55 protein-coding genes and 1 pseudogene (2 of these 56 only partly in view) are annotated in these 55,883 nt (G+C 58.1%); 23 read left to right on the top strand and 33 right to left on the bottom strand.

Annotated features, from left to right (window positions below; translation table 11 throughout):
* The 5 genes from ACOYW0_RS16155 to ACOYW0_RS16175 form a co-directional block, all read right to left on the bottom strand.
* Positions 1–370, bottom strand: partial view of a bacteriohemerythrin gene (locus tag ACOYW0_RS16155; RefSeq protein WP_180137027.1) — the 5' portion only. 44 nt of this gene lie to the left of the window's left edge; 370 of the gene's 414 nt are visible here — the first part of the coding sequence; it begins with the start codon at positions 368–370; the stop codon falls past the left edge of the window.
* Between the two features lie 38 nt (positions 371–408).
* Positions 409–810, bottom strand: a complete 402-nt coding sequence (locus ACOYW0_RS16160) for a bacteriohemerythrin (RefSeq protein WP_482414860.1) — start codon at positions 808–810, stop codon at positions 409–411.
* A gap of 55 nt (positions 811–865) precedes the next feature.
* Positions 866–1,585, bottom strand: coding sequence for a superoxide dismutase (locus tag ACOYW0_RS16165; RefSeq protein WP_482414861.1), 720 nt, complete (start codon positions 1,583–1,585; stop codon positions 866–868).
* A gap of 298 nt (positions 1,586–1,883) precedes the next feature.
* A complete protein-coding gene (locus tag ACOYW0_RS16170) occupies positions 1,884–3,050 on the bottom strand; it encodes an MFS transporter (protein ID WP_482414862.1) in 1,167 nt (388 codons plus the stop codon).
* Positions 3,047–4,087, bottom strand: a complete 1,041-nt coding sequence (locus tag ACOYW0_RS16175) for a phosphagen kinase (RefSeq protein WP_482414863.1) — start codon at positions 4,085–4,087, stop codon at positions 3,047–3,049. Before ACOYW0_RS16175 ends, ACOYW0_RS16170 begins: the two co-directional genes overlap by 4 nt.
* 455 nt (positions 4,088–4,542) lie before the next feature.
* Here ACOYW0_RS16175 and ACOYW0_RS16180 point away from each other — a divergent pair, with 455 nt between their 5' ends.
* Together ACOYW0_RS16180 and ACOYW0_RS16185 are read left to right on the top strand one after the other, a co-directional pair.
* The gene (locus ACOYW0_RS16180; RefSeq protein WP_482414864.1) at positions 4,543–5,685 is read left to right on the top strand and encodes a pyridoxal phosphate-dependent aminotransferase; all 1,143 of its coding nucleotides are present in this window, start codon (positions 4,543–4,545) and stop codon (positions 5,683–5,685) included.
* A gap of 88 nt (positions 5,686–5,773) precedes the next feature.
* The gene (locus ACOYW0_RS16185; RefSeq protein ID WP_482414865.1) at positions 5,774–6,931 is read left to right on the top strand and encodes a class I SAM-dependent RNA methyltransferase; all 1,158 of its coding nucleotides are present in this window, start codon (positions 5,774–5,776) and stop codon (positions 6,929–6,931) included.
* A gap of 321 nt (positions 6,932–7,252) precedes the next feature.
* Here the strand turns inward: ACOYW0_RS16185 and rsgA are convergent, their stop codons facing one another.
* The 8 genes from rsgA to ACOYW0_RS16225 form a co-directional block, all read right to left on the bottom strand.
* Entirely contained in the window at positions 7,253–8,311 is a 1,059-nt protein-coding gene (gene rsgA / locus ACOYW0_RS16190) for a ribosome small subunit-dependent GTPase A (RefSeq protein ID WP_482414866.1), read from the bottom strand.
* Positions 8,312–9,014: 703 nt separating this feature from the next.
* Positions 9,015–9,449: a VOC family protein gene (locus ACOYW0_RS16195; protein WP_482414867.1), complete on the bottom strand. Its 435-nt coding sequence runs from the start codon at positions 9,447–9,449 to the stop codon at positions 9,015–9,017.
* Between the two features lie 13 nt (positions 9,450–9,462).
* Entirely contained in the window at positions 9,463–9,894 is a 432-nt protein-coding gene (locus ACOYW0_RS16200) for a GNAT family acetyltransferase (protein ID WP_482414868.1), read from the bottom strand.
* Between the two features lie 60 nt (positions 9,895–9,954).
* A complete protein-coding gene (locus tag ACOYW0_RS16205) occupies positions 9,955–10,284 on the bottom strand; it encodes a hypothetical protein (RefSeq protein WP_482414869.1) in 330 nt (109 codons plus the stop codon).
* A gap of 14 nt (positions 10,285–10,298) precedes the next feature.
* Entirely contained in the window at positions 10,299–10,655 is a 357-nt protein-coding gene (locus ACOYW0_RS16210; RefSeq protein WP_482414870.1) for a nuclear transport factor 2 family protein, read from the bottom strand.
* Positions 10,656–10,949: 294 nt separating this feature from the next.
* The gene (locus ACOYW0_RS16215; protein ID WP_482414871.1) at positions 10,950–11,219 is read right to left on the bottom strand and encodes a hypothetical protein; all 270 of its coding nucleotides are present in this window, start codon (positions 11,217–11,219) and stop codon (positions 10,950–10,952) included.
* A 375-nt stretch (positions 11,220–11,594) separates the two neighbouring features.
* Positions 11,595–12,209: an alpha/beta hydrolase gene (locus ACOYW0_RS16220; protein WP_482414872.1), complete on the bottom strand. Its 615-nt coding sequence runs from the start codon at positions 12,207–12,209 to the stop codon at positions 11,595–11,597.
* A 113-nt stretch (positions 12,210–12,322) separates the two neighbouring features.
* Positions 12,323–12,784, bottom strand: a complete 462-nt coding sequence (locus tag ACOYW0_RS16225; RefSeq protein WP_482414873.1) for a GNAT family N-acetyltransferase — start codon at positions 12,782–12,784, stop codon at positions 12,323–12,325.
* Positions 12,785–13,364: 580 nt separating this feature from the next.
* Between ACOYW0_RS16225 and ACOYW0_RS16230 the strand changes: the two genes are divergently transcribed.
* A complete protein-coding gene (locus ACOYW0_RS16230) occupies positions 13,365–14,216 on the top strand; it encodes a GNAT family N-acetyltransferase (protein ID WP_482414874.1) in 852 nt (283 codons plus the stop codon).
* 80 nt (positions 14,217–14,296) lie between these two features.
* Here the strand turns inward: ACOYW0_RS16230 and ACOYW0_RS16235 are convergent, their stop codons facing one another.
* From ACOYW0_RS16235 to ACOYW0_RS16280, 10 genes and pseudogenes are all read right to left on the bottom strand, one after another.
* Positions 14,297–14,935, bottom strand: a complete 639-nt coding sequence (locus tag ACOYW0_RS16235; protein WP_482414875.1) for an HAD family hydrolase — start codon at positions 14,933–14,935, stop codon at positions 14,297–14,299.
* Entirely contained in the window at positions 14,932–15,669 is a 738-nt protein-coding gene (locus ACOYW0_RS16240; protein WP_482414876.1) for an L-2-amino-thiazoline-4-carboxylic acid hydrolase, read from the bottom strand. Before ACOYW0_RS16240 ends, ACOYW0_RS16235 begins: the two co-directional genes overlap by 4 nt.
* A 578-nt stretch (positions 15,670–16,247) precedes the next feature.
* Complete coding sequence (locus ACOYW0_RS16245) at positions 16,248–16,658, bottom strand: hypothetical protein (RefSeq protein ID WP_482414877.1); 411 nt, start codon at positions 16,656–16,658, stop codon at positions 16,248–16,250.
* 67 nt (positions 16,659–16,725) lie between these two features.
* Positions 16,726–16,938 (bottom strand): annotated as a pseudogene (locus ACOYW0_RS16250) (HAD family hydrolase); the annotation flags it as partial.
* 58 nt (positions 16,939–16,996) lie between these two features.
* On the bottom strand, positions 16,997–17,533 hold the full coding sequence (locus tag ACOYW0_RS16255; protein ID WP_482414878.1) for an FxLYD domain-containing protein: 537 nt from the start codon (positions 17,531–17,533) through the stop codon (positions 16,997–16,999).
* A gap of 120 nt (positions 17,534–17,653) precedes the next feature.
* The gene (locus ACOYW0_RS16260) at positions 17,654–18,355 is read right to left on the bottom strand and encodes a class I SAM-dependent methyltransferase (protein ID WP_482414879.1); all 702 of its coding nucleotides are present in this window, start codon (positions 18,353–18,355) and stop codon (positions 17,654–17,656) included.
* Positions 18,327–18,743 (bottom strand): VOC family protein, encoded by a 417-nt coding sequence (locus tag ACOYW0_RS16265; protein WP_482414880.1) that lies wholly within the window; start codon positions 18,741–18,743, stop codon positions 18,327–18,329. The genes ACOYW0_RS16260 and ACOYW0_RS16265 overlap by 29 nt, the downstream gene beginning before the upstream one ends.
* 503 nt (positions 18,744–19,246) lie before the next feature.
* Positions 19,247–19,903, bottom strand: coding sequence for a hypothetical protein (locus ACOYW0_RS16270; protein ID WP_482414881.1), 657 nt, complete (start codon positions 19,901–19,903; stop codon positions 19,247–19,249).
* Between the two features lie 48 nt (positions 19,904–19,951).
* Positions 19,952–20,506, bottom strand: a complete 555-nt coding sequence (locus ACOYW0_RS16275; protein ID WP_482414882.1) for a GNAT family N-acetyltransferase — start codon at positions 20,504–20,506, stop codon at positions 19,952–19,954.
* Positions 20,507–20,682: 176 nt separating this feature from the next.
* Complete coding sequence (locus ACOYW0_RS16280; RefSeq protein ID WP_482414883.1) at positions 20,683–21,825, bottom strand: CaiB/BaiF CoA transferase family protein; 1,143 nt, start codon at positions 21,823–21,825, stop codon at positions 20,683–20,685.
* A gap of 260 nt (positions 21,826–22,085) precedes the next feature.
* Here ACOYW0_RS16280 and ACOYW0_RS16285 point away from each other — a divergent pair, with 260 nt between their 5' ends.
* Positions 22,086–22,430: a DsrE family protein gene (locus tag ACOYW0_RS16285; RefSeq protein WP_482414884.1), complete on the top strand. Its 345-nt coding sequence runs from the start codon at positions 22,086–22,088 to the stop codon at positions 22,428–22,430.
* Between the two features lie 304 nt (positions 22,431–22,734).
* Here ACOYW0_RS16285 and ACOYW0_RS16290 read toward each other — a convergent pair whose 3' ends face one another.
* The 3 genes from ACOYW0_RS16290 to ACOYW0_RS16300 form a co-directional block, all read right to left on the bottom strand.
* The gene (locus ACOYW0_RS16290; RefSeq protein WP_482414885.1) at positions 22,735–23,157 is read right to left on the bottom strand and encodes a MarR family winged helix-turn-helix transcriptional regulator; all 423 of its coding nucleotides are present in this window, start codon (positions 23,155–23,157) and stop codon (positions 22,735–22,737) included.
* Positions 23,158–23,581: 424 nt separating this feature from the next.
* Positions 23,582–24,853: an OmpP1/FadL family transporter gene (locus tag ACOYW0_RS16295; RefSeq protein ID WP_482414886.1), complete on the bottom strand. Its 1,272-nt coding sequence runs from the start codon at positions 24,851–24,853 to the stop codon at positions 23,582–23,584.
* Positions 24,854–25,342: 489 nt separating this feature from the next.
* Positions 25,343–26,617 (bottom strand): helix-turn-helix transcriptional regulator, encoded by a 1,275-nt coding sequence (locus ACOYW0_RS16300; RefSeq protein WP_482414887.1) that lies wholly within the window; start codon positions 26,615–26,617, stop codon positions 25,343–25,345.
* A gap of 520 nt (positions 26,618–27,137) precedes the next feature.
* On the opposite strand from ACOYW0_RS16300, the gene ACOYW0_RS16305 reads away from it, so the two are divergent.
* From ACOYW0_RS16305 to ACOYW0_RS16315, 3 genes are all read left to right on the top strand, one after another.
* On the top strand, positions 27,138–27,875 hold the full coding sequence (locus ACOYW0_RS16305) for an amino acid ABC transporter permease (protein ID WP_482414888.1): 738 nt from the start codon (positions 27,138–27,140) through the stop codon (positions 27,873–27,875).
* A gap of 151 nt (positions 27,876–28,026) precedes the next feature.
* Complete coding sequence (locus ACOYW0_RS16310; RefSeq protein ID WP_482414889.1) at positions 28,027–28,827, top strand: transporter substrate-binding domain-containing protein; 801 nt, start codon at positions 28,027–28,029, stop codon at positions 28,825–28,827.
* A 5-nt stretch (positions 28,828–28,832) separates the two neighbouring features.
* Complete coding sequence (locus ACOYW0_RS16315) at positions 28,833–29,717, top strand: amino acid ABC transporter permease (RefSeq protein ID WP_482414890.1); 885 nt, start codon at positions 28,833–28,835, stop codon at positions 29,715–29,717.
* Between the two features lie 212 nt (positions 29,718–29,929).
* Here the strand turns inward: ACOYW0_RS16315 and ACOYW0_RS16320 are convergent, their stop codons facing one another.
* From ACOYW0_RS16320 to ACOYW0_RS16330, 3 genes are all read right to left on the bottom strand, one after another.
* Positions 29,930–31,129: an aminotransferase class I/II-fold pyridoxal phosphate-dependent enzyme gene (locus ACOYW0_RS16320; RefSeq protein WP_482414891.1), complete on the bottom strand. Its 1,200-nt coding sequence runs from the start codon at positions 31,127–31,129 to the stop codon at positions 29,930–29,932.
* Between the two features lie 679 nt (positions 31,130–31,808).
* Positions 31,809–33,275, bottom strand: a complete 1,467-nt coding sequence (locus tag ACOYW0_RS16325; RefSeq protein WP_482414892.1) for a hypothetical protein — start codon at positions 33,273–33,275, stop codon at positions 31,809–31,811.
* A gap of 203 nt (positions 33,276–33,478) precedes the next feature.
* Positions 33,479–34,489, bottom strand: coding sequence for a nucleoside hydrolase (locus ACOYW0_RS16330; protein WP_482414893.1), 1,011 nt, complete (start codon positions 34,487–34,489; stop codon positions 33,479–33,481).
* Between the two features lie 564 nt (positions 34,490–35,053).
* On the opposite strand from ACOYW0_RS16330, the gene ACOYW0_RS16335 reads away from it, so the two are divergent.
* From ACOYW0_RS16335 to ACOYW0_RS16365, 7 genes are all read left to right on the top strand, one after another.
* On the top strand, positions 35,054–36,037 hold the full coding sequence (locus ACOYW0_RS16335) for a DUF2860 family protein (RefSeq protein WP_482414894.1): 984 nt from the start codon (positions 35,054–35,056) through the stop codon (positions 36,035–36,037).
* Positions 36,038–36,225: 188 nt separating this feature from the next.
* Complete coding sequence (locus ACOYW0_RS16340; protein ID WP_482414895.1) at positions 36,226–37,527, top strand: TolC family protein; 1,302 nt, start codon at positions 36,226–36,228, stop codon at positions 37,525–37,527.
* On the top strand, positions 37,520–38,215 hold the full coding sequence (locus ACOYW0_RS16345; protein ID WP_482414896.1) for an ABC transporter ATP-binding protein: 696 nt from the start codon (positions 37,520–37,522) through the stop codon (positions 38,213–38,215). The genes ACOYW0_RS16340 and ACOYW0_RS16345 overlap by 8 nt, the downstream gene beginning before the upstream one ends.
* Positions 38,208–39,479 carry an ABC transporter permease gene (locus ACOYW0_RS16350; RefSeq protein WP_482414897.1) on the top strand — a complete coding sequence of 424 codons (1,272 nt, stop codon included), beginning with the start codon at positions 38,208–38,210 and terminating at the stop codon, positions 39,477–39,479. Before ACOYW0_RS16345 ends, ACOYW0_RS16350 begins: the two co-directional genes overlap by 8 nt.
* A gap of 5 nt (positions 39,480–39,484) precedes the next feature.
* On the top strand, positions 39,485–40,741 hold the full coding sequence (locus ACOYW0_RS16355) for an ABC transporter permease (RefSeq protein ID WP_482414898.1): 1,257 nt from the start codon (positions 39,485–39,487) through the stop codon (positions 40,739–40,741).
* Positions 40,742–41,382: 641 nt separating this feature from the next.
* Entirely contained in the window at positions 41,383–42,510 is a 1,128-nt protein-coding gene (locus tag ACOYW0_RS16360; protein ID WP_482414899.1) for an efflux RND transporter periplasmic adaptor subunit, read from the top strand.
* Positions 42,511–42,540: 30 nt separating this feature from the next.
* Positions 42,541–44,157: an ATP-binding protein gene (locus tag ACOYW0_RS16365; protein ID WP_482414900.1), complete on the top strand. Its 1,617-nt coding sequence runs from the start codon at positions 42,541–42,543 to the stop codon at positions 44,155–44,157.
* Here the strand turns inward: ACOYW0_RS16365 and ACOYW0_RS16370 are convergent.
* The gene (locus ACOYW0_RS16370) at positions 44,129–44,845 is read right to left on the bottom strand and encodes a winged helix-turn-helix domain-containing protein (protein ID WP_482414901.1); all 717 of its coding nucleotides are present in this window, start codon (positions 44,843–44,845) and stop codon (positions 44,129–44,131) included. The two genes, ACOYW0_RS16365 and ACOYW0_RS16370, sit on opposite strands and share 29 nt — an antisense overlap.
* Positions 44,846–45,219: 374 nt before the next feature.
* Here ACOYW0_RS16370 and ACOYW0_RS16375 point away from each other — a divergent pair, with 374 nt between their 5' ends.
* Entirely contained in the window at positions 45,220–46,419 is a 1,200-nt protein-coding gene (locus tag ACOYW0_RS16375) for a hypothetical protein (RefSeq protein WP_482414902.1), read from the top strand.
* A gap of 31 nt (positions 46,420–46,450) precedes the next feature.
* Here the strand turns inward: ACOYW0_RS16375 and ACOYW0_RS16380 are convergent, their stop codons facing one another.
* Positions 46,451–47,350 carry a GGDEF domain-containing protein gene (locus ACOYW0_RS16380; RefSeq protein WP_482414903.1) on the bottom strand — a complete coding sequence of 300 codons (900 nt, stop codon included), beginning with the start codon at positions 47,348–47,350 and terminating at the stop codon, positions 46,451–46,453.
* A 396-nt stretch (positions 47,351–47,746) separates the two neighbouring features.
* Between ACOYW0_RS16380 and ACOYW0_RS16385 the strand changes: the two genes are divergently transcribed.
* The 5 genes from ACOYW0_RS16385 to ACOYW0_RS16405 all read left to right on the top strand — a co-directional run bounded on the left by ACOYW0_RS16385 (position 47,747) and on the right by ACOYW0_RS16405 (position 52,166).
* Positions 47,747–48,688: a lysophospholipid acyltransferase family protein gene (locus ACOYW0_RS16385; RefSeq protein ID WP_482414904.1), complete on the top strand. Its 942-nt coding sequence runs from the start codon at positions 47,747–47,749 to the stop codon at positions 48,686–48,688.
* A gap of 210 nt (positions 48,689–48,898) precedes the next feature.
* Positions 48,899–49,441 (top strand): GNAT family N-acetyltransferase, encoded by a 543-nt coding sequence (locus ACOYW0_RS16390; protein WP_482414905.1) that lies wholly within the window; start codon positions 48,899–48,901, stop codon positions 49,439–49,441.
* A 269-nt stretch (positions 49,442–49,710) separates the two neighbouring features.
* The gene (locus tag ACOYW0_RS16395) at positions 49,711–50,187 is read left to right on the top strand and encodes a hypothetical protein (RefSeq protein WP_482414906.1); all 477 of its coding nucleotides are present in this window, start codon (positions 49,711–49,713) and stop codon (positions 50,185–50,187) included.
* 411 nt (positions 50,188–50,598) lie between these two features.
* Positions 50,599–51,111, top strand: coding sequence for a hypothetical protein (locus tag ACOYW0_RS16400; protein WP_482414907.1), 513 nt, complete (start codon positions 50,599–50,601; stop codon positions 51,109–51,111).
* Positions 51,112–51,533: 422 nt separating this feature from the next.
* Positions 51,534–52,166, top strand: a complete 633-nt coding sequence (locus tag ACOYW0_RS16405; RefSeq protein ID WP_482414908.1) for a LysE family translocator — start codon at positions 51,534–51,536, stop codon at positions 52,164–52,166.
* A 153-nt stretch (positions 52,167–52,319) separates the two neighbouring features.
* On the opposite strand, the gene ACOYW0_RS16410 is transcribed toward ACOYW0_RS16405, so the two are convergent.
* Positions 52,320–53,204, bottom strand: coding sequence for a LysR family transcriptional regulator (locus tag ACOYW0_RS16410; RefSeq protein ID WP_482414909.1), 885 nt, complete (start codon positions 53,202–53,204; stop codon positions 52,320–52,322).
* 114 nt (positions 53,205–53,318) lie between these two features.
* On the opposite strand from ACOYW0_RS16410, the gene ACOYW0_RS16415 reads away from it, so the two are divergent.
* The 3 genes from ACOYW0_RS16415 to ACOYW0_RS16425 all read left to right on the top strand — a co-directional run bounded on the left by ACOYW0_RS16415 (position 53,319) and on the right by ACOYW0_RS16425 (position 54,975).
* Positions 53,319–53,501, top strand: a complete 183-nt coding sequence (locus ACOYW0_RS16415; protein WP_482414910.1) for a hypothetical protein — start codon at positions 53,319–53,321, stop codon at positions 53,499–53,501.
* 180 nt (positions 53,502–53,681) lie between these two features.
* Positions 53,682–54,713, top strand: coding sequence for a flagellar hook-length control protein FliK (fliK, locus tag ACOYW0_RS16420; RefSeq protein WP_482414911.1), 1,032 nt, complete (start codon positions 53,682–53,684; stop codon positions 54,711–54,713).
* Complete coding sequence (locus tag ACOYW0_RS16425; protein WP_218950920.1) at positions 54,700–54,975, top strand: EscU/YscU/HrcU family type III secretion system export apparatus switch protein; 276 nt, start codon at positions 54,700–54,702, stop codon at positions 54,973–54,975. The genes fliK and ACOYW0_RS16425 overlap by 14 nt, the downstream gene beginning before the upstream one ends.
* 578 nt (positions 54,976–55,553) lie before the next feature.
* On the opposite strand, the gene ACOYW0_RS16430 is transcribed toward ACOYW0_RS16425, so the two are convergent.
* A protein-coding gene (locus ACOYW0_RS16430) for a pentapeptide repeat-containing protein (protein ID WP_482414912.1) crosses the window boundary here: on the bottom strand, positions 55,554–55,883 show its 3' portion. Its footprint extends 267 nt past the window's final position; 330 of the gene's 597 nt are visible here — the last part of the coding sequence; its start codon lies beyond the right edge, outside the window — the gene reads right to left on this strand; the stop codon is at positions 55,554–55,556.

Here is a 55,883-nt window from a genome sequence, read left to right on the forward strand (position 1 = left end):
TGTCGGAGTCGGCCACGTGGGTGGTCCACCAGAACCTCAGAAAGGAGAGCATCTTGTCCGAGAGGTCTTCGACGCCCTTTTCATAATCCGAGGCAAACTCTTTGATCCGCTCTGTAAATTTCGAGTGCTCTTTGCTGTGGGCCACGGCCAGGGGGTAACTGGTCTCGGCCATGTGGTGGTCTTCGGTGCGGAAATGGGTCTGGGCAAAGGCCACGAGGACCCGGATGAGGTCCAGGAGCTCCTCGCGGCGCCCCTGGTTGCGCTTGTGGATGATGAGGCGGTTGATGAGCAGGAACAGGTTCCTGTGCTGATCATCGATTTCGTCAATGTGGACCAGCATGTCGTCGGTCCAGTTCAACATGGATACCATGATGTTCTCCTGTGTTGACGTGTTGTCATGCGGCCCCTTCAGCTGGGGTGGATGTGGTGGGCGTACAGGGTGTCCGTGTGCGAGACATGGGCGCGCCACCAGTGGGTGAGAAATTCCAGCATGTCGTAAAGCAGGCCCTGTGTGTCGGCCCTGTACTCGTTGATGAACAGGTCCACCTGCTCCATGTAGGCCATGTGTGCCTTGTTGTGTTCCGCAAACCCGGGAAAGTTGTGCTTGACCATGAGGTTCTCTTCGGTGAGGAAGTGGCGGTCTGAGTAGTCCATGAGGCGCCCGATCTGTGTGAGGATTTCATTGGGGTCCCCGCCCCTTTCATGGATGGCGATGAGGTCGTTGATGATGTCGAACAGGGCCTTGTGTTGGCTGTCGATATCCGGGATGTTTACCGAGATCGCTTCGGTCCATACCAACGGGTCTGTCATGGGGTGCCTCCCGGGTGAGGGGTCGGTCCGGTTGTTTTATCATGACATATCCGGATTAGGGATTTCCGGCGTTGTATCGCTTTTCTGCTTCCTTCCAGTTTGCCAATCCGTCAAAAACACCTTCCACGTATGCCTTTCGTTTGTTCTGCACATCGAGGTAGTAGGCGTGTTCCCACAGATCAATGGTAAAAAGAGGGGTGAGACCCTGGGCAACGGGGGTGTCTGCATTGGCCGTGGTGAGGATGCGAAGGTCGCCCTTGTCCGTAACCAGCCATACCCAGCCGCTGCCGAAATGGGAGAGGGACGCTTCGAGGAATTCACTCCGAAAGGCATTCCATCCCCCGAACTCCGTGTTGATGGCTTCGGCCAGGGCGCCTTCGGGCTTTGCGTTGCCTTCCGGGGTGAGGCATGTCCAGAAAAAGGCGTGGTTCCAGGCCTGGGCCGTGTTGTTGAACAGGGCCGTGTATCTCTTTTTCCCCCGGGTCGCCGCAAGGATCTCCTCAACGGGTTTTCCTTCGTACCGGCTGTTGGCGATGAGCTTGTTGGCCTTGTCCACGTAGGCGGCGTGGTGTTTGCCGTGATGCAGCTCGATGGTGCGCTGGGAGATGAGCGGCTCCAGGGCGTCTGAAGGCCAGGGCAGGGGTGCCAGGGTAAGGGCAGGACCCTTGGGTTCGGAACTGCACGCGGTCAGGAGGGCAAGCAGGGCCGCGAAGAGTACGGCGAATCGAACGCCTCGCGGGATGATCCAGTGACAATACGGCGACGACATGGGCATGGCATGGCCTCATCTGTATGGATTCGTAAGGGGGAGACGGTGTGGCGATGTCTCAAAAGGATGTGGGAAAAAGGATTGATATACTTCTATTTATACCTGAGTCGGGTCTGCTTCGCAACTTCACAGTGGCAGGGAACCAGGTCAAACGCATTTGAATTTTGCCTCCGGCGGCCCTGCCGGGGGCCAAACTTTTGAAAAGTTTGACAAACAGGCTTTATTTTTATGTTTTACCGGAACGGTTTTGCGGAGCTTTTTTCAAAAAGCGACCCGCCGGAGGCAATTGAGGGCAAGGATCCGTTTATTCACGGGAAAGGCTCAGCCAGGTGAAGTGAATGAGGCCTGCGGCCATGATGAGGGCACCCATGGGAAAGGCAAGGCGAAGTTCCAGCAGGTCCATGGTGACCCCGGCGATGAGGGAGCCCAGGAGCATGCCCAGGCTGTGGGCCATGGTGAGAAGGCTCATGACCGACCCGATACCTTTGACCTCCCGGCCCCGTTCCACGGCCAGGGCCGAGAGGGCAGGAAGGGAGGTGCCTCCGCCGATACCGAAGACAATCACGGCCCCTAGGAGGCTGTAGAATCCCGTGGCCTGGTGGCAGAGCACCATGGAGCCCACGATGAACAGGCCGCCGACCCCCACCAGGAGTTTCCGGTTCATGCGGTCCGCCACCAGGCCCATGGGGATGTGGAGCAGGCCCCCTGCAAGGACCATCATCATGACGAGGATCCCGGTTTCGGCGCTTCCCAGGCCAAAGGTGACGTCCACGTACAGGGGAAGAAAGCACCAGATCATCCCCACGCAGGTGGTGTAGACCAGCCGGAAGGAGACCAGGGCCAGGATGAGGCGGTCTTTCAAAAGGCCCATGACGGCGATGGATTCGTTGCGGGTGGCGGTGCATCGCTCTTCGGCCACCGGGGGAAGGAAGACCAGGGCCATGACAAAGGCGGCCACGGCAAGGATCCCCATGCCGAGAAAGGCCGCGTCCAGGCCGTAGAGTCGGTTGATAAAGCCCCCCATCAGGGGGCCCATGCTCAGGCTCAGGAACATGGCCATGCTGAAGAGCCCCATGTAAAAACCCTCTTTCCCCTCGGGGGTGATGTCCCCCACATAGGCCTGGGATACGGGCATGATCATGCCCGAGGCAATGCCCTGGAGAAACCGGAGCCCGATGAGGGTGCCCACGGAGCTTGAGATCATGAAACCCAAAGAGACCAGGGCATAAAAGAGGAGGCCCGGAAGGATAAAGGGCTTTCGTCCGATGCGGTCCGAGGTCTTGCCGAACCAGGGGAGGACCAGGGTGCGGGAGATGGAAAACGCCCCGAAGATCATGCTGATGTACAGGCCGCTGGCCCCCAGTTCATGGGCATAGACCGGGAGCAGCGGGATGACGATGCCCACCCCGGTCACTGCCGAGAAGATGGACATGAAGAGGGTGATGAAGATTTTTCGATCCTTGGGGTTCATGAAGCGGAGGCCTCGTCGTCCAGCAGGGCAAGCCGGGCGATCCCTTCGATGAGATGGCCCAGAGCCGCGGCCTCGGTAACGCCCAGACGCATGCGGTTGCTGATGTCGTAGATCCCCCCGCGGCCTTCGGAGTGCTCTCCGTGGATTCCCCGGACCTGGAGCCCTAAGGCGTTGGCTTCCTTGTGAAGGGCTTCTTCGTCTTCAGCCAGCCCCTTAAGCTTCATGTGCACGCTGGCACGCATGGCCGTGCCCAGGTTGGTGGGGCAGCTGGTGAGGGAGCCCAGGCGCGGGTGGGTCAAGAAGTCCAGATGGGAGGAGAGGGCGGCCACACCGTCGGCCAGGCGCTTGAACACCTCCGTGACGTCACCCCCCTTCTGAAGTGAGATGATCCTGAGCTGGTCCTCTTCGTTGACCCAGACGCTGAAGGCTTCGTCGTGGGAGAGAAAAAGACCCCGGGCCTCGGGCCAGTCCCGCATAAGGCCCGCCGACAGGAGAAAGCGGTCCTCGTTCTTGAAGAGAAGGTGGCGCTCGATGAGGTCGTCGCGAAGGGCCGGGTCCATCTCCGGCAGGGGGTGGTAGGTGCCCTGGAGGTGCTCGGGGAGCCGGGCAAGGGCGGCCTTGATCCTCTCCTCCACCTCACGGCGCTGGTCGGGGGATATGGCAGGCCCCAGGGGAAAGCCCGCAAGGTTTCGTCCCACCCGCACCCGGGTGGAGATGATTTTGCTGGCTGCCGAGGCGCTGAGTTCGGGCAGGTGGGCCAGGGAGTAGTCCGGGGCGGGATGAGGGCCTGCATTGCCGTGGTACTCCCGGACAACCGGGGTGAGCAACGGGGAAAACAGGTCGTAGGACTCCGCGTCCCCTGCGTAGACACCCACGGAGCTCTCCTGCTGTTCCACGCCGGAGCGGATGAGGTCGGCGGCGGTGTAGCCCGACCCTGTCTCCAGATCCTTCAACTCCTCCCACACACGGCGGGTCAGGTGCCTGCTGAGAAGCGACGCACATCCGGTCCCGAATGCGGGAAACCCTTTTTCTTCCATGAAATCCTCACCCTTTTCAGTCCACAATCATGCGTTTGTGCAAAGTCACTGTATATATCACAACCGAAGACAAAAAGCATGTGGGCCCGGGCGCTTCACAGGGCAGTCAGTGTTCAGGAAAAAATAAAACAATGCCTTCTATGGTTAAAGTCGGTTCACAAAGCAGGCCTCCGGCGGCCAGGGGATGATCCCCTGGACCCCAGGTTGCGGATGCCCTCTCCCTTCGTTCCTCAGGGTGAGGGCATCCGCCAAGGCTTTGGGGCGATTGGCCTAAACCTGTTTGTCAAACTTTTCAAAAGTTTGGCCCCCGGCAGGGCCCCCGGAGGCCAAAGCCTTGGCCGTCGTCCATCCATAATCGTAGAACCAGAGGCCCGGATATGCTACAAATAAGGGTTTAGAACCGTGTGGGGCGACCGCCCTTTGACCCGAGATGACGCAGCTGAGCAGGAGGAGTGATGATCGCCAAAAGAGCCGAGGAGATGACCTCGTTTATCGTGATGGATGTACTGGAACGTGCCAAGGAGATGGAGCGCGACGGCGTGGATGTCATTCACCTGGAGGTGGGCGAGCCCGACTTCGACACCCCGGACTGCGTGAAGGCCGCGGCCTGCAAAGCCATCAACGAGGGACACACCCACTACACCCACAGCCTGGGGATGATGGAGCTCCGGGAAGCCATCTGCGAGTACTACGACGAGACCTACGGGGTGAGCGTGTCCCCCCATCGCGTGATGGTGACCCAGGGGACCTCTCCGGCCATTTTTTCCGTTTTTTCCGCCATGCTGGAGGCCGGCGATGAGGTGATCCTGTCGGATCCCGGTTACGCCTGCTACCCCAACTTCATCAAGTTTGTCGGGGGCGTACCCGTGGCTGTTCCCGTCACCGAAGCCGACGGGTTCGAGCTTCGGGTGGCCGAGATCGAAAAGCGGATGACGGACCGAACCAGGGCCATTTTTCTGAACTCCCCGTCCAACCCCACGGGCAACCTTCTCTCCACGGACCGTATGGAGCGTATCGCAAAGCTCGGCCCGGCAATCGTCTCCGATGAGATCTACCACGGCCTGGTCTACGAAGGGGAAGAGCACACCATGCTGGAGTTTACGGATAACGCTTTTGTCCTTAACGGCTTTTCCAAGCTCTACGCCATGACCGGCATGCGCCTGGGTTACGTCATCGCCCCGGAAGCCTTTATGCGCCCCCTGCAGAAGATCCAGCAGAACTTTTTCATCTCGGTGAACGCCTCGGCCCAGGTGGCGGGCATCGCCGCCCTGAAAGAGGCCAAGGCCGACACCCAGCGCATGAAGGAGATCTACAACAAACGGCGCCTCTACATGATCGAGCGCCTCCGGGCCATGGGCCTGGGGATCACCGTGCCCCCCACCGGCGCCTTTTACGTCTTTGCCAACGCCAAGCACATCTCCATGGACTCCTACAAGCTCGCCTTCGACATCCTGGAAAATGCCCACGTGGGGGTTACCCCCGGCATTGACTTCGGCAAAAACGCCGAGGGCTACCTGCGCTTCTCCTACGCCAACTCTCTTGAGAACATTGAGCGGGCCATGGATCGGCTTGAGGCATATTTTAAGGCGAAAGGCTAAGGGGGAAGGGCTAAGGGGGAAAGGCTAAGGGCTAAAGGCTAAAGGCGAAGGGCTAAGGGCGAGGGGGGCAGGGCAGAGGGGCTGTGATATGAGCGGTGGCGTGGGGTCACGGTTTGAAGGGACGATACGGTCCCTGGGGAGCAAAGGGTTTGGTGTCTGCGACCACCCCGGGGGCGGCGTGTTGTTCGTGCCCGGGACCTGGCCGGGGGATGCGGGGCTGTTTGAAATTACGGACCTTGAGAAGCGCTACGGCCACGCCCGGCTAGTTACCTTGAGGAGGCCCTCCCCCCATCGCGTGGATGCCGCCTGTTCCCACCACGGCTTCGGCGTTGGGTTGTGCGGGGGCTGTCCCTGGATGTTCGTCTCCTACGAGGCACAGCTCCGCGAGAAAGAGCGCCAGGTCCGATACCAGCTTGAGCGGGCCGGGTTTTCGTCAGATCCAACGGCGATCCGCCCTGTCATGGGGTCACGGGCGGTCCTTGGGTACCGCAATCGCGCCCAGTTCAAGACCGACGGGAGGGCAATCGGGTATGTCTCGCCCGTGACCCGCACCCTGGTTCCCGTGTCCGATTGCCCGGTGCTGGACGGGCCCACTAGGGCCCTGTTTCACCGACTCAAAGGCGAACTTCCCACCGATGCCTGGCTCCCCGGAGAGGGGTTTACCTGGAACTACCTCGACATCGACAGCGACACCACCCTTGACTCCCTTACGTTGAACCGAAGGCGCCCCTTCCGGCAGGGCAACGAGGCCCAGAACCGGACCATGAAGGCATGGCTGAGGGACCGCCTCCACGCCGAAGACCGCGCCGTGCCCATCCTGGAACTGTTTGCAGGCTCCGGGAATTTCACCGAAGAGATTTCGTCCATGGGGTTTTCTCAGGTGTGCGCCTCGGAGGTGGCGGGCAACGCGGTTTTGCCCCTTGGCGAACGGGGCCTGCCCGGTGTTACCGTGGTGGCTGCCGACCTGTTCAAACCCCGCACGTGGGCCGATCTTGCCGCGGTCATGCCTTCCCCTGAGATCCTGGTGATGGACCCTCCCCGGGCCGGATTTTCAGGCCTGCCCCGATTCCTCAGGATGTTTCCTTCCATCCGCACGATTTTTTACGTGTCGTGCGACCTTCCCCACTTTATCCGGGATGTTGCCCAGGCCCGCAAAAAAGGGTTCTCCCTCACCGATCTCCAGCCACTGGACCTTTTTCCCCATACCCCCCACGTGGAAGTGCTTGGGGTGCTGCAGAAACGGTGAACGTGTCAGGGCGGAGCGACAGCCGGTAGGCATTGCCCATGGCCCAATCCCGGGGAACAAGGCCATGGACAGCCTGATCAGAGCAGGTTGCCTCGCCTTCTGCCGTTTAGCCCGGTTGGGGCTGAAGAGCAGACGGCGAGGCATGTCCGTTATATTTAGAAAAGTCGACTTGTCGGTAACTTAAGGCCGGCCGAAGTCGCTCGTCGGACCTGTTTGCCAAACTTTCTTGTCGCGCCGTAGCCCTTGGGCGAAGGCGGATAAAACGTTTGTCCCCCGGCAGGGCCGCCGGAGGCGCTTTTGAACTGAATTAGGTACCACGCCTCATCGTTTGATCTGTCCCCTTTTTTTCATCTGTTTCATCTCCTGGGCCACCCATTGCCAGCGCTCTTTTTCGATGCGGTCCGCGCTTTTGGTCTGCCTGTCGGAGAGGTAGGCCAGCTCGCGTTTCTGCTTGAGGTAGCTCTCCAGCCGCTCGGTGTCCAGCTCGCCGGTACGGCAGGCTTCCCGCACCCTGCACCCGGGTTCCCCCGTGTGGGTGCAGTCCGAGAACCGGCACGACTCAGCCCAGGCTTCGATCTCCGGAAAGGCGCTGTCCGATCCGTCGTCCACATCCCAGAAGGCGATTTCACGGATGCCGGGGTTGTCGATGAGGGCGCCCCCCGTGGGAAGGTGGATGAGGTCCCGGGTGGTGGTGGTGTGGACCCCTTTGCCCACATGGCTGCTGATCTCCCGGGTGGCCTGGATCTCTTCACCGGCCAAGCAGTTGACCAGGGTGGATTTTCCCGCCCCGGAGGAGCCAAGGAGGGCTACTGTCTGGCCTTCTCCCAGGTAGGGGGCAAGGGCGGCGATGCCATCCTTGTGAACCGATGAGACAGGGTGCACGGGAACGCCGAAGGCCACGGACTCCACCTCGAGAACAAAGGGCTCGGACGAGTCGTGGAGATCGGCCTTGCTCAAGATGATGACGGGGGTGCACCCGCAGTTGTAGACGAGGGTGAGGTAGCGTTCGATGCGGCGCAGGTTAAAATCCCTGTCCAGTCCGCAGACGATAAAGACCCAGTCCAGGTTGGCGGCAATGATCTGGGTGCGGACGGGGGTGTTCTCTTTTTTGCCCTGTCGCCCGGAAGCTCCTCTGGACAGGGCGTTTTTCCTGGGCAGCACCGAGGTGATCCTGCCGTCGGTGAGGTGGACCCAGTCCCCGGTGGCCGGGAAGAGCCCGTTTTCATCGGCTTGTTTGTAAAGTCTGCCCGAGGCGGTGGTCAGCGATTCGGTCTCTCCGTCGCTGACAAGGAAAAAATTCTTCCGGACGCCTGTGACCCTGACGGTTTTTTCTATGGGGTTCTGGTTGATGTCGGTCTGTTTGTGGTTGTGGGTATCCAAGGGGTATCCCTCCAAAGGGTCTGCACCTGTTTGATGGTGCAGCACATAAAAATCGTGGTGGGGAAGGGCGCGCCCCCATCCTTGGGATGACGGGTCGATTGCCTTTCCTGTGTTGCCATATCATTGATTTTTAGGTGGATACCGTTGCCGGTCCGGAGGGTACACGTCTGGTGAGGGCGTGCAACGAAAGGTGGGGCTTACGCAAACGCATGGGATGGGTCAAAAGGTGCCGGTGCCTTTGAGGGGCCTTGATGCGGCAGGTGTGACCCGCGTTGAGTCGATGGTCCGGAAGATAAGATAAACCGGGCCTTCGATGTGAGTCCTGTTCCAGTCGTTACCGGGCGGCAACGGGGGATACAAGCTCCTGGAATGTTCCGAACATAAAAAAAACTCCTTTCGGTGCCTGGCACCGTTACGGCCGTCAGGCCGGTGTATCGGATGTCCGATATGTATACCCGGAAAGGGGAGGTGTCAAGGTGACGATCACAGGGCCAACGAAGGTAGCAATTCAGTTGCCTCCGGCGGGTCGCTTTTTGAAAAAAGCTCCGCAAAAACGTTCCGGTAAAACATGAAAAGAAGAGGGGGTATGCAAGGTTGATGTGTATACCAAAAAAAACGAAACCTGTTTGTCCAACTTTTCAAAAGGTTGGCCCGGCAGGGCCGTCGGAGGCAACGCATCTAAATGTGTTGGCCCTGGTGACGATCAGGCGTCGGGGGCTTCAAGGGTGACATTGCCCTTGGCGTCCAGGTGCCAGAACGGATTGTGGGCGACCTCCCAGAGGTGGCCGTCCGGGTCAGCAAAATAGCCGGAGTAGCCGCCCCAGAACACCTCCTGGGCAGGCTTGACGATGCGCGCCCCTGCTTGGGCAGCCCGTTCCAGGACTTCCTCCACCTCGGCCCGGGAGCGGGCGCAGTAGGCAAGGGTTACGCCGGAAAAGCCGGAGCCGCGGGCCGGAAGCTCGGCATCTTCGGCCAGGGCCTCCCAGGGGTAGAGGGCAAAGATCACCCCGTTGAGCTGGAAAAACCGGATCTGCTCCTCAGCAGACCCCACGGTCCATCCCAGCCCTGTTTCGTAAAACCGCTGGGATCGGTCCAGGTCTTCAACGCCCAGTGTTATGACGCTCAGTCGCTGGTCCATGGGTCCTCCTTACTTATTTTGCCGGGGCACCATCGGGTATCAGCCGTTTGCCAATGCAGACCACCGGGTCTTTTTTGTAGCCGCAGCCCTCGTAAAAGGAGATGACCGGTTCATTGGTGTCCCGGACCATGAGGTTGATCTTCGGGCATCCCAACTCCACAAGGCGCGATTCCACTTCCTTGAGGAGCGCAATCCCGAACCCTTTTTTCTGATGGTGCGGCAACACGGCCAGGTAGTTGACGGAACCGCGGTGGCCGTCGTACCCACCCATGGCCGAGGCCACGATACTGCCCTCCAGCTCGCCCACGAGAAAGAGGTCGGCCTTGACGGCCAGTTTGCGTTCGATATCCTTATTCGGGTCGTTCCAGGGGACGGTGAGTCCGCATTCCTCCCAGAGGGCGATGACCTCTTGGGCGTCCGAGTCCGTAAAGCAACGTACGTTCATGCTGTGTCCTTTGCAAATGAGCAGAACGGAGCCCGCCGCCAAGGGCTCCATGGCTTGTTATTACTCCGGGTTGCGTCGAAGGAGCTTGATCTCAAAATGATAGGTATCGGTGGACGGGTCGTGGCTCACCAGCCTGCAGGAGGAGACATCCACCCATTTTTCAATGGCCAGGATGGTTTTCGGGTAAAACCGAATGTCGGAGTCAAAGCGGATGCCATAGACCAGCTCGGTGTAGGGGAATCCTTCTTCAACATCTGCCCTGCCCAGAAAGCACACCTCCAATGGGGAGAGCGTCGGCGTTCGGCCAGTTTCACTGCGCTCCATGTCGATGACATGCTCAACGAACAGTTGCCTGTACCTGTCAAAGTCCTTGATGGGGTCCTGGGGCATGTCGGTGCCTCCGTTCAGTCCGGGATGGGCAGGTTGTGTGCTTTCAAAAAGCTCAGCTTGTCCCAATACCCTCGTTGAAATACGATTTTGTCTTCCACGACATGGAAAAATCCGCACCCCCTTAATCCGATGGGATCTTTCCACTCCAGAATGGCCCACTCCCCGTCCTGGAAGATGTTTTCCACGATACAGACCATTTCAGAGCCTGCAAACTCTTTGGCGAACATTTCGGCAATGGCCGCTTTGCCCGTTACAGGCTCGTTTGCAACCTGGTGGTTGGTGGCATTTTCTGCATAAAAATCTGAGATAAGGTGGGCGTCCCCTTTATTGAAGGCCTCTACCCATGCCTTGACGATGTCTCGCGGTTGCATAACTCTCCTTGTGGCCCATGGCGTTCCGAAACATCAGGTGTTTACCTGATGCCTTGCCTGTGAGTGAGTATGGGGCCAGTGCCCATGACGATGACTTGAAGTTTACTGCCCTTTTAGGGCTTTGGCAAGGTTGGCATGGGAGCAGGGCAGGGCCGCCGGAGGCAAGATCTAAATGCGGTTGCCCTGGGGTGCAGGGAAATACCTGGGAGGGGGTGCAGGATCGCGGAAGGGCGGGGAATCACAAGGGACAGGCGTGCTATGCCTGCCCCTTGGATCATGTTGTCGGTAAGGGACTTAACGTGTTTTGTATGGGCACTTTCTTCCCTCTCGCGCCTTGGCCGTGAACCAGCCGTCTTCCCACTCCATTTTCTGACCGATGAGGTCGCAGTCGTCCTTTGTCCCTCCTGGGCCGTCGCCTTCCAGGCCGTGGCCTTTTTTCTGGGCGTCATAGCCATAATACCAGCAATCGCAGCGTGATGAATCTTCCTTTACTGCCAGGGAAAAAACAGGCAATGCAACCAAAACCATGATGAGAATACCAACTTTGACGAGATGGCGTTTCATGTGCGGTCCTCCTGTCTGGTGACCCGTAAAACGGGTTCTGGGTACACGTGCATGGAAGTGTTGCTTGGTGATGAAATAAGGCAGGCTGTTGTTGATAATGTATACTTCACATACGATGGCGTTGGAGGTCAAGTGCTTATTTTGTTTGGTGTTTCTTTTTTATGTTGTGGGGTTCGAGGCTGATGTGAAACATGGAATCGATTTCATGAAATCTGTCTCAATATAAAAAAGAGAGGAAAAGGAAAGGCCCCAATGCCATGAAAGCGAAACTGGCATTGGGGCCTTTTTTGTTGGACACAGCGTTACGGTTGATTCGTGGTTGGGAGCCTGTGAAATCCGACCACACCCTGTGGCGGCTCCCGTTCTGGTAGTTGTTTATGCTGAAAAAGCATGGTTGATGAAGGTTGCCAGCGTTTCAACCGCAGCGTCTTTATGCTCGTCGAATATCTGGGTGCCATGGCCGTCACCTGGGTAGAAGGCGAGGGTTTTCGGCGCGCTGAACAGGGCGAGCATGCGATGGTTGTCGGCTGCGCCGTCATCCCCTTCGGAGTTGATCAGCAGCTTGGGAACGGAGATGGCTTTTAACTCTTCCTCGGTGTAAAAAATCGTCCCTTCATGCTCAATGGGCGATGAAAGGGCTGCGACGCCCACGATTCTTTCGTCATTGGAGTGCTTTGCGGCCACCTTGAGAGACGCGACACCGCCCCTGCTCGCCCCGGCAAGGAAGATGCGGGTGGCACCCATGGCAGTCACATGGGCGATGACCGCTTCAAGGATGTGGGACTGCTCAAGGGAAAAGCCGGGATAGTCGTAGGTCACGACCATGTGGGGGCCTGAGGACAGGGCCTCCACCACAGGTGCCCACTCCCGCTGATCGTTGGTGTCCATGTTGGAGAGGATGACGGCCGTTGTTCCCGAACCATGCAGGGTGCCCGGAACGGATGACGTATCTGACGTGGACTGGCTGATGGGGATGGTTATGGGGTTCATGGTGTCCGCCTCTCTTTTTGACGTGAATCGCAGGTGAACTGTAAGGAGTGATGAAAGGGACGTTTCTGTGATGCCTTGTCATCTCGATGAAAACATGACGGTGATGGCGCAGGTTAATTCACGTTGCAGACCATGGGTACAAAGACGATGCCGCTTTTTTCCTGTTGTGGGCCTGTGGGGGTGAATCCAAGTTTTTCATAGGCCGCCTGTGCATAGGTCGACGAGTTGACCGTGATCTCTGACAACTCAGGGTTCATGCTTCGGCACGCCTCCAGGGCGATGCGAAACAGCTCCCTGGCGATTCCCTGGCCGCGGCGGCCCACAAAGAGCAAGGAGACATGGCTGCAGGCGACCATTTCGATGACCCCCACCATCTCGTCCTCCTGTTCTGCGACAACCACCACCTGGCCTGCACCGGATCTGGCTGCCATGGCGTCCGGGGAGGCGTATTTGAAAAACTCCCGGATGCCCTCGGGGCTGTAGCCGGGGGCCACCAATTCATTGAATACTGTTTCAACAAGGGCGCAGGCGCGGCGCTCATCGCCCTTTTTCATGATTCTGTAACGTATATCCATGGTCATATCCGTGTTGGTTAGGTCAGCAGCCCCTGTTCCCGGATGCAGGGGCAAGGGCGTGATCGTGTGAAAAAAAGGTGGGAGACAGCGTAGGCATGTTTGAGGTATTTGGCAAGTGTTTCCTGGGGGATGAAGGGGAAATAGTAAACAGGAAATAGGAAACAGGGAGGAGCCGGGAAAGGCTGGGGCGTCTGTGGTGCCCGGAGGAATCCTTTCCCAGCTTTCCCAGGCCTGGTTCCTTCTATTTGGGCCTTGATTCTCTGTCTTGCGTAAATGGTTAAAAACTATATAGTTAGTTACACGAGGGCGTCGGATGTGATGGAACCCGTTCGAATCGTTGCAGCGTGGGTAACGATTCAGCTTGCCTCCGGCAGATCGCTTTTTTGAATAAAAGCTCAGCAAAAACCGTTCCTGATGAGAACGCATCTCAATTGTTTCGGAGGAGCCTCGAAATGACGGCTCAAAACCTGTTTGTCAAACGTTTCTAAAGGTTGGTCTCCGGCAGGGCCGCCGTAGGCATTTTTAGCTGGATAGTAACCAGTGTGGGCAGGTAAACGGAAACACATGAGGGAGGGGGCTTATGTCTTCAGCAGAGTTTGCCGTCAGGATCATGACCCGACGAGATATGGATATGGCCGTTGCGTGGGCGGCCATGGAGGGGTGGAACCCCGGCATACATGACGCCGAGAGTTTTTTTTCGGCGGATCCCAACGGTTTTTTTATAGGGGAAGTGAACCGGGAGCCGGTGGCAACCCTTTCAGCGGTCTCCTATGGGGAAAGGTTCGGGTTCCTTGGTTTTTACATTGTCAAGCCGGAACACCGCGGGAAAGGGTTCGGCATGCAGATATGGAATGCCGGGCTGGGCTGGCTCCAGGGCCGGAACGTGGGGCTGGACGGCGTGGTTGCCCAGCAGGACAATTACAAAAAGTCCGGTTTTAAGCCGGCGTATCGAAATATCCGCTACGAGGGGCGCGGTGGCGGGGAACTTCCCACACACGGCGGGCTTCAACCCCTTACCGCACTGCCGTTCCAGGCCGTTGAGGCGTATGATCGGCCCTGTTTCCCGGATAACAGGACCCGGTTTCTTGCTTCCTGGCTTCATCAGCCCCAGGGCATCGCTTTGGGCGTTGTCCTGAACGGGGACCTTGCGGGTTATGGAGTCATCAGGCCCTGCCGGCAAGGGTTTAAAGTGGGTCCCCTCATGGCGGACACGCCCGAGGTGGCGGAGACCCTTTTTCTTGCCCTGAAAGCCGGGGTGCCGCCTTCGGAACCTGTGTATCTCGATGTCCCGGAAGTAAACCACGAGGCCGTGTCCCTTGCAGCACGCCACCAAATGGACATCGTTTTTGAGACCGCGCGGATGTACACGGGGCCCGCCCCCGACATTCCCCTACATCGCCTGTATGGCGTCACCTCCTTTGAACTGGGGTGATTTTTTCGGGCCGCTTTAACCAGCCCGTATCTGCTCTCCACGGAAAATCGTCACCAAACGATCAATGATCTATCTCCGGGTTAAATACCGATAAGTGACAACACGGATTCGGCATCCCTGAAATGGTCCACCTGTTTGGTGTGGGAGAGGCCGTTTCCCACGAGGATAAACTGGTAGTCGAGCTTTCTGCTCGCTTCTTTGTCCCAGGGCCCGTCACCGAAATAGGTTCTGGTGGTAAATTCAGAGTGCCTGCAGCGGGACTCGGCGGTCTGCATGACCCGGGTCCGTTCCACGTGGTCGGAGCAGGAGGCAAAGGCCACGTCCGACGAATCGAACCCTGCAGACCGGAGCTTGGCCTTTGCTGTCTCTTCCCAACCGCCCGTGGCAAGGGCGATCTCCACATCATCCCGTGCCCGCAACAGATCCAGAAAGTCCACGGCCCCGTCCACTTCCCGCACAGGCGAACTCTTCAGGTGGGAGGCCACCAGGTGGGTGAACTCCTCTTTGACCTGTCGGTGAAGGGTCGCCCGGTTTTCATGGAGCCCTTTCATGGTAAGGAATTCATCCAGGATGCCTGCGTCCGTGATGTGGGTATACCGTGTCCAGTCGGTGTTCAATGCGACGCCAGTTACTTTTTTGACGGCCTGGAGATAGCATTCCGCGTCAAATCCACATGACTGGATAAGGGTGCCGTCGATGTCAAACATAATGAGGTTCACGCTTCTGTTCCTTTACAGCTGTATCCATTGCTGCGTTCAAACCGAAAATCACACGTGTGTGAGCCGGTGGGGAGGGTGCCCCGCCGGGTAAAGGTAAAGTTGAGCCGGTCGCCCATTTTTGGGTACACGACGTTGTCGATCCTGCACCAGGGAAAGCTCCAGGCGGGGTTGCCGTAAGCCTTGGCAACCTCATGGATAACACAGAAATGGATGTGAAAGGAGAGGGCATTTTGTGTGTCCTCGATGATCTCCGTGTGGTGGAGCCCTTCCTCAACCGCTGCCTGGACCTGGGCCTTGGTATACTCGGCAAAGGAGCGGAAGCTGTCATTGCATGCCTTGAGGTCGCTCACCGGAACCGCAAAGAGGTTGACGGCGGACCCTGTTTTCAGCAGTGCCGCCTCTGTCCGTTCGTGGATATCCGTCACCAGGTCCCTGGCTTTTTCCATGCCGAACCGTTCATCCAACACCTTCATGAGGGCGATGAAGTCAAAGGTTGACTCAATGACCGCCCGGGGCGCGCCTCTTTTTTCCAAGTCGAGCCAGTCAGCCTGTTTCATGTGCCTCACTTCGTCGCGCCACCGGTAGAGCACCTTGGGAATGCCCCTGATTCCCACCTCGCGGCGCAGGACGCCCAAGATCTGGCAGAACATCTTTTTTTCGATCTTTTGGAACTCAGGGCCTGCAAGGGAGTCCACGAGCCCGTTGCCGTAATTTGCCATGTGTTCAATATTCATGGGTGCCTCCTTTCATTCCGGGGTTAAGAAAAACCACACCTGGGATGGGGAGAAACTGCCTGCGTAATACGAACGATTTGTGTCGGAAAACGGCTGTTGTGATAACCAGCAGCGAAAAAAAGGGTGTGCCTTGTGGGACCAAAGCCGGGTGACCTGAAGAGTCGCCTAAGCTCTGGACAAGATCAGAAAGCAGACAGGCCAAGAAGGTGGGGCGCCTGTGGGGAGGAATTTGGCGTACCCGGCGTGTATGGTAACGAGGCCCTGGGGGACCAATTTCGGTGATGAGTGGATGGGCGTGAGGTGAATTTGTCGCTCGCTGAAGTCACACAAGGCCTTTGGGGCCCCTCGGGCTGATCACTGGGGCGAGCCCAAAGGTATGACCTTGCTTCCAACGGGGTGCCGATGAGCGGGGGACTGGTTTTGGAGTCGGTTTATGAAACAGAGCCGATACCATACTCTACCGGTTTTCTGGCTGTAGGGCAAATGATCATATATTTCAAGCTGTCATGGGCGCAGTGCCACCCATGCCTTCACATAAACCGCGCCAGGGTTGTCACCAAGAGGTGAGGCCTTGGGGGCTACGAACATACCGGAATGTACCATTTGGGTTTCATGCGACCGAAGTCGCGGCGCAGGTTGTGTGTGAGCCCCTTTTTGGAATCAAGGACAAAGGCCCCGGTGTGTTGCCGTGCAAACACCACCCAGTGCCAGAACGGCTTGCCGTTTTCCATGCGCCATTTGATGGCCAGCAGCGCCTTGTCCGGCAGCTCCTCCCAACCGGTAAAGGGAATTTCGCTTTGCCCCACCGGTACCCCCAACTCAGAGAGGAGCTTTCTGACATGCCCTGTTTCAGACCATAATGCCTTGTCGCCAGCAAAAATTCCCATGCGGTTGGCAATTACCCTGCACTCCTGATAGCCGATACCCGCCAAGGCCGCACAGGCAGCAATGCCGCATCCTGTTGTCTCTTCCTGAATGACTGGTTTCATTTTTTCATGGATGTCTTTGGGGTGTGTTGCGTGTCGTAAACTTAACCATCTGGCGTTTTCTGTGATTTCAAAAACGATACCGGAGCACCTCAGCCAGGTCGTCCAGGACAATGTGCCCAAGGGCCAGGAGGTCTTCGGTCGGCTGTATCATATCAGGAATTTGTACCACGGTCATTCCGGCTGATACGGCGGATTTAACGCCGTTGCTGGAGTCTTCCAGGGCGAGGCAATCGGGCGGAGACACGTTGAGCCTGGTCGCCGCCATGGCATAGATTTCCGGGCTCGGTTTTCTTTATATTTACGAAATTGTTCCATTCAGGGGGGGCATGGTCTGCGCTTCAGATTTTAAACTCCTTTGCCGAGGAAAGGTGGATTTCGATTCGGTTTGACCGCCTTTGGGATACCTCTTCGTCGGTTGCTTGAATAGTCCCCAGGGAACGCTTAATGCTGAAATTATGGGACTCGCCCGGCTGCAGGATCTTGATATTGCTGAGCCAGGTGTTGTCCTGGACGTCAATGAGATTATCCTGTGCATCATAAAATGAGACATTCAGCATGATTTCATTCAGGGGTTGGTTCGAATCGTTGGTAATGGTTGCCACCAGTTTCTCTTTTGTGGGCCAATCGGAGAACGTGTAGTTGACGTTGCTGAAATTGACGTTTTTTTTGATAGCGAGGAATGATTCTATCTCATCAGATTTTTTTTCATCGAAGGTGTGAAAGGCGTTGGAGATGGCGTTAATGGTTTGTGAGGTGAGTTTTGAAATTGCATACTGCGCGGTCAGAGCCGTAAAAACAGGCCAGATGGACAGGGCAATGGCTACGACGATGATGGGACTGTTGAGCAACTTCCAGAGTTTTTTGAGCAAATTCATTGGGGCTCCTTTGAAGAAAGGTGTGTGAGGGGGGGAGTCAGGTAAATGGGGGGGACGGGTAATAGATACCCCGAACCTTTCGGTGGTTCGGGTACGGTGGGTGTTTTTTGTGGAATGGTGTCATATAGGTGTCAGCCGGGCCAGAAATTCCCCGTTTTCTGTTTTCTCCAGTTCCTCCGTGTGCCACCCGCAGCCTGAAGCCTGCTCTGACAGGGTATCGAAATCGACGTGCAGCCAGCGCATCCAGGGGCCGGTGCGGCCTTTGAATGAGAGGCGGAATTCCAGCTCCCCCGGGTACCCGGGGCTGTCGGTGCTCCCCTGGTTCAGGGCTTCGTCCACGGAGTTGGCCAGCAGCTGCCCTCCGGGGGCGAGAAGGGATGCGCATGTGTTCAGCAATACGGGGATCCGGCTGACGGTTTCGCAGATGCCGATGGTGTGCCCCAGCATGAGGATGGTGTCGAAGGCCTCTTCCGGCATTTCGAAAAAATCGCATTGCCTGATGTCTGTTATTCCTCGTTCTGAAAGGATTTCAACTGCCTGGGGGTTGACCTCCACGGCCGTGACCTCATGTCCTGATTCCTGAAACGTCACCGCATGGACCCCGCTTCCGGCGCCCACGACCAGAATCCGGCCGCGACACCACGGGAGAACCTTTTCCGTGGGATAGAACGCCTCCGGGCTTCGGAAGAACTCGGAAACCGGGATGGAGGCGATGCGCCCGGATTTGTATTCATGGTCGAGCCGGGCATCCCTGTCCCCCCGCCAGTAGGCAAGGAGGGCGTTGCCAAAGGGCTCAAGGGCTGGGTGGTTTGTCGTTTTCATGGTCTTTGTGCTCAATGATGTTAAAGCTGACCCCTTGAGGATCCTTTACGACGCAGAAACGACCCACGTTGGGAATGTCCGTGGGCGGAAGAACGATTTCACCACCGAGTTCTTCTGCCTGTTTTGCCGACAGTTCGACATCGTCAACCGAAAGATACGGGTCCCAGCAGGGGACAACGTCATCGGGGACGTTGCCCTCCTTGAGCATCATCCCTCCCACAAAGACGCCATCTTTAAAGGCTGTGAGGTATCGGTTTCCGTAGATTGTCTTGGTCTCGGCAAAGCGCCACCCAAACAGGTTGCCATAAAATGTTTTGGCAGCTTCCAGGTCGGTTGTGATGAGCTCGTTCAGGCTGAAAAAGCCGTGTTTCTTGGACGGGTCCGTCATGGTTAGTCACCGATTTGCTTTTCGGGTTGGTCACGGGCTGATCCGCCTGCCCTTTGGGCTTTCGATATCAGCCGGGGGGACGCCAAAAGAGAGGTCTCTTGCTCACCGGTGCCATGGTGCGCGTGTCACACGCCCTGCACCGGTTTATCTTCTTTGACTTACAGCGGTTTAGCATAAGGAGGGACTGCAGGCAAGGGGCTGTCGCCAGGGCTAACGCATTAATATATTTTAGTCTCCGGAGTCCCTGTCGGTGGGCAAACTTTGAAAAGTTTGACAAGCAGGCTTCGTTTTTGGGGCGTGCCCCAGCAGTGCATCATCATTTTCATGTTGTTGTCTATCAAGGCACTTGTCTCCAGTCTCGCAGTGATTATTTCAAAAAGAGACCCGACGGAGGCAGGCTGAATAGCTACACAGGGATATCACCTTAGTCTCTCTGCTAGAAAATTCGGGCAGGGGGATCCATATGCGGCAGTGACGATCACGGTTGGCGCAGGCCTCTGTGGCTACTGCGGGGTTTCCTGATCAATGGCCTCACAAAACGATGCGATCTGCTGTTCGCCGTAATGGCTTTCGACAGTAAAGGAGCGAAGGGGGCGCCGGAGAACAAGCCGGGAAAACAGCCTGAAGATTCCGATTAAATGGAGCTCATGGTAATTGCTGGAAAGTCCCAGTGTGGACGCAGGGACTCCCCCTGCTTTTCGGATTTGCCCGGCCATGGGGGTAAAGATAAAATCAAGTTCAAAGACGTTCAGGGGCGGCCCTCCGAAGGTGGCAAAAGCACTCACCGGCTTGTGCCGCAGGCCCTTGATCTGCCTTAAGTACCTCGCAACAGGATAGGAGGTATAGGCCCACTTGGGGCCGCCGATGCATACATGATCAAAGGCCGATACATCCGCAAAAACAGGCGGCCGAATCGCTTCTTCCGGCTGATGGTAGCCGGTTATCCACCAGCGGTAAAAAACCGGACTGATGAGCGACAGCCCGATGAGAGGGTATTGGTAGAGCTGCCGGAAAAGAAGGCTCCAGCAACTTCTTGTGTTGACGACATCAAGGGTCTCCCGGTGAACACCATGGCCTCGTGATGTGAGGTCGCGGGCAATACGGTCGGCAAGTTTTTCGGTGCAACCGGTTCGGGAATAACAGACAATCAAGATCTTCATGATGCCTCTCGCGTGGAGCGTGATGAGTCTGTCGCCATATGGGCCCTGTTACGGTTTCGTACCAAAATATCGGGTCTTTGTGAATGCGTAGACCCACTCGTCTGCATAAAACTCCGATCCGTCTGGAACCGAGTGGAGGGTTTTCCGGTACCTCATCCCAATTTTTTCCAAAACCCGTACGGAGGCGATGTTTAGTGGCTTGACTCCGGCAACGATCTCTTCAAGTTGCAGGTCGGAAAACCCATAATCCAGAACAGCGCTGGCCGCTTCGGTAATGATGCCTTTGTTCCAGTGGGCCGGTGTCAGTCCATAAAAAATTTCTGTTTTATCGGGCTCCGGCTCAAAGGGCTGCAATCCGCACCAGCCTATGATTTCACGGGTCTCTTTCATGTGAATCGACAGGTTTGTTCCGGTAAAACCCGTCTCAATATTGCCTTGGTCTCTTTTGATGAACCATGTGATGATTTCCTCAATATCCTTAAGGGACGGCACATCCTCCGGAAGGTAAGTATAAATCTTCGGATCATGAAGCGCTTTTGCAAATGCTTCCGCATAGTCAAGGCGAAAGGGTTTTAATTTAAGCCTGTGGGTTTCAATATACAAAGATGCATTCCTTATCGAACGATTGCGTTATGCAGACGCCGAGCTCAACGAGTAGGGCCTGCTGCACCGTGGCGGCGGGTTCGGCACAATGCGTAGCGTAAGATGTTCATGTACGAACAGCATAAAGAGCCTTCCCCTCTCACTCTCTCATTTTTATTGTCTATTTTGAGCCGGTTTCAGGTGACGCCCGTTTCTTTAAGGGCTTGGATCTCTTTCGGGGGGTAGCCCAGTTCCGCAAGCACTGTCTCTGTATCCTGGCCAAAGGAGAAGGGTGCGGTGCGGATGCTCCCCGGGGTTTCGCTGAGTTTGACGGGCACGCCGATGGTTTTGACGGGCTTGTTGTTGCGGTTGCGTGACTCCACCACCATGCCCCGTTCCTTGAACAGCCTGCTGTCCATGGCCTCGGAGAGGGAGCTTACCGGGCTCCAGCAGAGGTCCATGGCCTTGAATCGCTCAGACCAGTAGGCCAGGGGTTCGGATTTGATAAGGTCGGCAACGGCCTGGATGATCTCCTCCCGTTTTTCGTCGTCGAACTGCAGGGCCTCAAAGCGGTCAAGGCCCGTGGCGCGGCAGAAAGCGATCCAGAACTTGGGCTCCAGGGCGCCCAGGGCGATGAATTTTCCGTCGGCAGTTTCATAGGTGTTGTAAAAGGCGTAACGGTGGGAGAGGAGGGTGTCGCAGCGAGAAGGCTCGGTGCCCGTCTCTTGGCCGATGTTAAGGGCCAGGTGCATGAGGGCCAGGGTGCCGTCGGTGATGGAGATGTCGATGTGCTGGCCCATGCCGGTGCGTTCCCGGTGGAAGAGGGCCAAAAGGATCCCGGAGACAGCGCTTAAGCTCCCTCCGGCAACGTCGGCCACCTGAAACCCGGGGACATGCGGGGCCTCTTTGGATCCCATCAGGTCCAGGGCCCCTGCCGCGCTGAGGTAGTTGATGTCGTGTCCCGGTGCATCGCGAAGGGGGCCGGTCTGGCCGTAGCCGGTGATGGAGCAGTAGATAATACCGGGGTTGACTGCTTTGACGTGGTCGTATCCCACACCCAGGCGATGGGTGACGCCGGGGCGGAAGCCCTCGACGATGACATCGGCCCGGGCTGCCAGCTCCAGGAAGATGGTCTTGCCCGTGTCGGACTTCAGGTTAAGACTTACGTGCTCTTTGTTGCGGTTGATGAGGTCTGGAAAGGCGCCTTGGGACGCGTAGCGCGGATCTTCAATGGCGATGACCCGTGCGCCGTGGTCGGCGAGCATCATGGTGCACCAGGGGCCGGGAAGGAGCCGGGACAGGTCGAGGACGGTGATGCCGGACAGTGCGCCGGTGGTCATGGGCTCTCCTTGTGTGTTTATTTTCGGAGCGTAAAATCCGAGATCCGTCACCTGCTTTATGGTAGACTATGAGCACAGGGGACAAACGGGGATGCACATGATTCGGGGGCGGCTCGGTCAGGTTTTACTTCATCCAGGCGAGCCGATCCCATGTTTTGTAACGTAGACTGTAGACGAATGCATCCCATGCCACAACACATTATTTTACGACAATCCGGGGGGCGCGTACCTCCCTGGAGTGTTCAGCGAAAGGGGAGCTTATGAAAGTCGTATTGCATATAGATTCCGATAAGGAGAGGCGCCTGCGCCTGACGTTAAACAACATGAAGAACCTTCTGGCGGCCATGGAGGGGCGTCCCATCGACGGGGCCGTTGTGGTGAACGGGCCCGGGGCTCAGCAGGTGACGGCGAGCATGGACATGGAGCTTTCGGAGCTGGTGACCAGGCTGGCGAATCAGGGCATCGTCTTTTTTGTCTGCAACAACTCCCTGGTCCAGTACGATATCACCCCCGAGGTGCTCCATCCGGCGTTCAAGGTGACGAGGGCTGGGGTTCTCAAGCTGGTGGAACTCCAGCGGGATGGCTACGCGTACGTGAAACCCTGAGAATCACGGACACAGGGAACCCCTGCCTCGGCAAGGGTGGTCGGTGAGGTCCCGGCAGGGGACGCTTTTTGTAAAGAGACTCTATTTTTGAAAGGGATCGTGCGAAACAGCGATAAACAAGGGTCAATCTGATGTTTTTCAACAGGTTATCCCCTGGCGTGATCGTCGGGGGAGACTTGGCTTTATCGCCGCGAAAGAATGCGTACGAACGAAAACACCCGGAGCTGCCAAATGCTCAGGGTGTTTTGCGTTGTGGGGGGAATTGTGGCACGTTCGCGCACATTATATATTGTATACAAAGTGACTACTCAAGGTCGCGAAGCAGCCGTTTCAGAAGGACCCGTTCTTCCAGGCTCAGGTGGGCCAGGGTCTCTTCGTTGGCATCGGCACGGACCTTGAAAAGATCGTTGACGATGCTGGCGTTGGCCTGTTCAGTCAGGAGGATACGCTGGACCCGGCGATCGTTCTCATCGCTTTTCTTGGTGATCCAGCCACCGTCGATGAGCCGGTCGAGGACCCCGGAGACCGTGGCGTTGTCCAGGACGAGACGCTGGCCGATTTCGCTGGCGGTGAGTCCGTTGTTTTCGTAGATGGCACCGAGGACGAGCCCCTGGACCGTGGTGAGGCCATAGGGCTTCATGCGTTTTTTCAAGTTTCTCTGGGCTTTCTGGTTGGCTTTTGCCAGCAGAAAGACAATGCATTCGTTGTACGTAATTTCTGCAGTCATGGTGATGTCCGTTGGTCGGGTGTGATGAAACCGCCAAAAGCCGGTGGCACGCGCACTTCATCTGATATCCTGCCCGGCGCATGCGGTGGCTTGGCGTCTGATGTCGGGAAATGTGGGTTGTTGGCTTTCGGAAGTGTTTCTAAGATTGATTTGTGCGCAAAGTATCCTGCAAGCTCTGTGCCTGTCAAGGGAAAAGAGACAGTTCCCGGTGAGGTGGTCACCATCCGGGCAAGGCCCTGTCCAGGGGCACCTTTTCGGAGCAGTTGTCAAACAGGTTTTTTAAGGTAAGGTTCCATTCCGCAGCAAAGGAGATGCTTAGGGGGCGTGTCGGGGCTGGGACATGTAAGATCAACAAAAAAAGCGCGCCATGGGAAACCATGGCGCGCTTTTTTAACTCAAGGTACGGTGTAACTATTCAGATTGCTTAGAATCGGTAGGAGAGGGTGGTGCCCACGTTCAGCACCGTGCCGTCGGCCACGAGGCTTACCGGGGCGCCTCCGTAACTGGGGTTCAGGGCCTCGCTCTCCCCGTTGATGGTGCGCTTGCTGGGGATGTCCGCGTAGCTTGCCGCAATGTCCAGGGTGAAGTTCCCGAAGGTGAAGCCAGCGCCCAGGGAGAAGGTGTGCTTGTCCCCGTCGGGCCAGATGAAGTCAAGGCTCTCGTCGGGCACGGGGGTGGGATCCCAGACATAGCCGCCGCGAAGGGTCACGGTGGGGTTAACTGTCCACTCCATGCCGATGCTGTATTTGGTGGTGTCGTCCCAGTCGCGGGTAACGGGCAGGCTGGTGATAAAGTTGCCGTTGTGGGGAATGGGTGTCGAAAAGCGTTGGTCCTGAACGTCGTTGATGCTCCAGCGAGTCCAGGTGGCGTCTGCTTCTACGAGCAGCCCCTTTTTTGCACCAAAACGATACCCCAGGCCGGCCTGAACCTGCTCAGGGTGATCGTAATCCAGCATGACCGTGGTGATCTTCATGCCGTTCACCTTGAGGTCCCCTTCAAACTCAGTCTCGGTACGGCTCCGGTAGGTCAGGCCCATGGAGAGCCGGTCCGTGGCCTGGTAGAGGGCGCCGATATTGTAGGACACGTTAAAGTCGTCGGTGAGTTCAGCCTCAAAGGGGGCCTGGTGCTCGAGGTGTATGAAATCCGCCCCGGTTTCGGAGCGCCCCAAAGAGACCCCGACACCCAGGGCAAGCTTTTCGCTGACTTTGTAGGACAGGGCAGGGGTGACGGTGACCCTCTGGTAATACGCCTCGTAGTTGTTGTGGGCCCCGGGGTTGGTTTGCGGGTTCTTGTCCCATTTGACGTGCATGCCCCAGGGCACGCAGAGGGTGATTCCTGCGGCCAGGCGGTCGGACAGGGGCATGGCTGCCCCCAGGTGGGGAACCACAAGGGTCCCGGTTTCGTCGGAGAAGTTGGTGGGGGTTTCCAGGTGAGGAATTCCCGCAACGCTGTAGTCCTCCACCTCAATGTCCGGGGTGGTGGTCAGGACACCGGCGGACATGGTGGCGGTGGTGGCCCGGGAAAGACCCGCCGGGTTGTAGTAGGGCGCAAAAACGGGGGAGGGGGCGGCGCTGACAGCACCTCCCATGGCAGTGGCCCGGGAGCCGATTCCGTATGTGTCGACCATGCCGGCCCACGTCGGGAGTGCCGAAGTGAGGGTCAGCAGGGCAGTGAGGATGGTCAGGGTTCGTTTCATGGGGCCTCGACATGTTTTCATAAAAAGTTCGTGGGTGCACCGGGTGGTTCCGGTCTTTCCAATCTGTTGCGGTGCGGTGCACCGGTATGACTCAGAAAGCATGCCAGAGCCCCATGGAAAGGCAATATGGAAAGAATAGAGGGGGAATACAGGGTTGAAACCTATATTTTAGAATGGCGATTCTATGGAATCGCTTTGACTGGCAGGATGTTAATGAAGATGGGGAATCGAGGTGTCTGTGTTATGCCGCGAACGATGTTTTATCACTGCCCAGGGTACGCGACCCTGTTGTGGCGTCTTTTTTCTGCCGCGGCAGGTGGGAACGGAGATTTCATTCGAACAGGTTTTTGAGTGTTTCCTTGAAGAGGGCTCGGCAGCCAGTTCCTTCCCCTTCCGATCTGCGCACCGATTCCAAATCAGCTCCGCATCTTAAGGGGGCCCCGCTCCGCAGGATGCTCCACGTATACAAAACGACGGATGAATCGGCACCTACCGGGTCAATGAGAGGAGCTGGGTGCGCAGGTTTGCCCCGCTGTTGTTGAGGCCCAGTTTTTTGCGGATGTTGTTGCGGTGAAAGTCGATGGTCCCCTTGGAGAGGTGAAGCATGGCGGCCATCTCCTTGGAGGTGTGGCCCTGCCGGATAAACTCGGCGACCTTGAGTTCCATGGGGGTGAGGTTGATAAAGGGAGAGGCCAGGCGCCGGGTAAACGGGGAGATGATCTCCGACAGGCTTGTCATGGCAGCGTCCAGGTGTTTTTTCTGGGTGGGGGTCAGGGGGTGGTCGGTGACCTTCTCCAGGGAGGGGAGCACCAGGTGGCGCAGGGTGGCGGTCATGTTTTCACCCAGCTCTTCCTTGTCTTTTTCCCGCTGGGTCAGAAGGGCCCTCAGGGCTGCCTGGCTCTCTTCCAGGCGGCTTACCTTTTCTTCGACTTCCGCCTTGCGGCGTTTCAGGGCCTTTTCCATGCGCACCTGGCGGGTGACGTCCAGAAAGGTCCCGGCCACGGTGAGGACATGGCCGTCGGGCCTTTTTTCCACGGCTTTTCCGCGGGTGCTCATCCAGAGCCATGCACCGTCGCGTCCCTTGAGGCGGTGGCGTACGTGCACGGCATCTGTTTCGCCCTTGAGGTGCAGGGTAAACGAACCGGAGACAAAGGGGCGCTCCGACGGGTGCAGTCGGTCCAGAAATTCGGCCTGGGGCATGGATTCTCCGTTCTTTACGCCGAAGCGCTGGCCCCAGCCCCGCTCCAGGGTGACCACTTTTTTGTCCACCCGCCAGTACCAGACCCCGAGCTCTGCGCCTTCCAGGGCCATGATCAGGTTTTCTTCCCGGTTTTTCAGGTCCTCTTCCCGTTTTTTCCGGTCGGTGATGTCCACGGCAATGCCGTGGAGCCGCACAGGCACATCGTTCTCCTTGATGAGCCGGGCCCGGGTGGAGATCCAGATATGGGAACCGTCCTTTCGCCGGACGCGAAACTCCAGGGCTTCGGTGAAGCCTGTTCGCTTTTCCGGGTTGCCGAGGATGCCGGTGGCATGGGTTTTCTGGTCTTCCCGGATCAGCTCGAAGAAGTTGAGGCCGGGAAGTTCGTGGCGCTGGTAACCCAGCATCATCAGGGCCGTGTCGTTGGCGTCGATGAAGTTTCCTGAAAAATCGATGACGTACACCGCATCCAGCGCCTTCTCCAGAAGGCCCATAAAACGGTCGTTGAGCTCCAGTTCATGGATGCGCTGGGTGAGTTCCCGGATTTTGGCGTTTTGGTCCTGCATGGGGGCTCCTGATGAAACGGTTTTTTCCGGTTGCTCACACCGGGAAAATGAAGCTACCCCTCCTGGTGGCAGATGTCAAATGAAGGGTGTTGTTTTTAAGGGGGATTTTCTATACAATGCCTCCCATTAAGACATGTTGAAGATCCTTGACAGTGCTTCATGACGGTTGCTGCTCGAGGAACACGAGTTCCATTCGGGCCATGGGGCAGCCGCGATGTCCGAGGCCTCAACCCGCTGCCCGGCGAACCCCGTCGGCGGATGCGCACACCACCGAAACCCCCACCCCAATCTGGTGAAAATAAAGAAACGGAGTAACTATTCAGTTCAAAAGCGCCTTTGGCGGCCCTGCCGGGGGCCAAACTTTCAATCCGCCTTCGCCCAAGGGCTACGGCGAGGCAACCGGAACGTTTTTGCGGAGCTTTTTTCAAAAAGTGACCCGCCGGAGGCAACTGAATAGTGACGAAACGGAGAGCCTTTGCACGCATGGAAACGCTGGACCAGGATGTACGGAAAAACCGCGATGTTTCTCGCAGGTCTCCTGGCCCTTTTGGCTTACGGATACCATAACCTGAACTACAACTGGCAGTGGTACAGGGTCTGGCCCTATCTGGTGACGGTCACCGATGAGGGCTTCCGGGCTGGAGTGCTCCTGAAAGGGGCCCTGGTGACCCTGAAGATTTCGGGGCTCAGCCTGGTCTTGACCCTTGTGATCGGCTTTTCCACGGCCTTTATGCGCCTTACCTCCTCTCCGGTGCTCAACGCCCTGGTGGTGGGCTATGTGGAGACCATCCGCAACACGCCGCTTTTGATCCAGCTTTTTGTGATGTACTTCGTGATCTCACCTGTCATCGACCTGTCTGCGTTCGCCTCGGCCGTCATTGCCCTCTCGCTTTTTGAAGGGGCCTACGCCTCGGAGATCATCCGCTCCGGCATTGCGGCCGTGGACCAGGGACAGTGGGAGGCCTCCTTCAGCCTCGGCATGACCCCCTTGGGGACCTTTGCCGAGGTGATCCTACCCCAGGCCCTGAGGCAGATGCTCCCCATGCTGGCAGGCCAGGGGGTTTCCCTTATCAAGGACTCGGCCCTGGTGAGCACCATCTCCATTTTTGACCTGACCATGCAGGGCCAGAGCATTGTGGCTGAAACCTTCCTGACTTTTGAGATCTGGTTCACCGTGGCCTTTTGCTATCTGGGCATGACAGCCACCCTGTCCGCCTGCATTGCCCGGTGGGAGGCGAGGGTCAGGATGAGGGGATAGGAAAAAGGCGAAGGGCTAAAGGCGAAGGGCTAAAGGTGAAAGGTGAAAGGCTATAGAGCAAGGGTGATGAGTGTTTGGTCTGATTGATCTGGGACATGGCCACCGGCGGAGCTGCCGGGGTTTATCGAATAATAACCCACCGAAGGAGAGAATGATGAGACGATGGCTGGCTTGTGTGATGATGGTATGGGTTCTGCTTGGCTGCGGGCCTCTTTGGGCGGGCGAGAGCGTGATCGAGACGATTCAGAAAAAAGGGGTGATCCGGGTGGGCATGTCCACCTTTGTGCCCTGGGCCATGCGGGACAAGACCGGGGAGCTCATGGGCTTTGAGATCGATGTGGCAAGGGAGCTGGCAAAGGACATGGGCGTGAAGGCGGAGTTTGTGCCCACCAACTGGTCGGGCATTATCCCGGCCCTTCTTACGGGCAAGTTCGACGTCATCATCGGTGGCATGGGCATCACCCCGGTTCGGAACCTCAAGGTGAATTTTACCGAACCCTACGATTTTACGGGCATGTCCATCGTGGCCCATCGGAAAAAGGCACAAGGGTTTTCCTCCCTTGCGGATTTCAACAAAAAGGAGGTGACCATCGCCGTGCGCATGGGCACCACCGCCGAGATGGCCGCCAAAAAGTACCTGCCCAAAGCTTCCTTTAAGCTTTTTGAAAATGAGAGCCAGGCCCTTCAGGAACTTCACCTGGGGCGGGTACACGGGGTGGTATCTTCCGCTCCCCTCCCCCGGTTCCAGGCCCTGAAATATCCGAACAAGCTGACGGTTCCCCTGGAAGAGGATTTTACCAGGGAACCCATCGGCTTTGCCCTTCGAAAGGGGGACCACGACGCCCTCAATTTTTTCAATAACTGGATTCGAGCCAAACAGGCCGACGGGTTCTTCGCGGAAACCAAGCACTACTGGTTTGAGACCCGGGATTGGGCAGAACGGGTGAAGTAAGCTCTATGATTGGTTTTGGCAACAAGAAATATCGATTCGGCATGGTGGACGCCGCGACCCTGCTGCTGGTGGGGGCGCTTGTTCTGTGGTTTTTCCACCGAGTGGGGGCGGTGCTGGATTACGGATGGGAGTGGGGGGCGGTGCCCTCGTACATCCTGAGGCGGACCGATGAGGGGGGATGGGTGCCCAACCTGCTTTTGACGGGTTTTTTCACCACGGTAAAACTCAGCCTCTGGGCGAGCCTCCTGGCCTCGGTCATCGGTATCCCGGCAGGGGCCATGCGGGCCCAGGGCAGCCCGGGCCAGAAGCTTCTGGGCTGGGTGTACGTGGAGACCATCCGGAACATCCCGTCCCTGGTGCTGGTGTTTCTCTTTTACTTTTTCATCAGCAGCCAGTTCTTGGATCTGCTGGGGGTGGATGCCTGGCTCAGGGGGCGTTCAGAGATTACCCGGGCCATTTTTTCCTTTCTCTTTGCCGGTGAGGCCCAGATCAACGCTTTCCTCTCGGCCGTCATCACCCTGGCCATCTACGAAGGGGCCTACGTCACGGAGATCGTCCGGGGCGGCCTCCTGGCAGTGCCCTTTGGGCAGAAGGAGGCGGCCCGAGCCACAGGCCTGAAAGAGGGGCAGGTATTTCGCTACGTGATCCTGCCCCAGGCCTTGCGAAAAATCATTTCGCCCCTGGCCGGTCAGTTCATCTCCACCATCAAGGATTCGGCCATCATGAGCGTCATCTCCATCCAGGAGCTCACCTTCCAGGGCATGGAGGTCATGGCCGCCACCTTTCTCACCTTTGAGGTGTGGCTCACCGTCACCTTCCTCTATTTTATTCTCACCTTCAGCCTCTCACAGGCCGCGGCCTTCATGGACCGCCGCATCGCCAAATACTGAGCCGGTTTATCAGCCTGGCATGTCCCGCGCGCCTCGGTAAAATCGAGGCGTTTGGTGAGCCGGACACGGTGCACAGAGTGCACCCTACGGGGCATCGGCCACTTGAGACGGTGTCATCAAAACCACCCTGGTGGCCCACACGATGATCATGGCCCGGTGAGCCACAAAAACCCCAGCCTGTGACCTATCCCCTTATTACCTGATTTACCGATTTACCTGAGGTCTATGTCCGCCTGCCGGATCTGACGGAGGGCCTGACGGATGCGCTCTTCGTTCTCCACCAGGGCCAGGCGGAGGTAGCCTTCCCCTTCCTTGCTGAAGCCCGCTCCGGGGGCCACGGCCACGTGGGCTTTTTCCATGAGTTCCATGGCAAAGGCCATGGAGTCGTGGCTGTTTTTGTAGCGTTCTGGGATCTTCACCCAGAGGAACATGCCCGCCTTGGGGGCCTCCACATCCCAGTCCATGCGCCTGAGGACGTCGCACATGGTGTCTCTTCGCTTCAGGTAGACTTCCACCTGTTCGGCGATGTTGGCCTCGCAGTCGCGAAGGGCCACGATGCCCGCTGCCTGGATGGCGGTGAAGATGCCGTAGTCGTAGTAGCCCTTGATCTTCTCCAGGCCTGTGATCATCTCGGCGTTGCCCACGCAGTAGCCCATGCGCCATCCGGCCATGTTGTAAGACTTGGAGAAGGAGCCGAACTCCACGCCCACGTCCTTGGCCCCGGGAACTTCGAAGAAGCTGGGGGCCTTGTAGCCGTCGTAGGTGATGCGCGAATAGGCGAAATCCTGGATCACCATGAAGCGGTATTTCTTGGCGAGCTTTACCACCTCTTTGAAGAAGTCCACGCTTGTCACCTGGCCCGTGGGGTTGTGGGGGTAGTTAAGCATCAGCATCTTGGGCACGGGGTACATGGACTCGCAGAGGTCGGAGATCTGCCTGAGCATGTCCTCATCCGAGGCCATGGGAAACCGGACCACGTTGGCCCCGGCGATGATGGCCGCGTAGATGTGGACGGGAAACGCCGGGGTGGGCACCATGATGGTGTCTCCGGGGCCCAAAAGGGCCAGGCAGAGGTGGGAAACCCCCTCTTTGGAGCCGATGGTGGTGATCACCTCGGAGCCGGGATCCAGGGAGACCCCGTAGTCCCTGTCGTACATCAGGGCCAGCTCCTGCTTCAAGTGCTTGATGCCTCCGGCCACGGGGTAGCGATGGCTCTTGGGGTCCTTGGCCACCTTGCAGAGCATCTCGGTCACCTTGTCCGGTGCCGGGTCCACAGGGTTGCCCATGCCCAGGTCGATGACATCCAGCCCCTTCCTGCGCTTGTCCATCTTCATTTTGTTGATCATGCCGAACAGGTACGGGGGCAGGTGGCCCATTCGTTCCGAGTACTTGATGAGTGGTTCTTCCGTCATGTGTCGCCTCCGGTTGGGTTTGGGGTAAGAAGGCTCAATGGGTCGGTATGTGAGGGCGGGGCCCCGGGGACAGCCCGGGGCAAAAAAAAAGCCACGGGTTGTCGTCGTCAACCCATGGCGTTCTTACTGCGGTCTATATAATCAGAAGGCAGCGAAACGACAATGGGTTGACCCCATGGCCGCTGCCGCCGCCAATATGTGGCAAGCGTTGTTCATTCTGGTTTCCTTGAGAATAAAAGTTCCCTTTTTGATTACGCGTATTGGCGCCACCTGTCAATCGAAAAACGTGGAGGAAGCTTGTCTTCGGAAGGGGCATGACGGGGCGTGCTTTACGTATCCTTGGCCTCAAGGCAGAAGGAATCCAGCGGTTTTGTAACTATTCAGTTTATGTGGGTATGAAGCGTTACCGACGGGGTAGGTGAGGTAGGGTGCGCTTGCGCACCGCCGAAGAATCGTAACGGTCATAACAACCAATGTGCGGGTGATCTTCACGCAGCATAGGCATGGCAAAAGATGGTGGTTTTCCGAACAAATGGTGCGCAAGCACACCCGACGGGATGTCACATAACAAGCTGTAAATATTATTCTGGCAATCAGAGGTGGATTGGGCTGAATAGTTGCCTGGTTTTCAAAAATTTGGCCCCCGGCAGGGCCGCCGGAGGCTTTTTTTATCGTGATGTCAATGCCGGAAGGTCCACACGATGAGAAGGCCCCCTGCCGTGCCTGTGACGGTTACCTTGTCCAGAGTGGCCTGGATATCCACGCGGGTGAACTCCCGTTTCATCAGGTAGCTTGAAATGAATTTTCGCGATTTCACGGGCAGCTCGGAGTACCTGTCCAGAAGCTCTTGCGGGACTTCAATTGCCCCGGGGATGTACCGGGGATCGTCGGTCAGGCCCCTGGGGCGCGGGCTGACGCGGATGGTCTCCTTGGTGTGCAGCTTCAGGTTGAGGGACTCCTCCGGGCTCAGGTGCACCACAAGGTCCACCGGGGTGTTGTAGCAGCTGAAGTTGGTGAGCTCTGCGGCCCAGTCATTGCCGTTGATGATGTGGTACCAGGGCAGGCCCGGGGTGAGGGAGCCCAGGTTATCCATGTTTTTCCCGTAGTACCGGTCGTCCCGTTCCCCCAGGGTCAGGTGGGTGGTGTCTCCCTCCCGGTTGTCCAGGATGGTGCCGGACAGGGGGGCACCCGTGGCGTGGAAGGTCCACTGGGTGGTGTCGTCCACCTCGGTGATGTCCTTTTCAAAGTACCCGGTTTCTCCGTCTTCGCTTACGCCTTCCACCCGCAGGGTGCGATGGATGCAGTTACGCCCGATTTTGTGGATGCTGATGCGGTCGGTGATGGTGCCGGAGATTTTCGGATGGCGGACCCAGTAGGTTGGGATCTGGATGAGGGGGATGAGCTTGTCGCTCTGGTCTTCGTAAGAAGAGGGGAGAAAGGCGTCGGCGCCCCCGATATCAAAGTCGTAGAACCGCGTGTACATGTCCCCGTATTTGTTGATGAGAAACAGGTGGGACCCGCTGGTGCTGAGGTTGAGGGCCTGGAAGGCCCCCCTTTCCGGTCCGCAGATGCCGTAGCTGTAGTCCGTGGGCAGCCACGGGTCGTTGTAGATCAGGTCCTGGCCGTTGGGCCCCAGCATCCAGATATGGGAGCATTTGGCCAGCCCCACCTCAAAGAGATTGCCCGCCGGGTCGGTCCAGTACCCATCTTCCCGCCTCGACACCACGGAAAAATCCCAGGTGATGATCTCGTCGGTGAGTTTCATGCCTGGGCCCATCCAGAAGGGAATGCCCCACTCCTTCTGCCAGGTGAAGTCCGATATGTCATCAAGCCCGTTCCACATGGTGTAGATCTGGCGCTCACCGTTCAAGGCGATGATGTGCTCATCGTCCATGGCAAACTCGGTGACCTGGCCGGCAAGGCCCTCCGGGAGCTCAAGTTTGACCCGTGGCTCCGGTGTGTTGACCCCGGTTCTCTCCTTGATCCAGATGTCGCCGTCTTTGAGTTTAACGTCGTACCTCGTGTTGAACGATGCCTGGTTGCCCCTGAAACAGACCCGGTCCTCGAAGGTTTCCGCCGAAAGGGCGGTGCATGGGATGAGGGTGAAAAGCAGAAAAATCGTAAGCACGAAACTGTTTTTTTTCATGACGTCTCCCCCTGACTTGATGGTTATGGTTGGCAAATCGTTTGCACAAACCGAGACCGGCAAGAGGGCTCAAACAGCGGGTGCGCAATCCGGGCATGCAGATGCGTGAGCCCTTCGTTCGCGTTGTGTGAGGTGGGATACCCTGAAGTATAGAGAAAGGCGGGGGGAAGTGCAATGAACAAAGTCGTCATATGTTCATTTTGTCAGGTTTTGCCTGTTCCGTTGAGGATGGCTGCAAACCGGGCCTTGAACTCCTGCCGGGAGCCCCCCTGGATGACGGTGACTTTTCGGGAGCCTGTCCGGCTGATCCGTGTTGTGCCGCACCGGTTGTCGGTCTCGCTCTCCGTTATGTCGATGTCCAGGAAGGCCCGGTACGACTGGCAGCTCTGCATGTCCCCGGTCATGACCAGGGTGGCCAGGGGGTCGAAGACGGGAACGGGGATGCCTTCGTTGTGGGGACCGGTTTTCTCAAGGAGGATTCGTTTTGCCAGGGTGGCCAGGGGGTCGACGGCGGTAAGTGCCTCAGTCAGATCCGGGCCCAGGAGCACGTGGTTGCAGGCGTCCAGGGGAACCAGGGTCAGGGGGATGGGGGAGTCCACGATACGCTTTGCCGCCACAGGATCGATAAAGACATTCCATTCGGCCCCGTGGTTGGTGGCGTACACCGGGCCCTGGTCCCACGCGTCCCTGGCGTTGTTGAGCAGGGCCACGTTGCCGTCCACATAAACAGCCCCGGCCATGGCGACGATTTTTTCAATGTTGTCGATTCGTGGGGCAGGGGAGGTGTCCATCATGCGGGCAGGGTTGGTAAACCCGCCCAGGCAGAGGAGGGTGATTTTTTCGTCGGTCGCCTCCAGGGTGTCGGCCAGGAACTGCCAGGCCGGGCGCGGGTCCGTTTCAAAGCTGACGGAGGGGTTGAGGCTCCCCAGAAGCCCCATGACACTGTTCATCTCATCCTTGAAGGGTTGGGGAAACCGGTGATCAAACCCCATGGGCGTGCTGGTGCCGGCGCAGACCCGGACCCTGGGCCGGTTGGCCAGCTCTGTGAGGGTCTTGGCGATGAGGGTGCCCCACCGGAGGTCGGTCTCCCCGCACCCGGTGACGCAGATGCCGAGGAGCTCCACCGAAGGGTGCTTCATGAGGCAGAGAATGGAGAGGATGTCGTCCCATCCCATGTCCGAGTCGACAATGACGCGTTTGCGTGCAGGGTTCACGGAACCTCCTTTGGGCTTTGTGGGGGCGTTCAAACAAAACGTGGGAGTGCTGTTTTTTGCATTTTACACCGGCCGGGCCGCCTGAGGCAAAAAACAAAAGCGATGCCTTCCATGGTTAACGTGGGCAAGAAAAGCCTGCCTCCGGCGGCCAGGGGATTTTTGCCTAAGTGGCTTCGCCACCCCTGGACCCCAGGTTGCGAATGCCCTCTCCCTTCGTTCCTCAGGGTGAGGACATTCGCGAAGGTTTCTGGATAAGTGAGCAAGGCCTGTTTATTAAACGTTTCAAAAGTTTGGCCCCCGGCAGGGCCGCCTGTGGCTGATTTTTGGAGCTGAATAGCTACGTTTTACGTTTCAACAGGTTGGCCCCGGAAGGGGAGCCAAACGGAAGTAGCTGCAACAACTCATGCCTTTGCCCGGGGGCGTCCAGGCCCTTCGTTACATTTCTTCACACATTCTCCACAGAATGACACGCACAACCCGTGATAGCCATGGACTTATCGGAAGTCATGCTGCCCTGAGGCAGCAAAGAACAAACACAAGGCTTGAGGATGTGAGGTGACTATTGTGGGACGGATTGCTTTTTTTGTGATGTGTGTGATGTTTTGTTGCGCTCCCATGGGCGTATGGGCCGAGGGCCCGGCACCGGAGGGTGAAGAGGGCGGATTTTACGGCACCGCCATGCTCGGGGGCGGTGTGTCTCACTGGCGGCCCAGTCTTTTGGATGCGGAAGATGGAAACGAAACCATCACCAGCCTGGAAGACACCGCCGATAAAGAGACCTCCTTTATCCCCCTGATGACCCTGGAGGGGGGGTATTATTTCGACTCCACGGGGACGTGGGTGTCCATGGACGTGGTGGACGGCCTTGAAGAGCTTGAGACAAGCGTCATCGGCAACCTCACCGTGGGCCAGTCCCTGGGGGACCTGGGAACCATGGCCTTAAGCTTTTCCCGCCATCGCACCGATGTCTGGAAAGATCCCTACCTCGTGGGATCGGCCCGAGAGATGACCAAGTCCAAGGACCGCACCGTGGGGCTCTCCTGGGAGGATGTCCTGGGGCTTCCCATTAGCCTGGACGTGGCCTACACCCTCACGCGGGTGCGGGACGACGTGTCCGGGAAGAACAACCCGGACCTGAAAAGGGACGGTGAGACCGGTGAAGCCACGGTGTCGTTTCCTCTGTTTTTTGGCGAGCGGTCCATGGTCCTGGCAGGGCTGGGGGGCGTCCAGGGTGATTTTGACGGCCAAAGCAACAGCTACGACGGATACCGCGTGAATCTCATTCACATCCTGGACATGGGGCGCTGGAGCCTCTCTTCCGTGGTTTCCGGAGAGCAGAGGCGTTACGATGCAACCCACCCGGTGTTTGGAAAAACCCGTGAGGACAAGGGGTGGATTTTCAGCACGGAATATACCTACCACGCCCCGTTGGGGTACGACCGCTATTTTTTCCAGGCAAGGGCTGCCATGGGGGAGACCACAAGCAATATCTCCTTTTTCGAAAGCTCTACCCTGATGGTGGGGGCAGGCATCGGGTATACCTTTTAAGCCCGGTGTCCTTGTTTACTCCGTGGGTGGTTCTGCTGATATGACATATCTGAAATTGCTTTCACTGTATGCATTGCCTACAATGCGGAGGCTGATTTTCAGGTCAGCTGGCCCGGCAGGACATGACTCCGTAAAGGAGCCAACCCCAGAGAATATCTTGACTGACACACAGAAGGCACACCTTAGGTATGAGAAGCGCGATCAGTGCAGTTGTTTTTTTACTGAGTTTGTGGGTTTCAGGGCCTCTTTATGCCCTGACCCTGCAGGACGCCGTAAAGGCGGGGCTGAAAAACAGCCACACCCTGAAAGGGGCGTCCCATGAGACCGATATTGACAAGTACAGACGGGACACGGCCCAGGCGGCGTTGATGCCGAAGGTCACCTCCCGTTACGGCTACTCCCGGACAGACCGGTCGGCGGGCGGTGACGGACGGGACAGCTCGTCTGCCGGAGTGGCGGTGAGCTGGAACCTCTTCAACGGGCTGGCCGACCTCAACACCTATCGGTCGGCTGCGGCAGGCTACCAGGCCCGGCAGTTCCAGGAAACCGGCCAGGTGGAGGACTACAAGCTCAAGGTGATCAAGGCTTACATCGAGGTGCTGAGCGCCCGGAAGAAGAGGGCCGTGGCCACAGAGTCCGAGGCGCTCCTGCAGTCACAGCTCAAGACCACGCGGTTGTCCTACAAGGTGGGACTCTTTCCGAAAAACGAGGTGCTTAAGGTGGAGTCCCGGGCCGTGGCCGCCCATCGCAAGGTCCTGGAAGCCCAAAGACGAGTACGGGTGGCGATCTTCGACCTGGAAAAGGTAACGGGGCTTACCCTTTCCGGCGCCGAGCCCTTGACGGATTTTCCGGCGGAGACCCCGGGGGTACCGGCCCTAGAGCAGCTGACGGCCATGATGGACGCCAACCGCAGCGAGTTGAAATATCTGGACACCTTGCTGACCTCCAGGGGGTATGATGCCCGGGCGGCCAAAGGCAGCTGGTGGCCCTCCCTGGACGTGTCGGCCGGATGGACCCATTACGGGGACTCGGCCATGCCCGACGGCAGGGCCTACGGCCACAACGACGATACCGTGGCGCGAGCCGATCTCAGCTGGACCCTCTTCGACGGCACCGCCAGGAAGAGCCGCCTGGCAAGCGCCCGGTCCGAGGTCTCCCGGGTTCAAGAGACCCTTGCAGACACCCGGTTGACCCTTGAAACCGCTTTGAAACGGGTGGTGGAGGATTACCGGCTCGCCGTGGCAAGCTATGATGCAGCCCACAGCGAAGTGGCCTCGGCCCGGGAGAACCACCGCGTCACCGAGGCCATGGTCAAAGCCAGGAGCGCCACGCCCACGGACCTTCTGGATGCCAACATGATGCTCACCCAGGCGGAGAACAGCCGTGCCGAGGCGCGGTATGCCATGTACCGGGCCATGGCCGAGATGGAACGGGCCGTTGAAACGTCCCTGTTTTATGACGGCGGCAAGAGGTTCTTCGACTATGATTGAGATCAAGGGTCTGCACAAAACATATCCCCTGGGAGAGGGACGGCTCCATGTGCTCAAGGGCATCGACCTGTCGGTGTGTGAAGGGGAAATGGTGTCGGTGATGGGGTCCTCGGGATCGGGGAAGTCCACCCTCCTGAACATCCTGGGGCTTCTGGACAGCTACGACAGCGGCTCTTACCTCCTCAACGGCATGGCCGTGGGGGCCATGGACGAAACCCGGGCCGCTCGCCTGCGCAACCGGAACCTGGGCTTCGTATTCCAGTCCTTTAACCTTATCCCTTTCAAGACAGCCGAAGAGAACGTGGCCCTGCCTTTGTACTACCGGGGCGTTCGACGGCGCGAGAGAAATCGTCTTGCCAGGTCCCTGTTGGCGCGCGTGGGGCTGGCAGACCGGGCCGGTCACCTTCCAGCAGAGCTCTCCGGCGGGCAGAAGCAGCGGGTGGCCATTGCCCGGGCCCTTATCACCGATCCGCCCCTGATCCTGGCGGACGAGCCCACCGGCGCCCTGGACACCGAGACCTCCTACGAGGTGATGGCCCTGCTCCGGGAGATCAACGCCACGGGCAAGACCATTGTCATCATCACCCATGAACCCGACATCGCGGAGATGACGGACCGCATGATCCGGTTGAAGGACGGACGCATCGAGGCCGGCACCTCGGAGCACAAGGGGGGCGGAGATGTTTGACGCGGACCGGTGGCGGGAGGTCTTCGGCGTGCTGAACAGGAATCGTTTGAGGACCCTTCTCACGGGGTTCTCCGTGGCCTGGGGGATCTTTATCCTCATTGTTCTGCTGGGGGCGGGCACCGGCCTTGAAAACGGCCTTCGGGAGAACTTCAAGGGAGAGGCCATGAACGCCATCTCCGTGTACGGCGGGTTTACCCAGAAAGACCACAACGGGGTGGCGGCGGGTCGGGAGATTCTCTTGAACCGGGAGGACCCCGAGCTGGTTCGCGGGCGCATCAAGGGCATTGGCCACATGGCCCCGGTCATTGAACTGAACCTGGAGACCCCGGTGCGCCACGGCAGCGAGTACGGATTTTTCAACGTGGAGGCCGTCTGCCCGGAGAACCGGCACATCACCCGTGTGGAGATGATCCGGGGACGCTACCTGAACTCCGTGGATATGCAGGAAACCCGCAAAACAGCAGTGGTGGACGACGAAATCGCCCGGGCTCTCTTCGGAAAGCCAGAGGCCGTGGGTCAGTCCCTTCTCATCGGGGGGATTCCCTTTACCGTGGTGGGGGTCTTCAAGCGCCTTTCCAGCTTCGGCAGCCGGACGATCTACATTCCCTTTGCCACGGGACAGCGCCTCTTTCAGACCGACCGGAAGATCACGGGGTTTACCTATCTTGTGGACGGCGAGACCCCTCTGGCAAAAAGTCGCCTCATGGAAGCCGGCACCCGGGTTGCCCTGGCCGGCAAGCATCGCTTTGACCCGTCGGACAAAGCCGCCCTCATGACCATGAACAGCCAGGAAGAGTCCATCATGTTCCGCAAGCTCTTTACGGCCATTCGCCTGTTTCTCTGGATCACCGGCATCGGCACCCTCATTGCCGGTATCGTGGGGATCAGCAACATCATGCTGATCACCGTGCGTGAGCGGACCCGGGAGATCGGTATCCGCAAGGCAGTGGGGGCCACCCCCGCATCGGTGGTGGGCATGGTGGTGACCGAGGCGGTGCTCATCACCGTTGCGGCCGGGTACACAGGCCTGGTGGCAGGGGTGGCCACCCTGGAACTGGTGCAGTGGATTATGGCGGTGACAAGCGCCAAGGCGGCCGAGAGCACAGACGTCCTGGGCAATTTCACCGTGTTTTTGAATCCCACCGTGGATTTCGGCATTGCGGTGAAGGCGTTGCTGCTTCTGTCTGCAGCCGGGGTCCTGGCCGGTTTTTTCCCGGCGCGAAGGGCGGCCCTTGTGAAACCCATTGAGGCCATGCGGGAGTAACGACCATGTTTGATGCGGATTACTGGAAAGAGATTTTCCACACCCTTGGGTGCAACAAGACCCGGACGTTTTTGACCGCCTTTGGCGTGTTTTGGGGCCTCTTCATGCTCACCCTCCTCACCGGTGCGGGAAACGCCCTGAAAAACGGGGCCATGAAGGATTTTGACGGGTACGCCAAAAACGGCGCCTATCTCTGGTCCCAGCCCACGGGAAAACCCGGCGGCGGGTACAGCCGGGGCCGGGAGTGGCACATCACCCTGCAGGACGTGGCTGTTCTCAAGCACAAATTGGCCGAGCTCAAAAGCATTGCTCCGCGCCTTCACGCGGGCAGCGGGGCCAAGAATGTGGCCCGGGGGGCCCGTTCCGCTTCCTTTACCGTGGTGGGGGACGTGCCGAGCTGGCGGGACATCGAGTCCATGAAGATCCTGAAGGGCCGGTTCATCAACGGCCTGGACATTCGGGACAAGCGGAAGGTGTGCGTCATCGGCAAGCGTGTGGCCGAGGTGCTTTTCCTGCCCGGAGAAGACCCCCTCGGAAAAAAGGTGAAAGTGTTCGGCGGGTACTTCCGGGTGGTGGGGGTGGTGGCCCCCATCTCCGCCCAGGATCGCCAGAAGAGCCGGACTGTTCACCTGCCCTTTGCCACCCTGGGCGGCCTCCTGAATTTGGGGGACGACATTCATTACATGGGCGTCACCGCCGCCGACGGTGTGAGCGTGGCCACCCTGGAGGAGCGCATCATCGCCATCCTCAAGGAGCGCCACAGCATCGCCCCCGACGATGCCCAGGCCGTGGGCCACCTGAACATCGAGCGCCAGTACAGAAAAATGACGAGCCTCTTTTTCGGGATCTCCGCCCTCTCCTGGGCCGTGGGCTTAGGGACCCTGGCTGCCGGTGTCATCGGAATCTGCAACATCATGCTCCTGGTGATTCGGGAGCGGACCCGCGAGATCGGCATCAAGCGGGCCCTGGGCGCAACCCCCCTTCAGGTCCGGCTCCAGATTGTCTGCGAGTCGGCCCTGCTTACCTGCGTGTCGGGATATGCTGGGCTGTCTGCCGGGGTGGTGATTCTGGAGGCCGCCAACCGCGTGCTCAAAAAGGCCTCGGCCGGAGGAGAGGGGAGCATGTTCCTCAATCCCTCCATCAGCCTGGACGCGGCCCTGGGCGCCCTGGCCGTCCTGGTGGTGGCAGGCATTCTGGCAGGCCTTCTGCCTGCCCAGCGGGCCGTTCGCATCAAGCCTGTGGAGGCCATCCAGGACGAATAGTTTCGCAAATGCTTCGGCCCTTCGTTCCTAACCCGGATATTTCATGAGAAAACGGTCAAGCCAAATCAATAAAATATCATTACAGGCGGTTAGTGGGTGAAATTTAGATATTTGAAAAATGCAAAATGCCATTCGTCTTTTTCTGGTCGATTTTCTCACCCTTCGGGCGAGCCGAGTGCACCCATCTTCTGCGTTATCAGAGCCTTGAGGTAAAACACTACATCTGCAGCTCTGATGCCTTGAATATGGGTGCACTCGACTCGTGAAATATCCGGGCTAAAGGACCGTCTCATTTGCTTACGGGCTGCGCCCGTGAAAAATTGACCGAAGCGGCCTTTTAGTCCGTCGTTACCCGTGCCGCACTGGAGTGCGGCACTCCAGGGGGCAAAGGGAGGCGGAGGGGATGTAAATTAGGACGACGGTAACTATTAGCGACCCGCCAGAGGCAACCGAATAGTTACGGTAGACGTTTGTTTGAAAGGCGGATGTGATTTGACCCGGGGAACGAGGGGCAAAGCGCATTCGCAACCTGCTTTCAAGATGGCACACCTTGCCGCCGGAGGCTGCTTTAAGCTGACCCATGATGGTTCGTGGGGCAAGATGCCACGACTATGGAGTGTGATGAAACGATGAAAAAAATAATGACATGCCTTGCTGTGCTTTCCGTTGCCGCTCTGTTTATCGGCACCTTTGTGTTTCTCTACGGCAAGTCCCACGGGCCGGTGGAGACTTTCGGGACGGTTTCGCCGTCCTATGGGGACATTTCCAACCGGATCCTCATCACGGGCCACATCGAGCCGAGAAAGGAGATCAACATCAAGTCCCGGGTGGCAGGCATCATCCAGAACCTGGAAAAAGAGGCGGGCATGTCCGTCAAGAAGGGCGAGATCATCGCCACCATCCAGATCGTGCCTGAGATGATCCAGTTGAGCGCGGCCCGCTCCCGGGTGGAGGTGGCCCGCATCAACCTCGCCAACTGCCGGGATACCCTCCGGCGTAATCGGGAGCTGTTTCAGTCCGCCTCCATTTCAGAGTCCAAGATGGACGAGCACGAGCTTGCCGCCGACCTGGCACAGGCAGAGCTCAAGGCCGCCAGGGAGAACCTCCAGCTTATTCTGGAGGGGCGGGCAGGGGACAGGGACACCGCCTCCAACACCCTCATTCGCTCCACCATCGACGGGATGATCCTGAGTGTTCCGGTGAAGCAGGGGGACTCGGTCATTGAGAGCAACTCCATGAACGAGGGCACCACCATTGCGGTCATCGCGGACATGAAGGACATGATCTTCAAGGGAACCGTGGATGAAATCGACGTGGAAAAGGTGAAGACGGGCATGCCTGTGGCCGTGACCCTGAGCGCGGACCGCCAGAAGGTCCTGTCCGGGGTCACGGAGTTCATCTCCCCCAAGGGCACCCAGACCAACGGGGCGGTGAAGTTTGACCTGCGGGCCACCCTGGACCTTCCCAATGAGGGATTGCTGCGATCGGGCTACAGCGCGGCCGGAGAAATTGTCCTGGCCGAGCGAAAGCACGTGCTCATGATCGATGAAGGGGTGGTGACCTTTGAAGAGAAAGGGGCCTTCGTGAACCTCGTCACCGGTGAAGATCCCCTGGTTTGTGAACACCGCACCGTGACCACAGGCCTCTCCGACGGCATCCACGTGGAGATCGTCGCCGGCCTGGAACCCGGGGACAAGGTCAAGGCAGACGACAGCCTGGTCAAGAGCCTTGCAGGCCGACCGGGTGATGAAGAGTCGGATATGATGTAAGACAAACCGTCATCAGAGAAAAAACATGCCATGAAGAAGATCTTTATCAAATTATACCTCTTGCTGCTGCTTGTCCTGGCCGTGTGGATCGGGTCGTTTCTGGCTGTGCTGCCCTACCTTGAGTCCCTTGAAAAAGAGAACAACGAGCGCATCATGAAAGGGGTGATGGAACTTGCCGTTCGTGAGTTCCGGGAAGTTCCCCCCTCCCGGTGGCCGGAGCTGGTGAGGGCCTTTGGCGAGGTGTCCGGCAGGCTTGCCTCGCTTGTGCCCCTGGGTGATGTGAAGGGCCTGGAAGACGACGCACAGCAGGGCCTGCGAGACGGTAAACTCGTGAGTGATTACTCGGAAGACGCCTTTTACCGGCGGCTTGGCAAGAGCGATCAGGTGCTTCTGGTGGAGCCGGGGCGTGACGGGTCGAGCTGGTACACAGGTGAAGACGAGCGGGTCACGGACCTTACCGTGTTTCTGATCTCCCGGGAACTTCAGCGACAGGACTTCCTTTCCGCCGAGGAGGCCCTTGCCGCCATCGGGCCGGTCTTCGGGTTTCCGGTCCGGCTGAGCAAGGCCCCTCCCGCCGACGGGGGACAAGGGGCTGCGGACCGCCTGGCCCGCAGGGGGATCTGGGTGGACAAGGAGGCAGACATTGCCTGGTGCACTCTCCCCGGTGTTGAGAGTTACCTTGTCCTCGGTTCCCTGGACGAGGGGGAGGCCCTTCTCTATTACGTATCGGTGTACTGTGTCCTTGGCATGTTCCTGGTCCTTATTGCCGCAGGGGCCTTTCTCTGGACGCGGCCCCTGTGGCGGGACCTCGATGCCCTCACCGGGGTGGCCGAGCGGTTCAAAAAAGGGGACCTGTCGGCCCGGGTCGCGGTTTCCAAGGGGTCGGCCGTGCATATCCTTGCAGAAGAGTTCAACGCCATGGCAGCACAGGTCCAGCGGGAGATTTCCTACCGTATCGACCTGGCCGATGCCGTCTCCCATGAGCTTCGCTCGCCCCTGGCGCGCCTCCAGTTTGCCTTCGGGCTCCTGGACGAAGCCACCGATGCCGGGGCAAAGCAGAAACTCAATGCAGAGATCCAGTGCAGCATCGAAGAATTAGACGGCCTGGTGGAAGAGCTGCTCGCTTTTTCCCGCATGGAGCATGGGGGCGAAAAACCTGATTTTCAAGAGGTGAACATGACCCGGTGGCTGGAGACGTTTCGAGCCGGGATTTCCGTGGTGAGGCCGGAGGTGGATGTGGCTTTCCAGGACCTTCTGGAACCGGAGCAGGCAACGGCCCTGGCTGAAGAACGCCTTTTAGGACGGGCCCTGGGGAACCTTGTGGGCAATGCGGTGCGGTATGCCCGGAGTTCTGTTGAGGTGTCCCTGGAACGATCAGGGGACGACTTTTTCCTCACCGTGGAGGATGACGGGTGCGGCATTGCCGAGGAACACCGGGAAAATGTCTTTGTGCCCTTTATCCGACTGGATGAGAGCAGGGACAGGGAGTCCGGAAACCACGGCCTGGGCCTTGCCATTGTCCGCAGCATTGCCGAGCGTCACAGGGGGCGCGTGACCATCGGCGAGTCCCGCCTGGGCGGTGCCCTGGTCCGTTTGTCCTGGCCTGTTCAGGCCCCATCTATGAAGGATCGTCCCACGCCGTCGTAACAAGCAGGTACCCCGCCGCCCAGACGGTTTTGATTCGTTTGGGGCGCTTGGGGTCATCCCCCACCTTTTTCCTGACCCGCGAGACAAGAACATCCACGGATCGATCCTGCCCGTCGTAGGCCACACCACGAATTGTTGTTGAAATGTCATCACGGCTGACCACCTCGCCCGCCCTGGAGGCCAGGAGGGTGAGCAGGTTGAACTCGTTGGTGGTGAGGCTCAAGGGGGTCCCTGAAAGGAAGGCGTTTCGGTCCCGGGTGTCGATGACGAGGCTTCCGAAAGTGAAGGTGTCCGTGGCATGTCGGGGCTCGGCTTCCGCCTGGGTCCGCCGTAGCAGGGCCGTGAGCCGGGCAAGGAGGACCCGGGGCGTCATGGGCTTGGCCACATAGTCGTCGGCCCCGAGCTCCAGGCCCACCACGTGGTCGATGTCGTCCCCCTTGGCCGTGAGCATCAGAATGGGCCCGGTAAATGTGGGCCGGATGGCACGGCAAATGGAAAACCCGTCCAGGCCCGGCAGCATGATATCCAGGACAACCACCTTCGGCGAACACTCCGCCAGCCTTTTTTCCGCGCAATCTCCCCGCCGTTCCCATGTCACATCAAATCCATTTTTATCAAGGTACTCTTTGATCATCGGGGCAAGGCGGTTGTCGTCTTCAACCAGCAGCAGGGGGATCTTCTTTTCCATGTGAACAACTCCAGCGTGTAACGGAAAAAGATAGTTCTCAGACTGGGAATCCGAGAGGTTCGGCGCGCGGTATCCGACCGTGTCGGGTGGTGCGGCAGGGGAGACACATCACGATACGAGTCTGGTCGTACCATGGTTTTTTCCGTGTCGGCAACGGGTTTTTGCCGTCATTGGAACACTCCTCCCTTATGGGAACCTGTTTCTTCACATTTGTACACATTTTTACACACAATCTCCATAGAATGTGCCCCCTTGCCGGCTCTACACTGCGCCTTGAAGTCAACCCCCACGGTTACCGGAAATACGCAACCCGTCCGCCACGGCGGAATCGACCGTGCGTTAACTGAAAAGAAAAACCAGAACAAGGAGTCGGAATGAAAAATAAAGGAAACACAGCTGCGGTTGTTTTGTTTTTTGTCACACTCGTCGCATGCAGTGCCTGGAGCTCTCCCGCGCTCTGCAAAGGGGCGTGCATCGAAGAGGCGGCACCGGGCATCGGAGCTGTGCCTGCCTCCATGGAACCAGAGTATAGACGGGTGTTCTGCAAGTACACCAAGGTGGTTGCGCCCAATGGAAAGCCCATTCATATCCTTGCCCAGGACAAGATCAGTGACCTTCAAATGCTTCGGGCCAAAGGGGTGCTGGAGCATTACCTGACGGATTGCCCCGGGTCCCTTTACGGCGAGGACAAATCTGCCGTGGCCAACCGAATGGCCGACAACGGCGCGGCGTTGCTTCTGTTGAACGGGAGCGACGATCGGTGGTTTCCGGTGAGGGTAGAGGGGCAACCGCTTTACCAGAATGAAATCCAGGTGGAAGGCGGGGAGTGGTACATGAACCAGGATTACGAGCACCACCGGGACGCCACCTTTGAAGAGATTCTTCACCTTGTCCATGACTACGGCATCGGCGTGGACGGACCCCATACCCTGCCGGGGGTCTTGCCCGGGCTGCAGGCCAGAATTCGTGTGGCCCAGCAATATGCCCTGGAAAACGGCCTGATGGGTGACCTGCCGGAAGAGGTGGTTGATGAGTGGACCCGGGAAAACAGCCTCTCCCAGGAGTACCTGGCCGCCGTGGTGGACAGCTGGTACGGCCTCTGGGGCGCCTGGCCGTGGAATGACCGCGGCATGTACGGGCATTATTGCGCAAAGGATCGGGAAGGCCTTCGACAGAACGACCCCATGGGGGCGGCCATTATGGACAACACCTTTTTTCACCCCTACCTCACCTACAACGCACGCATCGACCCCGGGTTTGAAGGGACCTTCTCCCTGCGGTTCGACCCCGATCTTCCATATACCCATCATGCCCGCTACCTCAAAGACGTCACCCTGACAGGGGGCGAAAACAGCAACGTGCGGGTCAACGGATACAACAACGACATCACGGGCAACAGCGGTGAAAACACGGTGTTGTTCAGCGGAAATTATGCAGAGTACACCATTCGCCTGAGAAGTGGCTTCAGCATCCGCGTTGAGGATGGGGTCCCAAACCGGGACGGCATCAACACCCTGAGAGACGTCGAGGTGCTTACGTTCCAGGATCGCGTTCTGGTTTTGGGCCCAGAGTAACGGTTCAGTTTGCCTCCACCGGAGGGTTTTTTTAGCGGAAGGAAGTTCGGTTTCTCCCGGCGGATTTGCTTTCGTAAAGGAGGGTGTCGGCCCGTTTGATGAGGCTGTCGATGGAGTCGTCGGGCCGCACGACGGTGGCGCCCATGGAGATGGTGACCCGCAGGGCCTTGCCGTTGTGGATGCACGTGGCGTTGGCAATGAGGGTGCGGAGGCGGTTGCCCAGGGACTCCAGGGCCTCGGCCGTTATGTTTCGGATGATGCCGATGAACTCTTCTCCACCCCACCGCCCGTAGAGGTCAAAGGCCCGTGAGTTGGACACGAAGGTATCTGCGATGGCTTTCAGGACCTTGTCTCCGGCGTCATGGCCGTAGGTGTCGTTGACCCTTTTGAAGTGGTCGATGTCCATGAAGAGGATGCCGAAGGGCACGCCGTAGCGCTTGTGCTCCTCCAAGTCCCCCTGGAGGGCCCGGAGGATGCCGGTGCGGTTGGCAAGCTGGGTGAGGATGTCCAGGAGGGCCAGCCTTTCCAGCTCCTTGATTCGCTGCTCTGTCAAGGTCTGGTAGCTGATGTCCGTGAAAAGCTCAATGCCCCCCACCACGTTGCCGTCAGTGTCGTTAAGGGTGCTGACCCGGACCGAGACCGGGATGCGGTGGCCGTTTTTGTGGTGCAGAAAGAGTTCGGCCTCTCTCATCTTTTTGTCGGCCATGGTTTTTTCCAGGGGACACCGGCCGGTGCAGAGCTTGTTTCCCTTGCCGTCCAGGTGGGTGAGGATGTTCTCCGAGCATTTTTTGCCGAGGACCTCCTCTGCGGCGTATCCGGTGATGCGTTCTGCGGCTTTGTTCCAGAAGGTGATGGCGCGGTCTTTGTCCACGATGTACAGGCCGTCGTGGATGTTGTCGACGATTTTCGGAAATGCGGTTTTGATGTCCATGGGGCCCTTCTTTCGTGTTTCTGTCTTCAAAGACGGGCCGTGGAGGGGGGTGGGGCGGGGTAAAACCGGGTGTATCTTTTCATGTTACGACCTGTTGCGAGCATATCACAAAGGTTGCGCTGCGGGCAATGAAAGAGACCGGGGTGAGCAGGGCGATCAATACGAAGCGCGGGGACGAAGATGAATAAAACGGTAATTGCGCGGCTGCAAGATAGCCCACAGGTTAATACGTTGTCAGAAGAGAAGGCAACGCACCCCGGAGCAGCAGGTACACGCCCCGGTGCCACGTTTCTCATGCGGGTAAACGTCGGTGACGTGATCGTTTAAAAGGCCGTGCAGCCAGAATCGACCACCGTTCATTCGGTTTGCTGCTATTTACAGTACGAAGGAAGATGTATGAAATTTTCACGCCGTATCGAGTTCATGACTTACCACCTTATCAGATCATTAATAACCCTTATCGGGCTGATTCCCCCACGACGAGCCAACCGGCTTGCTCATTTCGTCGGACATGTCTGGTTTAAGTACGATACACGGCATCGAACCGTGGCCATGGACAACCTGGCCCACGTCTTCGGTGATTCCATGGACCAGAAAGCGCTTACGGGACTTGCCAAGCGGAATTTTGTCAACACGGCTCGTATTGTTTTTGAAATGGGGCAGAGCACCCGGTGGCCATTGGAGGGTATCTGCCATCGGTTTCGTTATTACGGTCTGAACCACGTCATCAATGCCCATAAGAAAGGGAAAGGCGTCTTGCTGGTTATGGCTCATATCGGCAATTGGGAACTTGCGGCCCCAGCTATTATGGCCTCCGGTTTTCAGTCCGCCGCAGTGTATCGAACCCTTGATTTCAAGCCTTTGGACCGATACACCAAGGAGCTTCGGCAAAAGTTCGGATGCCGTATGTACCCTACGCGAAGGGCTGTCTATGGTATTCGGAAAGAGCTTTTTAAAGGAAATCTCGTGGGGCTGCTTATTGATCAAAATGCCAGCAAACCCCGTCAAAGCGTTTTTGTGGACTTTTTGGGGAGAAAGGCCAGTGCGAATAAAGGCCTGGCCTTCTTTGCCATGGCCACCGACGTGCCCGTAATCTCTTTTTTTGTGGTACGAGAAAAAGGCAAATTTCGGGCGGAGTTCGGCCCGGAGGTTCCCGTGCTAAAGACCGGTGACCCGGAGAAGGACCTCGTGGAAAACACCCAGGCCTTCAACCGTGTCATCGAAGAGATGGTGCGGCGCTATCCGGATCAGTGGTTCTGGATCCACAGGCGTTGGAAGACCCGACCCCTTCAGGAGTGCGTCCCTGCAAGGGAGGTTGGCCATCTCGAAACCCTGTAGACCTGGTTGTCGCTTGCCTTAAACCGTCGGCCCGTACAGGAACACCGGAGACAAAATCTAAATGCGTTGGACATGCAAGGGTGAGGCGACTTGCTGTTTTCCTGCTTTTGATGGCCCTGCTGGGTATTGCCATTATTGGAAATCCATGGCAAGTGAGTGGTGATGTGTTGATGCCGGAATCACCTTTACTCGACGTATAAGGCATAATCTATGACTTCATTTTCATTTCCCCTTATCAGTGATCGCCTCTCTCTTCGTCCCCCCCGGCCAACGGACCGCGATTTTTTCGTGGCCCTTTACGGTGATGCGGACGTGATGCGCTTTATTCCTCCCCACAATGCCCCCCTTGCCGAAGAGGAGGCGGCTCAGCGCCTCTGCGTGCTCATGGACCACTGGCGGGACTTTGGCTACGGGATGTTTGTGGTGTCGTGGAAAGAGACCGACGAACCCCTGGGCTACTGCGGACTTCGGTATCTATCGGAGGTGGACGCCATTGAGCTGGGTGCCATCCTTGGCAAGAAGAGCTGGGGGCAGGGCGTTGGCCCGGAGGCCGGTCGGATGTGCATTGCGTTTGCCCGGGACCAGCTGAAGGCCGATCGCATCGTGTCCCTTACGGACCCTGAAAACGCAAGGTCCGGCCATGTCCTCACCGCCTTTGGCTTTTCCAGGCAACCGGAGCTGGACGGCGAGTACCACGGCATGCCCCACCTCTTCTTTGAGATGGCGTTGCAACAGGATACCCCTTCGGCCTGACTGGTTTCTCAAGGCATATCCGGGTAAGCCCCCCTGTAAAGAATAATCCCCATGCCCTTGAAGAGTATTCTCCACCCCGGTGCCGGGCGCCGGGGTGCCTTGCCCTGAGCCCACGTGCATGTCCCGATTCGGCGGGGCATTCTTTTTATGGTGGCCCGAGACCTGCCGTGGCACGCTTTGTGTAACTTCTCTTACCCATACAGCGTTTCTATCCAAAAGACGATCCAGCCGGTGTTGACCGGTATGTATAGAGTAAGGGAGGATCCGTTATGAAGACCGTGAAAAGAGCCTATGTGCATGTGTTTTTTACAGCCGTGATTGCAGCATTTGTCATGGCCGTGACACCGGCCCATGCCGGTTTGTTTGATTTCACCCAAGGCAGGGTGGCCGCTCCGGGCAGTGACCTCCATGCCTTAGGCACCGAGGCCCTTGATCGCGGGCTCGGCGGTGTCAGCTATTTCACCAACGGCGAGGGCCGTGTGGTGGAGGTCCGGGCCAAAGAGATGGCCAACGGGGATCTGCGTGTTGCCGTCAGGCGTGTCCATATCCCGCAAAATTATGTCGCTGATACCCATGATCAGACCCTTGAGGCAGAGCGCACCTGGAACAGCCTGGCAACGCTCTCCGAACAACAGCCCTGGGTCGGCGGGTACGCGGTGCTGCCCCATGACGAAGGGGTGAAGGCGTATAAGCTCGGCGTGATGGTGGAAAACGAGTTCAACAGGAACCACCAGCGCGACAACTAAGTCGACCCTGCCTTGCAGGTGATCCGGGGAGCCCCCCATGGGAGCTCCCCAATATCAAAGGGACAGGCAACACGGTTTCCGTTCTTATGGCTCGGAGTCCCTTGCCGCTGAACAGAGAAAGATGTTGTGAAAACGTGAAATAACAACCCGCAGGAAGGGAGCGCAGCTGGTACCCGGCATGACGACTTCCACACGACTCCGTATTCCCCCTCCCATGATCCCTTGACCCGGCTGACCTTTCCCAGGCGTTACCCATAAAACCCAACCGCGAACCCGGTATGTGGTGCAGGAACCCATGACAACCGGACGCACATTATCCCAAGAGGCATCGGTGCCCCCGGGCATCGCGAAATAAACCATTTGGCCGGGCTTCACCGGCTTTGATACATCCTAAGATAGAGGCATCATCATATGAGTACCTTCAAAGGCATAACGTTTCATATCGTCACCGTGACCGTTGTTATGGTGGCGTTCAGCTTCTCCTCCGGCCCTGCTGTTGCAGGGCTTTTTGACTTTACCAAGGGCACGGTGGCCCAACCCGGCACCGAGCTCCATGAACTGGGGACCCAGGCATTGATGTCGGGCCTGGACGGCATCAGCTATTTCACCAACGGTGAGGGGAACGTCATGAAGGTCCAGGCCAAGGAGATGAGCAACGGCGATCTGCGAGTCGCTGTCAACAAGGTGCATATCCCCCGGGATTATGTCTCCGAAAACACCGACCAGGTCATGGAGGCGGAGCAAACCCTGAAAGAGCTTGATGTCCTGGCGGAAAAACAGCCCTGGATCGGTGGTTACGCGGTCCTTCCCCATGACGAAGGCGTAAAGGCATACCAGACCGGCGTGATGGTGGAGAACGAGCGGCGGCGAAGTGCCACCGGCGCTTACGACAACAACCGGTCCGATTGCTGCTGGGGGTTCTGATTCGCTTCGGGAACATCCCGGCACGGATTTTTTCCGGGCCCTGCCCCGGCTGCTTGCGGAAAGGCCAGCTTCCCGGCAGTCGGTGAGAAGGACCGGTTCACCCCTCTTACCCGAACGGGCGCATGGATTCATGTGCCCGTTTTTTTGTCGGGGACGCCTTGCCTCCGGCGGGTCGCTTTTTGAAAAAAGCTCCGCAAAAACGTTCCGGTAATTAAAAAAGAAGAGGGGCTATGCTCTGTAGTGACGCATCTTCAAAAAACAAAGCCTGTTTGTCCAACTTTTCAAACGTTTTGCCCCCGGCAGGACCGCCGAGGCAAAAATCGAAGTGCGTTAACCCTGCAAGGGGCCCTTCCCTCCATTGACAGTTTTCCCGCTCTGGCCCATGATGGCCACCTGATCTGAATTCATTTGAGGAGATCCCCATGGAACAGAACCTGGTTGCCTATACCATTGCCATCACCCTGCTCACCGTCACCCCGGGCGTCGATACCCTCCTGGTGATCCGAAACACCACCCGGGGCGCCGTGAAGGACGGCTTTTTTACCAGCCTGGGCATTTGCTCGGGGCTTTTTGTCCATGCCGCCTTTTCCGCCGTGGGGATCTCGGTGATTCTCCTGCACTCTGCCATGGCCTTCGGGCTGCTCAAACTCGCAGGGGCCGCTTACCTTATCTGGCTGGGGATTGTGAGCCTGCGGTCGGCCGTTGCCAAGGGGAACGGGGACACAGACGCCGAGATCCCTCCGGGCTTCGGTGACTTTCGCGTGGGCCGTTCCCTTCGGGAGGGCTTTCTCTCCAATGTCTTAAACCCCAAACCCATTGTCTTTTACATGGCCTTTCTGCCCCAGTTCATCGACCCGGCCCGTCCGGCCCTGGCACAGGCCTTAGGGCTCGCCGGCCTGCACTTTGCCATCGCCATGGTGTGGCAGACGGGCCTTGCCGCCATGGTGAACCGCGCCAAGGCCATCCTGATGAAGGAGAAGGTCCGCCGCATCATGGACGGCATCACCGGGGTGCTGATGGTGACCTTCGGGGTGCTGTTGGGGTGGGAGAGGTGAGACAGGAAATAGGTGATAGGAAAAACGGGTGATAGGGAAAACGGGTGATAGGGAAAACGGGTGATAGGAAAAACAGGTGATAGGTTATAGGCGATGGGGTATTTTCTATCACCTATCACCTATCACCTATCACCTATCACCTATTACCTAAATTTACCCGCTTTTTCGGAACACTTCTGCAATGCCCTCCAGGGCCGCCTGGATCACGGGCTCGTTTTCCCGCTTTTTTGCATACCCGAAGGAAAGGGGCAGGGTCAGGTCTTCGCCGTCCCAGATAGCAAGGGTGCCTGCTTTTTCAGCCTTTAGCGCCTCGTCGCGCAGCATGATGGAGAGGCCGATGCCGGACTGGACCATGGTGGTGATGGTGGATTCGTTGTCCGAAAGCATGGCCGTGCCCGGTCGAATGCCGCCATGCTGCATCAGGGGCGTCAGGGCTTCGTTGTAAGGGCAGTGGGGTGGAAACCCCACCCAGGGCAGGGAGGCGATGGCTTGCCAGGACGCTCCTTTGATCTGGTCTGACCAGTCGGCGGGCCCGGCTATCACCAGGTCGATCTTTTGGAGAAAGAGACCGGAGATCTCATTGTGGGGGCACGACCCGTAGTAAAATCCGCCGTCGATGACACCCGCTTTCAAATCCAGGAGAATTTTGCCGGAGATGCTCTGGTGGTAGGAGAGGTGCACCCCGGGGTGCCGGTTTTTGAGCCAGGTGGCAAAGGGGGCGACCCTGAGTCCGGACGGGTCTGAGTTGAGCCCGATGCGCAGGTCCCCGGTGAGTTCCCGGCGCAGTTTCTGGGCCTGGAGTTCCATGGCGCGGGTTGCCTCCAGGATGGTTTCGGCCGAGGCCTTCAAGACCTTGCCTTCATCGGTAAGGACCATGCCTTTGGGGGTGCGGTGGAACAAAGTCGTGCCCAGGGTCTCCTCAAGGGCTTTGATGTGGGCGCTGACGGCGGGCTGGCTGGTGTTGAGCCGCTCGGCCGCGCGGGTCAGGTGGGCTTCTTCCGCCACCGCCACAAAGGTTTTCAACTGGTAGATTTCCACGGTTTCCCCCTGATCAGGATTTGTGAAGAGGCTGATCCGCTCTTACGATTGGATGAAAATTACCACACCGGTGTAGTGTAAAGACAGTATTATTTACGTTCATTGAGGTGGGGTATGAGACAAACAGTCGGAGCGGTGTGGCAGGTGATCAAAACCCTTTTTACGGCGGAGGACTCCCGGTTGATGAAGGCGGAGCTTCGTTGTTCATGGGACGGAGCAAGGTGGGAAGGGGTGGTGAAAATCATGGTCTGGTACGGGCTGGCAGGCGCCGGGGTGATGCTGGTGGCACGGTTGTAGCCCTTTTCTGAATACCCATGGGCCTGAAAACACGGCAATACCCGGTATTCGCGTTAAGGTTTTTTAAAGGAACGACCGAAGAGAAAGAGACAAAGCAGCTTCAACGGACGAAAGCCAAGGCAGCGCAGGGGCATCCCGCGAGCTGCCGGATCACACGACACGCGTTGACGGGCACAGGCAATGGTCTCTTTTTTTGGATTCGGAAGCGGAAAACCCGCCGGGCCCCGGCCCCTGGCGCCGGGACGGGTGGTGAGGGCACGGGTGGTTCAGGCCAACCCCGACGGCACCGCCACCCTCAAGATCGGCAAGCGGGAGGTGGAGGCCACCGTGAACCAGCCCATGAAGAGCGGGGCCCTCATGCACATGCGTGTCACCGATGTGGGCACAGAGCACATCGCCCTGCGCCGCCTGACCTTTGCAAACCATCCCGTGGGCCGCTACCTCGTGGCCCTTCGAAACCTGGGCCGTCAGGGACCGTTCCAGCATCTTTTTACCCTCTTTGGCACCGACCTTCCGGCCAAGGGAGCCACCGCCGCCACCCATCTGAAAGAAAAACTCCAGCGCTTTGTCTCCCAGATTGCCGTAAAACCCGGAAAGAGTGGCGTGGAAGATATTCGGCGCATGGTGCGCCAGTCCGGCCTCATGCATGAACACAACCTCATGCAGGGAGGGGGAGAAGGCGAAGAAGACTTAAAGGGCCTCTCTCTGAAGCTTGCCCGGGCCGTGAAGCGGGAAGAACCCATCGGAAAGGCGGTGAAAGCCCTTATCGACGGCATTGAAAAACTCCAGGTGGTGAACCGCGCCACAGGTGAGGTGTCCGGTCGCTTTCTTTTGCCCCTGCCCATTGTGATGGACGGCAACCTAAGCTTTGGCCAGCTCCTCATCGACCGGGGGGAGGAGGGCGCCTCGGGCGGCGACGCAAAGGACCGGGTGACGAGGGTTTCCATGCTCCTGGACCTCACCCGTCTCGGAGAACTCCGGGCCGATATTTCCCTGCTTAAAGGGGCGGTGACCGGCACCTTTTCCGTAACAACCCCGGAGGCCGAAACCCTCCTCGCAGAGGATCTTGAAACGCTGAACCACAGCCTGGCCGAGAGAGGTTTTTCCGTGAGAAAGATGAACGTGCAGCGCGTGGACCGGGCCGTGATGGCGGGTACCTCCCTGGTGGATGAGCTGGTGGACGCAATGGATGGGCTTCATGTCTCCATCTGATAAAAAACGGCAGACCGCCGTGGCCTTAGGGTACAAGACCGGCGAGGGCAACGCGCCCAAAGTCAAGGCCAAGGGACGCGGGCCCATGGCCGAAAAGATCATCGACCTGGCCCGGGAACACGGGGTGCCCATCCAGAGCGACCCCGACCTGGTGGAGGTCCTGGCCGCCCTGGACCTCGACATGGAGATCCCCGAAGAGATCTACGCCGTGGTGGCCGAACTCCTTGCCTTTGTCTACCGCACCAACAACAAAGCCCCGTAATTCCCCCCTCCTGAGTTTTCATTACCCCCTTTTACTGAGACGGTGCAGCTGAAAAAAGTCTCTGGTGACTTTGCCGGAGGTGCCCCGAATAGTGAAAAAAAAACGAGAAAAATCGACCGAAACGGAGCGCCGCACTCCGGTGCGGCTTTTTAGTCCGTCGTTATCCGTGCCGCACAAAGTGCGGCGCTCCAGAGGGCAAAGGCGTTCGGGGGAGAATGCTAACGGGCCTTTCCTGCAAAGACGGTTGCCAGAGGTCACACATCACGCGAATGCCCCGATAACGCGGGTAAAATGGTTGCCTTCATGCCTTCGCCAGAGGGTTTTCAGAAGCCCCCACCTTTCCGCCGGAGGTAGTGCGGTTAAATTCGGTAACGGACAAGTGACGACAACGTATCCTGTTGATTCGAAGCTTGTGTGTCAGCCAGCATAAACCATCAGCGTTTATGTCGGGCGAAGCCCGAGCCGAAGGCCCTTGCGCTTTGGCCCGAGAAACGAGGGACAAAGCGCAAGGGCAATATGCTTTCGAGGTGGCTCACCTCGCCGCCGGAGGCTTGCTTTCGCCAGCCGTTTTATCTGGGTTATCCGAGGACGATGCCGAAGGGCTGGAGGAGCTGGAAGGCGTTGCCTCGGTCGAAGATGGCCCCTTTGAGGTTGTTGTGGCAGGGGTTGATGGTGAAGCCTGCGGCGCCCCTGAAGTCGGCATCTTTGAAGGCGCAGCTGGAGAAGGTGGTGGCGCGGAACTGGACGTTGGTAAAATCGGTGTCCCTGAGGGTGCACTCGCGGAAGTTGGTCTCTTCGATGGTGCAGTCCGAAAAGGGGGTTTTCCTGAGGTCGAGGCCGGTGAAGGTGCAGGAGATGAGCCTGGTCTTGACATAGGCCAGGTTGATGCAGAAATCGTTGAGGGTGCT

This window comes from Desulfoluna sp. HI9BLuna (assembly GCF_056829775.1).

Coding starts and splice junctions, on each gene's coding strand:
- ACOYW0_RS16160 (WP_482414860.1), bottom strand. CDS start 810: ATGACAGACCCGTTGGTATGGACCGAAGCGATCTCGGTAAACATCCCG.
- ACOYW0_RS16165 (WP_482414861.1), bottom strand. CDS start 1,585: ATGCCCATGTCGTCGCCGTATTGTCACTGGATCATCCCGCGAGGCGTT.
- ACOYW0_RS16170 (WP_482414862.1), bottom strand. CDS start 3,050: ATGAACCCCAAGGATCGAAAAATCTTCATCACCCTCTTCATGTCCATC.
- ACOYW0_RS16175 (WP_482414863.1), bottom strand. CDS start 4,087: ATGGAAGAAAAAGGGTTTCCCGCATTCGGGACCGGATGTGCGTCGCTT.
- ACOYW0_RS16180 (WP_482414864.1), top strand. CDS start 4,543: ATGATCGCCAAAAGAGCCGAGGAGATGACCTCGTTTATCGTGATGGAT.
- ACOYW0_RS16185 (WP_482414865.1), top strand. CDS start 5,774: ATGAGCGGTGGCGTGGGGTCACGGTTTGAAGGGACGATACGGTCCCTG.
- ACOYW0_RS16195 (WP_482414867.1), bottom strand. CDS start 9,449: ATGGACCAGCGACTGAGCGTCATAACACTGGGCGTTGAAGACCTGGAC.
- ACOYW0_RS16200 (WP_482414868.1), bottom strand. CDS start 9,894: ATGAACGTACGTTGCTTTACGGACTCGGACGCCCAAGAGGTCATCGCC.
- ACOYW0_RS16205 (WP_482414869.1), bottom strand. CDS start 10,284: ATGCCCCAGGACCCCATCAAGGACTTTGACAGGTACAGGCAACTGTTC.
- ACOYW0_RS16210 (WP_482414870.1), bottom strand. CDS start 10,655: ATGCAACCGCGAGACATCGTCAAGGCATGGGTAGAGGCCTTCAATAAA.
- ACOYW0_RS16215 (WP_482414871.1), bottom strand. CDS start 11,219: ATGAAACGCCATCTCGTCAAAGTTGGTATTCTCATCATGGTTTTGGTT.
- ACOYW0_RS16220 (WP_482414872.1), bottom strand. CDS start 12,209: ATGAACCCCATAACCATCCCCATCAGCCAGTCCACGTCAGATACGTCA.
- ACOYW0_RS16225 (WP_482414873.1), bottom strand. CDS start 12,784: ATGGATATACGTTACAGAATCATGAAAAAGGGCGATGAGCGCCGCGCC.
- ACOYW0_RS16230 (WP_482414874.1), top strand. CDS start 13,365: ATGTCTTCAGCAGAGTTTGCCGTCAGGATCATGACCCGACGAGATATG.
- ACOYW0_RS16240 (WP_482414876.1), bottom strand. CDS start 15,669: ATGAATATTGAACACATGGCAAATTACGGCAACGGGCTCGTGGACTCC.
- ACOYW0_RS16245 (WP_482414877.1), bottom strand. CDS start 16,658: ATGAAACCAGTCATTCAGGAAGAGACAACAGGATGCGGCATTGCTGCC.
- ACOYW0_RS16255 (WP_482414878.1), bottom strand. CDS start 17,533: ATGAATTTGCTCAAAAAACTCTGGAAGTTGCTCAACAGTCCCATCATC.
- ACOYW0_RS16260 (WP_482414879.1), bottom strand. CDS start 18,355: ATGAAAACGACAAACCACCCAGCCCTTGAGCCCTTTGGCAACGCCCTC.
- ACOYW0_RS16265 (WP_482414880.1), bottom strand. CDS start 18,743: ATGACGGACCCGTCCAAGAAACACGGCTTTTTCAGCCTGAACGAGCTC.
- ACOYW0_RS16270 (WP_482414881.1), bottom strand. CDS start 19,903: ATGAAGATCTTGATTGTCTGTTATTCCCGAACCGGTTGCACCGAAAAA.
- ACOYW0_RS16280 (WP_482414883.1), bottom strand. CDS start 21,825: ATGACCACCGGCGCACTGTCCGGCATCACCGTCCTCGACCTGTCCCGG.
- ACOYW0_RS16285 (WP_482414884.1), top strand. CDS start 22,086: ATGAAAGTCGTATTGCATATAGATTCCGATAAGGAGAGGCGCCTGCGC.
- ACOYW0_RS16290 (WP_482414885.1), bottom strand. CDS start 23,157: ATGACTGCAGAAATTACGTACAACGAATGCATTGTCTTTCTGCTGGCA.
- ACOYW0_RS16295 (WP_482414886.1), bottom strand. CDS start 24,853: ATGAAACGAACCCTGACCATCCTCACTGCCCTGCTGACCCTCACTTCG.
- ACOYW0_RS16300 (WP_482414887.1), bottom strand. CDS start 26,617: ATGCAGGACCAAAACGCCAAAATCCGGGAACTCACCCAGCGCATCCAT.
- ACOYW0_RS16305 (WP_482414888.1), top strand. CDS start 27,138: ATGTTTCTCGCAGGTCTCCTGGCCCTTTTGGCTTACGGATACCATAAC.
- ACOYW0_RS16310 (WP_482414889.1), top strand. CDS start 28,027: ATGATGAGACGATGGCTGGCTTGTGTGATGATGGTATGGGTTCTGCTT.
- ACOYW0_RS16315 (WP_482414890.1), top strand. CDS start 28,833: ATGATTGGTTTTGGCAACAAGAAATATCGATTCGGCATGGTGGACGCC.
- ACOYW0_RS16320 (WP_482414891.1), bottom strand. CDS start 31,129: ATGACGGAAGAACCACTCATCAAGTACTCGGAACGAATGGGCCACCTG.
- ACOYW0_RS16325 (WP_482414892.1), bottom strand. CDS start 33,275: ATGAAAAAAAACAGTTTCGTGCTTACGATTTTTCTGCTTTTCACCCTC.
- ACOYW0_RS16340 (WP_482414895.1), top strand. CDS start 36,226: ATGAGAAGCGCGATCAGTGCAGTTGTTTTTTTACTGAGTTTGTGGGTT.
- ACOYW0_RS16345 (WP_482414896.1), top strand. CDS start 37,520: ATGATTGAGATCAAGGGTCTGCACAAAACATATCCCCTGGGAGAGGGA.
- ACOYW0_RS16350 (WP_482414897.1), top strand. CDS start 38,208: ATGTTTGACGCGGACCGGTGGCGGGAGGTCTTCGGCGTGCTGAACAGG.
- ACOYW0_RS16355 (WP_482414898.1), top strand. CDS start 39,485: ATGTTTGATGCGGATTACTGGAAAGAGATTTTCCACACCCTTGGGTGC.
- ACOYW0_RS16360 (WP_482414899.1), top strand. CDS start 41,383: ATGACATGCCTTGCTGTGCTTTCCGTTGCCGCTCTGTTTATCGGCACC.
- ACOYW0_RS16365 (WP_482414900.1), top strand. CDS start 42,541: ATGAAGAAGATCTTTATCAAATTATACCTCTTGCTGCTGCTTGTCCTG.
- ACOYW0_RS16370 (WP_482414901.1), bottom strand. CDS start 44,845: ATGGAAAAGAAGATCCCCCTGCTGCTGGTTGAAGACGACAACCGCCTT.
- ACOYW0_RS16375 (WP_482414902.1), top strand. CDS start 45,220: ATGAAAAATAAAGGAAACACAGCTGCGGTTGTTTTGTTTTTTGTCACA.
- ACOYW0_RS16380 (WP_482414903.1), bottom strand. CDS start 47,350: ATGGACATCAAAACCGCATTTCCGAAAATCGTCGACAACATCCACGAC.
- ACOYW0_RS16385 (WP_482414904.1), top strand. CDS start 47,747: ATGAAATTTTCACGCCGTATCGAGTTCATGACTTACCACCTTATCAGA.
- ACOYW0_RS16390 (WP_482414905.1), top strand. CDS start 48,899: ATGACTTCATTTTCATTTCCCCTTATCAGTGATCGCCTCTCTCTTCGT.
- ACOYW0_RS16395 (WP_482414906.1), top strand. CDS start 49,711: ATGAAGACCGTGAAAAGAGCCTATGTGCATGTGTTTTTTACAGCCGTG.
- ACOYW0_RS16400 (WP_482414907.1), top strand. CDS start 50,599: ATGAGTACCTTCAAAGGCATAACGTTTCATATCGTCACCGTGACCGTT.
- ACOYW0_RS16405 (WP_482414908.1), top strand. CDS start 51,534: ATGGAACAGAACCTGGTTGCCTATACCATTGCCATCACCCTGCTCACC.
- ACOYW0_RS16415 (WP_482414910.1), top strand. CDS start 53,319: ATGAGACAAACAGTCGGAGCGGTGTGGCAGGTGATCAAAACCCTTTTT.
- fliK (WP_482414911.1), top strand. CDS start 53,682: ATGGTCTCTTTTTTTGGATTCGGAAGCGGAAAACCCGCCGGGCCCCGG.
- ACOYW0_RS16425 (WP_218950920.1), top strand. CDS start 54,700: ATGTCTCCATCTGATAAAAAACGGCAGACCGCCGTGGCCTTAGGGTAC.